This is a genomic window from Thermopirellula anaerolimosa, assembly GCF_054657335.1.
Window position 1 is genome coordinate 1381359 of sequence record NZ_BAAHYX010000004.1, and the last position, 57671, is coordinate 1439029.

The window sequence follows — 57671 nt, forward strand, 5'->3', positions numbered from 1 at the left end:
CAAAGGTGACCAAAAAGCGAGTGCCCAGCGGATAGCGAAAAATGGAGCCTCGGGCGTCAGCCCGAGGTGGATCAAAAAATGGAGCCTCGGGCGTTAGCCCGAGGTGGATGGAACGCAACCCAAAATCAAAACTCTCGCGCAGTGTTTTCACCACCAGCTAACGCTGGTGGCTCCAGTTATTTACCACTACCCAACGCTGGTGGCTCCAGGGTTGATATCACTAGCTCGCGTTGGTGTTCGCTTGCCTGGAGCCTCGGGCGTCAGCCCGAGGTGGACCAAGCACAACCCAAGATGAAAGCGTTCTCGCAGTGTTTTCACCACCAGCTTACGCTGGTGGCTCTAGGTTTTTTTCACCACCAGCCAACGCCGGCGGCTCCAGGGGCATCCCCGGGGAGAGTGCTGGCGGCAAACGAACGCACGCTGGTATGATGGCTCGTTGCGGTCCGCGGCGTGCCCTGCATGCATCCAGCCTAAATTGCATCCGGGCAGGCGGTGCACCGAGGGCGGCCGGCGAGGGGAGATCCATCGTGTCGAAATCCTACATCGCGAGGGCGATCCGTGTCGTCGGTCGGGTCTTGGAACGCGGCCTGGTCGTGTGGCTCGTGGCGTTGTGTGCCGTCGCCTTTTTCTGGCCGAGCCAACCGCTTGCGACCTGGGGGGATCCCTTCGTCGCCTCGCAGGGCCGACTCCGCTGGTGGATCGCCGCCACGATGCTGGCCATCGGATCCCTCTTGCCGCGCAGCGCGTGGATGGAGGTCGTGCGGCGCTGGCCCTGGGTCTTGTTCGGGACCGCCGTGCAGTACGGGACCATGCCGCTGTTGGCCTACCTGGTGGGTCGCGGCCTGGCCCTGGACGGACCGTTCTTGATCGGCGTCTTGATGGTCGGATGCGTGCCCGGCGCCATGGCCTCCAACGTGTGCACCTTGTTGGCGCGAGGACACGTGAGCTATTCCGTCAGCTTGACGACCAGCGCCACGCTGTTGTCGCCCTTGGTGGTCCCCGCGGCAATGTGGTTGACGGTGGGTCGGGTCGCGCCCTTTCCCGTGGTCGGAACCGGCGTAGAACTGTTAACGACGGTCGTCTTGCCCGTCGCCGCGGGATCGCTCCTCGCCCACGTGTCGACCCATTGGCGGAGGCTTGCGGAATTGCTGGGCGGCCTGGTCGCCAACACGACCATCCTCTGGATCATCGCCGTGGTGACGGCCATCAACCGCGACCGATTGGAGCAAGTGACGCTGCCTCTCGCCGCGGCCCTGCCCGTGATCAATCTGGGCGGCTATCTGTCGGGTTGGTGGGCGGGTCGCGCCGTCGGATTGCCGAACTCCATGCGCCGCGCGTTGACCCTGGAGGTCGGCATGCAGAACGCCGGCTTGGGTACCGTTTTGACGCTGCAATTGTTTCCCGACATGCCCCAAGCCGCCATCCCGTGCGCGTGTTACACGTTCTTGTGCATGTTTACGGGCACCATGTTGGCGCGGTACTGGAGCGGTCGCGAACCGTCCGACGCCTCTGCCGCTTGAGCCGATCCTTTTCCACCCGGCACGAAGGCGGTGCGTATAATATCGGCGATCGAACGAATCGATCGGTCGCCCGCTCTCTTGCCGCGGGGCAGGGAACGGGAAGCCTCGACCAGTCCAACACCGCAGCGCGAACTCAGGAGGTTCATGGAGCATGAAAGCGGCATATATCGAACAACCCGGCCCGCCGGAGTCGATTCGTTACGGAGACTTGCCCAAACCGTCGCCGGTTGGAAAGCAGGTCTTGATTCGGGTGGGGGCGGTGTCGGTGAATCCCATCGACACCTACCTGCGGGCCGGCACGGTGGCCATGCCCTTACCTCGCCCGTACATCTTGGGTTGCGACGTGGCGGGCACCGTGGAGGCGGTCGGACCGGAAGTCACCCGATTTCGCCCCGGCGAACGCGTGTGGGGATCGAATCAAGGACTCTTGGGACGGCAAGGGACGTTCGCGGAATACGCCTTGGCGGACGAGGAATGGCTCTATCCCACCCCCTATGAAGTCTCCGATCGCGAGGCGGCGGCGCTCGCCTTGGTCGGCATCACCGCCCACCTGGGGCTGTTTCGCGACGCGCGCTTGCAGGCGGGCGAGACGTTGTACGTCCACGGCGGAACGGGCGGCGTTGGGTCGTGCGTCGTGCAGATGGCCAAGATCGTCGGCGCCCGAGTCATCACCTCCGCCGGCAGTCCGGAGAAGGCCGAATTGTGCCGACAATTGGGGGCCGATGAGGTCGTGCCGTATCGCGAAGAAGATGAGGCCGAGGCCCTGCGGCGGTTGGCTCCCAAGGGGATCGACGTTTGGTACGAGACCCTGCGGGAACAGAATTTCGAATTGATCGTGCCCATGCTCGCCCCGCGCGGACGGATCGTCGTCATGGCGGGACGCGAATCCAAGCCGAGCTTTCCCGTCGGTCCCTTCTACGTGAAGGACTGCAAGATGTTCGGCTTCGCCATGTTCAACGCACCGCCCGCCGAACAGCAGCACTGCGCGACCGACATCAATCGCTGGTTATCGGAAGGCAAGTTGCGCGCCGTCATCGGTCGGTCCCTTAAGCTCGACCAGGCGGCGGAGGCCCATCGCATTCAGGAGGAAAACACGCTGGGCGGTCGGGGCGATTTGGTCGGGAAAATCGTTCTGGAACCCTAATCGCAAGTGATTGGGCGCACCTTGACCGTTGAGCGCAGGCCAATAGAATTTCCCGACGTGTCCCGCCCGGTCTGTCCGCGGCCTCGGCAATACGCGTAAGCCATGTCGTCGCGATGAGACCGGCCTCGCTCAGGCAATGTCGGGAAGTTCGGGGTATTCCGCCATGATCCAAGACCTGTCGTTACGTCACGAACCGGTCGGTGCGTTGTTTCCGCGTCCCGCCTCCCGCGAGGATTGGGATCGCTACAAGCTCTCCGCGGAGCAGGTCGAAGCCTTCCGTCGCGACGGGTTCGTGACCGGCATTCGCCTGTTGAACGACGAGCAAGTGGAGGCCTTGCGCAGGGAGTTGGAAGATTTGTCGGACCCCAAGCACCCCGGCCACTCCCTCTTCTACGAGTTCCACTCCAACGAGTCGACCGACCCGGACACGGTCCTGTTTCATGCCCTGGGCGGATGGCGGATCGCGTCCGGCCTGCACGACCTCCTTTGGAATCCGGCGTTCTTGGTGCCCGCCTCTCAGTTGCTGGGCGGCCCGGTGCGGTTCTGGCACGACCAAATCTTTTGGAAACCGCCGCGGCACGGCGGCGTGGTGGCATGGCACCAAGATTACTCGTATTGGACGCGGACCCAGCCCATGGCCCACTTGACGTGCTGGATCGGCCTGGATGACGCCACGGTGGACAACGGTTGCCTGCACTACGTACCGGGAAGCCACCGCTGGCCACTCTTGCCCATGACCGGTCTGGCGGGCGACATGGAGGCTATCCAAACCGTTTTGACGCCCGAGCAAAAGGCGGCTTTCCGGCCCGTCGCGGCCGAATTGAAGCAGGGCTACGCCGCCTTCCACGACGGTATGACGGTACACGGTTCCTACGAGAATCGCACCGATCGACCCCGCCGCGCGGTGGTCATCAACGTCTTCCGCGACGGCGTGCGGTCCGCGTCGGATCGACCGCACCTGGTGGGCGTACCGCCGATTCCGACCGGCGAACTGATGGGCGGCCAATTCTTCCCGCTCCTCTTCGATCCCGATCGCTTGACCTGATTCGCCCCGCGGCAATCCCCCCAAGGGGCACGAACAGGCTATGCCCGTCATTGGGTGAAGAAAACCACCCTCACAGTCGCGATACCCCGCCGATCAGTGACAATACGACAACGATAATGACGGCCAATAGGCTCACGAGACACCCTTGAGGGTTGGTTGCCGAACTGTTTGTGTCGTTTTCTTCAAGCGTTGGTTTGGCGTTGTCCTGGACCACGATGTCCTGTACCCCATTATTACGACACACATTCTTCCGCGCCGTTCCTTGCGCATTCTCCCAGTACAGGATACCGGATCGTTTGTTCGCCTCGCACCTGTTTCCTTCGAGTAAGGGGAACGCCGAATCCCGGACGCGGATTCCATGCCACTCATTTTGCCAACACACATTGTTCCGCGCTGTCCCGTGTGCATTGTCACAGTAAACGATGCCGGATTCTTTGTTGGCCTCGCACGTGTTTCCTTCGAGTAAGGGTGACGCGGAACCCCGGACTTGGATTCCAAGCCACTCGTTCTGCCGACACACATTATTCTGCGCCGTTCCCTGGCCGTTCTCCCAGTAGTAGATACCGCATCTTTTGTTGGCCTCGCACGTGTTTCCTTCCAATAAGGGTGACGCAGAATCCGCTACTCCGATTCCATGGTACTCATTCTGCCGACACACATTGTTCCGCGCCGTGCCCTGAGATTTATCTGAATACAGGATGCCGACCTTGTTGCTTTGGCACGTATTCCGTTCCAGCGTTGGCTCCGCAAGGTCGCCGACCGCGATCCCTGCATCATTCTCAACAAAATGGCACTCTCGAACCCATCCCGCCGTTTTGCCATTGATTCGGAGGCCGCAAAATATCAGCTTGTCTTGTTCTGTAGTCTTATCGTCGGAAGACTGTGGATTTTTTCCACCTTGAAAACGACAGTCCTCGAAATGGATCTGCCCGGACTCCACGACACAGACATTCGCAGGCGTCCCGCCAATGTGCTCGAAACTGATTCCCTCGGCATGAAAGGTTCCCTGGCCCGAGTACTTGATCACAAATCCTTCGCCGTCGCAGATCACCCGCGTGTTGGTCATGCCCGCCCCGATCAACGTCACCGCCTGCGTGATTTCCAGCGGTCGTTGCAGGCGATAGACACCCTGGTGGATCTCGATCGTTCCTCCAACCGAGCACTGGGCCAAGGCCTCTTCCAGCGTCGCTGCGTCGCCGGTTCCATCGGCAGCAAGCACAACCCGCTTTCGCCTCTCCTCGGCGGAAGAGCTTTCCGTTGCAGTCACTCCGGAATTGGCCTCCCGGTTCGTTCGGCCCTGCGATGGGCGGCCCGGGGACAAAAGCCTCTGGTACAAAATTCGAACCCAACTCTGCGCTTTTTCGGAAAAGCGTTTTTCCGGATCAGGGTGAAGAGCGGCCAGCAGGAGCTTTTTTTCCGCCTCTTGCAGACCGTCCAAGCTCGGTTCGCCGCGCTTTTGTCGCTGGAACAGTTCCCCCGGCTTGTCGCCGAACGGTTCGTTGCCGGTCCGAAGTTTGAGGTACGTCGCCGCCAACGAATACAGGTCCACGCTCGGCGCCAGGCGGTGATCCTCCCAGGCCTCCGGCGGCAAATAACCGAACGTCCCCGAACCCGTGTGCGACGCCGTGCTCGCACCCGCCAGTTTCGCCAGTCCCAAGTCCCCCAACTTCACGCGACCGTGGAACAGCAGGAGATTCTGCGGCTTGATATCCCGGTGATAGATCCCCTGCCCGTGCAGAAAGTCCAAACCGTCCGCCGCGTCCCACATGAGCTTGAGAAGTTGCCCGACCGGGATCCCGGCCTGCCCCTCCTCGCGGTGCCGTTCCCACAATCGCAACAGGTCGCCGCCTGTGGCCAATTCCCAGCGCGTCACCAGGTAATCGGTCACCACCCAATAGTCCAGCAGGCTCACAATGTGCGGGTGGCCGGAGATGGCTTTGACGAGCTTGAGGTTATCCAGTTCCTTTTTGAGGGCGGGATTCTTCTCGTTGATCGGTCGCAGGGAGACCTTCACCGCCGAGCGGACCCCGCTGGGGGACTCCACCTGCCAGGCTTCGGCAAATCCGCCCACCCCCAGGCGCTTGATCGGCCGAAGTTGCTGCTCGTTTTCTAAAAACGCCCGCACCACGTCGTCCATCGCAAAGCGCCCCTGACAATTCTACGGGCGGGTGTAGGTTGCCGCTCCGTGTGCAGAGTCCGTGCGGTCGGCGGTCAGCCCCGGCGAATGAAAACACTTGTTTGATAATAACGCGAGATTTTTGGAATATCCACGTCGAGCGGAGAAGCGCTCCAGCGAGGTGCTTCAAGCGCCGCCTTGACGGTACATGTCGCGTTCCGCACGGCAGATCGGACAAGCGGCGTCCTCCACGTGGTAGCGGACATCGGCCAGTGCAGGATCGCGAGGATTCGCCAAATACGCCGCCAATCGTTCAGGGGAGGGGCACATCGCTCCCAATTCGTCAATCACCCAGCGAACTACCTGCCCCAGGCTGTTGAGCTGAGGAGGATCGGGGGCGTGCTCTTTGCTCATCGTTCGTCCCTCGCCCCATAGAGCGTCAAGAAGACCGAACGGTCGATATCCTTTTGGGTGATTCGTTGGCGGACCCATTCGCGGGCCTGATGCAACCATTGGTAAACAGCGTTGGGGGAAACCCCCATTGCGGCGGCAATCTCGGCGGGGCTTTGCCCACGCAAAGATCTTTCATAGGCCTCTTTGAGCGCCGCACGTTGAGCTTCGCCCGACTTCGCAGACTTCTTTTCGCACCAGCGGCAAAACTCGGCCAGAACTTCGCTGAGCAGCAATCCTTGCCGTTGGCGACGCTCTTGTTCGGCGATTTCACGAGAGGGAGAAGGATGCGGCGACTCAGGCTCGGGCCTTGGCAGGTCGCCGGAAACGCCGTTTCCACGGACTTGCCACGAGAGAAACACTTGTCGCTCCAAGACCCGCAAACGATCGATCGCTCGACTGCGGACGATCGTTCGCAGCCAAGCCTCCCAGGTGGTTCGCGGTTGAAACCCGTCGTCCTCGATCCGACGGCGGGCCTCCAGCCAGACTTGATGGAGAATATCTTCCGCCTCGTCCGCCAGACGGGGAAACCCGCGGACAATATAGCTCAATAATCGCGGTCGGTTATCCTCCAAGGCGCGGGTCAGTTCCTGCAGGGCTTCGGGGTCGGTCACGGTGAGTTTCCGCTGAGTGATTCATGCGTTCCAGAGGTCGAATTTCAATGTCGTTCTTTCTCCGGCGTGGGCATTTACCAGCATTCGTCCCAGTCGTTCCGCTTCGTCCCACTGGGATTCAACCACCAACCGTCCGGGCAGGTAGACCGCTCGGTCGTCCGACGCTATGGTAACGCCGGGCGATTCCAACCAGCCTTGCCCCCCTTCAATCTCCCACTCCAAACCCTGCGGTTGCCAACGCAGGACGACGCCGGAACACGCGACATTCTTGATTAGCAGATGCGCCGGTGCAAGGGGTTGAATTCGCAGTTCATCGGCCAGGAAGATCGCGCGTTTCAGGGCGTGTCCCGACGGACGGAAGATTCCGGCTTCGGATTCCGCACTCGCCTCCCAAATCGCCGTCCACGAGTTCGGCACGGGCAGTCGAAATATCCACGGGCGATGTCGGTCCCCTAATTCAACCCGGTCACCGTTTTGCAAGCCGGCGTCGGTACTAATGTTTTTGCCGTTGACTCGCAGGGGACAGGGTCTTCCGTGCCGGTCGCGGCAGGGCAGAATCCGCCAACCCGAGCGGTCGCGGCATAACACCGCGTGCCGCCGGTGAACTCGCCCCAAAACGGGGAGTTGGACGTTTTCGGCGTGGGGAGCCCCTATGGCAATTTCATCACTCAGCAAAACGAGGGTATCGTCTTCGACAAGAAAGCGATCCCGGCGATCGGAAACCGGCCTTGCGCGACCCGCCGATCCGGCGTCCGGGGACGCGGCGCGGGCGATTTCCCCGGCCAAACGCTTGATCTCGGGGCACTGAGGGCACAACTGCTTAATCAGTTCCCAGTAATGCCTGGCTAGGCCGGCATCTCGGGCGACAACGGCCTCGCGGCACCTGTCCAGGGCGTCGCTAAAACGTTCTTCCGTAAGCCGAATCTCTTGAATCGTTTCGCGAGCGTCATCCGCCGGCAGCGACTCCAGCGTTCGCAAGGCGGCGGCAAACTCCCCGGAGGCCGCGAGTCGGCACGCCTCTTCGATCTTGAGCAAGACTTTGGCTCGCTCCACCTCGCGCGCCCTTTCCATCCGTTCTTTTTCGGCCAAGGCTTCTTCGATGCGTGCGTGAAGCGCCAGGCCTCGCTGATCCAAAGCGGCGCACTCGGCGGCCAGTCGTAGGGTGGATTGAGCCGCCGCCCAGGTCCCGGCTTCGAACTCTCCCTCGGCCTTGGCGACCAACGCAAACCCCACCTCACCCAAAAGCCGTCTTACTGCGCGATGTTCGCGATTCCTGCTCTCCAGCAAGACCTTCGCCGCTTCGATGGGCCGTCCCTGCCGAAGAAAGTCCCGGGCCGCCGTGCATTCCGTCGGATCCAACCAACTCATGATCGCGACTCTCCCAAGCCCATGAATTCAAAATGCCCAGAGAAGCCAGACCCAAACGGCGCCTGTTAGAAGCCCGAAGCCGAGACAGACGATCGATACCACCCAACCCCGATAGTACCCGCCGGTCCGCCGGTCCAAGACCAGGATGGTAAGCAGGGCCGCCACCGCGAGGAAAATCGTTCCGATGCCCCCGAACAATTGCGCTTGCCGGCGAAGCATCGCCGCTTGCTTGAGACGGTCCGTCCATTCCGTCAACACCTGCCGAGGGAGCGATAGGCGGATTTCCTGAGTGGCGACCGGGCCATATTCCTTGGCGTCGCAGGATTGCCTAATGTCCTGCTCGACCCCCGGTTGCCTTAACAGCCAATCCCACTCCAACCACGCTTGGCGATCGGATAGCCGCATCCCCGTTCGCTCGCGAGCCAATTCCTGCAAGGCTTCCGCCATCTTGCGATCAGCCCGCGCCGCCGCCTCTTCCCGGGCTTCGGTCTCCGTTCGACCGGGGCACGGACCGCTGCCGACCACGACGTTCCGGACGTCCGACTCCTCGCTCGCCGCAACGTCTCCCGATTCATGTCGCCGGCCAAGTTCCTCGGAATCGCTCCGCCCACGCATGGTCGAGGCGTCCACGGATGCGGCCACTGCCTCGGATAGCTTGGAAACCTCTTGACTGACGGCAACTCGCATCATCCCGAGGAGCAGCGGCAACAGAAACAATCCCATCCCGAATGGCTGCATGGTTTCCACTCGCTTCCTTGGCACTGGCATTAAGCGACGGGGATCGTCTTGGTCGATCCCCGTCGCACGCTGCAAGATCGAGTTTGCTCAGTGAAGCGGCTCGACCGCTATTCCGCCGCGGATCCGGCACGATCGCCAAACATCTCATCAAACCGTTCGGTAGCGGTTCGGGTGTCGGCGTCCACCGGAATGCCGCTGTCGACCTTTTGCTGAGAATCCAGGACCCGTTGCCCCACCTTGATCCGTCGTTCGATCTCCTGAGCCAACTCTTTGGCCCGACTCAGTCGGGAAGCGTCGATTCCCACCGTCCCTACCGCCTGAGCCGTCTCCAACGTCTTCAATTGGGCCGCCAGCGATTCGGCTTGCGTGCTCAGTTGATCGTATTGTCGGCGGTACTCGTTGACCTTCTTCACCGCCGCATCCAGGTTGCGACGCCGCTCCTTGAGAAGCTGTTCCCTGGCACTCACTTCGGCTTTACGGGCTTCGTAGCGGTCAAGTCGCTTGGTCAGGTCGGCCTCCACCTCGCTCCGCTTGTACGTTTGCCCGCCAAACACATATTCCGATTTATCTTCCCTCAAAGCCTCGCGAAGCTTCATCATCTCCGCTTCTTCCCGAGAAAGCTCCTGTTTTGCCTGAGCGACGTACTTCTCTAAGTTTTCCACATCCACTTCCAGTTCAGCCACCACTCCCTGATTGCGGCGGATTTCCGGTTCCAAATCCTTAAGCTCTCCGTTCAGTCTCTCGAGGTCGAAAGCGATCGGCGTGGCATCGCGAATCTCTTTCCCAACCCCTCTCCAGGTGGTCTTAATGTAACTCCACGTGGTTGTGACTCCGAGGCTGCCAACCACCAAAACCGCCGCTGCCACAATGATCCACCGCCACATGTCTGTCTGCTTGTTCCAGAACATCATGGATTCATCCCCTCTCTGAAAAAAGGACTCCGAAACCGGCGTATGCGTCTTTGCCTTCCCTGTCAGGCAAAGCCCTTTACCCATGAAGACGATCCGGCGATCCGCATCTTGGAAAGATTTTACCTCAAGCCTGGGAAATCTTCGCCTTAGCACTGCGGTTGTGATCGCACAATGTCACAAGTACCCTCTGCACAATCCTTTCATGCCGGCATGGCAGTCCGCCATTGCGGTTTGTAATTGAAAGGTAATTGAGAACGAGGCTTGCCCGGCGGGCGGGACCGAAGAATGGCGAGACGAGAGGAACACCGCAGCAGACGTTCGCGGACCGCCACGGCACGGCGGCGTAGTGGCGAGGCATCAGGATTAATCGTACCGGATGCGAACTGTGACCTCTCTCGGTGCGGGATGGACCATTCCTTACGCAGGTTCCAGATAGAGCCTCGGGCGTCAGCCCGAGGTGGATCCCGGGGTGGATGTACGCCGCGAAGCCCCGCAATCACAATGCATGCGCAGTGCCCCCACCGCCGACTTACGCCGGCGGCTCATTCTTGCCGTTCATACAATCAGCGCGAGTCGTGAGCTCACGTGCACCGCGCACACGCAAACCCAAGGCACGACGATCCGCCGACGGATTGTGGTGCAGCAGCGACCATCCCAAGCCTTGTAGCGTGTTTTTCGTCGGCTGATAGTTGGCGAGGCGATTCAAACTCGCGGCTAGGAAAGCACTTACCGCCCTGCTCGAGGCCTTCTCCACCGAGGCCGAATAGTGGGGACAGGTCGGCGGCGGTTCTGGCCGCTGCCTGTCCAGGGTTCTACAATATAGGGCTGTTTGCGCGGCCGAACTTCCCCGGCGGAAGAAGGCGCGTCTCAGCAGACGTTCAAAAAAGCCATTTCGGGGGCGGCCCGTTCTCACCGTTGTCGGTCCCGTCGGCTCGGTCTCGCGTGTTTTCCAAGATAGGACTTTCGCCATGCGTTCCGATCAAGTCAAACTGGGGGCGGCCCGCGCGCCGCATCGTAGCCTTCTACGCGCCACCGGCGTTCAGGACGACGATTTCCGCAAGCCGTTCATCGCCGTTTGCAACAGCTACGTCGATATCATTCCCGGGCATGTTCACCTGGATGAGGTGGGAAAGTTCGTCAAGGAATGCGTTCGCGCAGCGGGCGGCGTGCCCTTTGTCTTCAATACCATCGGCGTGGACGACGGCATCGCGATGGGGCACACGGGCATGAAGTATTCGCTTCCCAGTCGGGAATTGATTGCGGACTCCGTGGAGACCATGATCGAAGCCCATTGCTTCGACGGCATGATCTGCATCCCGAATTGCGACAAGATCGTGCCCGGCATGTTGATGGCCGCCATGCGCTGCAACATTCCCACGATCTTCGTCAGCGGCGGTCCCATGGAGGCGGGGCGCCTTCCCGACGGGCGCAAGGTCGATTTGATCGACGTGTTCGTTGCGGCGGCGGCACGGCAGGATGGAAAGATCAGCGAAGAGGAATTGCTGGAATTGGAAAAGGCCGGTTGCCCCACCTGCGGTTCGTGCTCGGGAATGTTTACCGCCAACAGCATGAATTGCCTATGCGAGGCCTTGGGGATGGCCCTGCCCGGCAACGGCACGCTGGTGGCCACCAGCGCCGAGCGTAAGCGGCTTTTCCGTCGCGCCGCCGAACGGATCGTGCAAATGGTGTTGGAGTTCGAGAAGCACGGTCCCGGTCGCGGGATCCTGCCGCGGGAAATCGTCACCACGCAGTCCGTGGACAATGCCATGGTATTGGACATGGCGATGGGCGGAAGCACGAACACGGTCTTGCACATGCTGGCTATTGCGCGGGAGGCGGGCATCGAATACGACATCCACCGTATCGACGATTTGAGCCGCCGCACTCCGAACATCTGCCGCGTGGCCCCCAGCAGTCACTACCACGTGGAGGACGTCCACAATTCCGGCGGGATCCACACGATTCTGGGAACCTTGGAGCGAGGGCGGCCCGGTCTGCTGAACCTCGACTGCCCCACGGTGACCGGAAAGACCTTGGGCGAGAATATCGCCGAGTACGACATCCGGAGCGAGACGGCGGCGGAAGAGGCTTTGGTGATGGCTGCCGTGACGACGCGCGGCGAGCGCAACGTCCGCGGCATGAGCGTGGAACGCAAGCACGCCGACGTGCGTGAACTGAAAGAGGAAGAGTTGGGATTCGACCCCTACGATTGCATCCGCGAAGTCGAAAACGCCTACAGTCCCGAGGGCGGCTTGGCCATTCTCTACGGCAACTTGGCTCCCAAGGGCGCCGTGGTGAAGACCGCCGGCGTGTTGCCGCAAATGCTGCGTCACAAGGGACCGGCAGTCATCTTCGAATCCGAAACCGACGCCTATCAGGGGATCGTCAACGGTAAGGTCAAAGCGGGCGATGTGGTGGTGATTCGGTACGAAGGCCCCAAGGGCGGGCCTGGCATGCAGGAAATGCTCGCCCCCACCACGGCCATCAAAGGCATGAAACTGGACGATAAGGTGGCGTTGATTACCGACGGGCGGTTCTCCGGCGGGACGGCTGGGGCCTGCATCGGCCACGTCAGCCCGGAGGCCGCCGCGGGCGGACCCATCGGCCTGCTCCAACCCGGCGACATCATCGAAATCGACATCCCCAATCGCGTGCTGAACGTGCTTCTGAGCGAAGAGGAACTGGCCGCACGCCGCAAGGAATGGAAGGCCCCGCCGCCTCGATTCACCAAGGGTTACCTCGCCAAATACACACGCATGGCGACCAGTGCCGACACCGGTGCCGTGCTGCGTTGGGACTGATCGCGACCCGCAGCGACCTCATCGTGGGGTTCGCGCCGCAATCGTCTTTGGGGATGTGAGGTTCCGTCCGTTCTAGGCGGAGGCTTCGCGCCCCCTTTCCGCATTCCTCGATCTTGGGGGAATACTTCCATGTCCGACTCCCACGGCGATTTCGAGGCCCGATCCCGCGCGCTGCTGAACGACGGCGACGCGGTGCCGGATGATTTGGTCCTGCAAGGCCCCGGTCCGCACGGCACGCTGCCCTTGAGCGACGAATTGCTGCGGCATGAACCGAGCGGTCACGTGTTCGGCATGAGTCAGGACGCGGGGATGGGCTGGGATCCCGCGCGGACCGACGCCCCGCAATACGTGATTCTGAGCACGATGGGCGGATTGCGGGATTCCTCGGGACGGCCCATCGCCTTGGGGTATCACACCGGTCATTTCGAACTGGATGCCGCGGTTCGAGAGGCCGCCGAAGAGTTTCGCCGCGCGGATGCGATTCCTTACGCCGGGTATTGCTCAGATCCATGCGACGGTAGGACGCAAGGCACGCCCGGCATGTTCGACAGCCTGCCTTACCGCAATGACGCCGCCGTGGTCTTTCGTCGCTTGGCGCGGTCCATTCCCCGTGCCAAGGGCGTGTTGGGCATCGCCTCGTGCGACAAGGGATTGCCGGCCATGATGATGGCCCTGGCGGGCCTGCCGAACCATGCGTGCGCCGTCATGCCGGGCGGTGTGATGCTCCCCACTACCGGTCCCGAGAACACGGCCTACGTCCAATCGCTGGGCGCCCGATACGCGAGAGAAGAGATCACCCTGGACGCCGCCCGTTTGGCCGCCTGCCATGCATGCGCCTCACCGGGGGGAGGCTGCCAGTTCTTGGGCACGGCGGCCACTTCGCAGGTGGTGGCCGAAGCCCTCGGCCTGACGTTGCCGCATGCCGCCCTGGCCCCCTCCGGTCAGAGTATTTGGCGGGAATTGGCACGGCGATCCGCTCGGGCCGTGATGCTGATGGCCGAGCGCGGCATCACCGTCCGGGATATCGTTACCGAGGACGCCTTGCATAACGCGATGGTCGTTCATGCAGCCTTCGGCGGTTCGACGAATCTGATTCTGCACCTGCCCGCCGTAGTATTCGCCGCGGGCGTCCGCCGTCCCAGCCTCGACGATTGGGAGCGGATCAATCGCCAAGTGCCACGCCTGGTGGACGTGCTCCCCAACGGTCCGGCCAACCATCCCACGCTGTTCGCGTACCTGGCGGGAGGCGTGCCCGAGGTGATGCTGCACCTTCGCGATCTGGGGCTATTGCGGACCGAAGCCTTGACCGTCACGGGTCGCACGTTAGGGGAAAACTTGGACTGGTGGGCCGCCTCGCCTCGTCGCGCTCGATTGCGGGAACTGCTGACCCGCGAGACGGGCATCACCCCGGATCAGGTGATTCTCTCGCCCGATGCGGCGAGGGCGGCGGGCATCGCCTCGACCACCTGTTTTCCGCGCGGCAATCTGGCGCCCGACGGTTCCGTGGTGAAAAGCACGGCCATCGATCCGCGGCTATTGGACGAACACGGCGTGTACCACAAGGTCGGCCCCGCGCGCGTTTTCACCAGTGAACCGGAGGCGGTGGCCGCCGTGAAAGGGCAAGGGGATCGCCCCATTCGACCGGGCGACATCGTCGTACTCATCGGTCGCGGACCGCTCGGTTCCGGCATGGAGGAGACCTACCAACTGACCTCCGCCTTGCGTTATCTGTCGTGGGGGCACGAGTGCGCCATTTTGACCGATGCGCGGTTCTCCGGCGTAAGCACGGGCGCGTGCATCGGGCTGATCGCCCCGGAGGCCTTGGCCGGCGGTCCGGTGGGAAAGCTTCGCGACGGCGACCGGATTCGCATCCGCATCGACACGCGTCGCTTGGAGGGAACGCTCGACGTGGTGGGCGAGGGGGACGAAGAATGGTCGCCGGAGATTGCTGCGGCGAAACTGGCCGCCCGGTCGCCGCATCCCGATTTGCGTCCGGACCCGCTTTTACCGGAGGATACCCGGCTTTGGGCCATCCTCCAGCAATTCAGCGGCGGACCATGGTCGGGGTGCGTCTTCGACCTAGAGAAGATTCGGGCCAAATTGTCGGAATAGGTCCCCGATGGAAGCCGACCGCAAGCCCCGTCCTCGCGGCGCAGGCGATCAATTCGCGGTGCTGGCGGGGGGAGTCTCCAAGCTACCGAATCGTTGACGAAAAGCGGTTGCGATGAGATCGGCGGCGCCTTCGTTGCCCCAGCGATCGACGTTCACGACCAAATCGTAGCTGTGCGGGTCGCCCACGTCGTGGTGGAAGAACCTCGCCACGAACTCCCGGCGTCCCGCCTCCCATTCCCGAATCAAGCGACGCGCCTCGCTTTCGCTCACCTGGTGATCGCGGCAGACCCGGGCGATGCGATATCGCTCGGAGGCGACCAAGCGGACGGACAGCCCTTTGTCCGGCGGCAGGATGAAATTGATCCCCCGTCCCACGAACACCGCATGTTCGCGTTTGGCCGCCGCCGTGACCACCCGTTGCAGACACACCAGGAACTTGTCGGGGGTGATGAGATGGGCATCCAGCCAGGTCCCCAGGATTTCGCGGACCCAGTTGCCCCGGGTTTCATCGACGGCCTCGAGAAGGGAGTGCTCCACGCAATAGCGCTCGGCGATGAGCTTGAGGACGTCCTTGTCGATCACGGGAAACCCCAGTCGCTGCCCGATCAGCAGGGCCACCTCCTCCGCGCCGCTGCCCGCCTCGCGCGAAAGGACGACGTACTCCTTGATGGCGCGTGAGGTGGAATGCGGGCTATCGACCCGGAGAAGATGCTCCGCCACTCGTTGGGCGACGTCCCAGCGTCGCATTTCGCGCTCGGCCTGCGCCGAGAGTTTCGGTTCGCGCAAATCCGTCATGGCACCCTCCCTTGCTAAAAAGAGAAGAAACACGGACCAACAGGCTATTTCGTCCGGGAAAAAATACCCGGTGCCTTGCGCCGTTCGGTGCCGATGAGGCCGGATTCTCGGGCGCCTCCATTATACCGCCGCAGTGCGGAAAGCCACAAAAAATGTCGCGGCGGGGAGATTTCCGCTCGTCGCCCCGGCGATGGGTGGCGCTGCGGGATTATCCCCCTGAAGGCTGTGACGAGAAATGCGCGCCGGGCGTTGTGCCGCCGTTTCTGCAACCCGCCGGCGTAAACCGGCGGTCGTTTGACGGGACCGTGTTATCCCAAACTGCCACCATCGGCAGCCTCCGAGTATAAGGTCGGAGAGTTAGGGGGTTGGCGATGTGTTTCGCGCGTTCAGCCACTCCACCACTTCCCGCAGCACGACGTCTTTCTCCGGTTCGCTGAGGACCTCGTGGTACAGACCGGGGTAAATGCGGAGCGTCTTGTCGGGAGAGGGGGAGCGTTCGTGGAAGTCCCGTGCCCCGGAGGCGGCGGAGAGCTTGTCGGCCCCGCCTTGCAGAAAGAGATAAGGCAGGTCGAACTTCGCCGCCGCTTCCATCAACTTGCCCGGCAGGTCGAGAATCTCCACCGCCGTGCGAACGGGAAATCGTCCGCGAAAGACCAGCGGGTCGTCACGCAGGGCTTGAATCACGTCCGGATTGCGAGACACGGCGTGGGCGCCCAGGCGTTCGGCGGTGCGCAGCCGCGCCAGGCGAAAGCGAGGCCACAGGAAGCTGAGCAGAACGGCCAGGTGGCGGAGCGGCGGCAGGACTCGGGCGGCGATGCGGATGGGGGGACCGCTCAAGACGGCGCCGCGTACCGTCGCTCGCCGCGTTGCCGCATGGAGGATCAGCACGCCCGCCCCCATGCTGTGACCGAAGAGGAAGTCCGGGTCGCGCCCTCGCCGTTCTCGCCATTGACGGAGTACGCCGTCGAAATCGTCCACCAGCGTCTCGATCCGGTCGATGTAGAGCCGAGGCCCCTCGGAGCGACCGTGCCCGCGGTGGTCGATCATTTGCAAGGCGTATCCGGCGGCATTCAGGTGTCGGGCGAAGTCCGCGTATCGCCCGCAGTGCTCCAAAAGCCCGTGTAGTCCGAAAATCTCGCCGCGGATCGGGCCTTCCGGTTCCCAGCGGCGCGAAAAAAGGGTGATGCCGTCTCGGGCGGTGAAAGTGCAGGTCGATTCGGGCATGGCGGGATAGGTTGCGGCTTGGACCTTGGTACGAGAATCGAAAAGGACGCGACCGCCGTCATTCGCCGATAATTTTGATCAGGACCCGCTTGGGACGCCGCCCGTCGAATTCGCCGTAGAAGATCTGCTCCCACGGGCCGAAATCGAGTCGTCCGTTCGTGACCGCCACGACCACCTCGCGACCCATGATTTGCCGCTTATGATGCGCGTCGCCGTTGTCTTCGCCCGTGCGGTTGTGCTGATAAGCTTGCGGCGAGGGATCGAAGGGGGCGAGTTTCTCCAGCCACCGCTTGTAGTCCTGGTGCAGGCCCGGTTCATCGTCGTTGATGAAGAGGCTGGCCGTGATATGCATGGCGTTGACGAGGCAGAGGCCCTCGCGGATTCCGCTCTTCTCCACGGCGGCTTGGACCTGCCGCGTGATGTTGATGAAGTCCATCCGCTGAGGGACGTTGAAGGTGAGGTATTCCGTGTGGGATTTCATGAGAGGATATCCTGAAATGGCTGCCCGAGTGGCCGGTGAAAACACCGCACCGCCGATCCGCGACGCTACTCGCAGGGTAAAGACAACGCGCCGGACACGCAAGTACGGGAGTGTGTGAATGTGTCATGCGTGAATGGAAATGAGCCCTTGCTTTGTGAATAGAAATGTCCCTATGAGCCCTGCTGTATGGAGACATTGCGAATGAGTGTGGAAGAGCGGGCGCGGTCGGAGGTTTTCGGCCGAGTGAAGGCGGAAGATATCACGCTCGTGAAAGCGAGGGAGATCTTGGGAATGAGCTACCGGCAGGCCAAGCGTTCGTGGGCGTAATATCCGTTTTGAGTGGCGGCACGGCAACTGTGGCGGGCGTTTTGGCCTCCGGCGAACCGTCCGGCGAGGTCCGTCGGCCCCGCAGGCGAAATGGTGGGCAAATCGGGCAACTCCGCCGAGAACTCGCTCCGCCGCCCGATTCGGCAGTTCCTTGAACCCGTAGCAAGGGACATTTCTATCCGTGAGGATCTGGGGACATTTCTGTTCGTGGGTAACGCGTAAACCGGCGGTGGCGCTGGTTTGGATCGTGAAAATTTAGAGCCACCAGCGTAAGCTGGTGGTGGTAGTCGTGGTGATGGTGAATCTCGCGTCGCGCCGAGGACACCTCGGGCTTACGCCCGAGGCGCCTCAAAGCGATGGAGGCGCCTAAAAGACACCGCCGGCTCACGCCGGCGGCTCCAAGCAAAGCAAACAAGACAACCCGAGAGCCACCAGCGTAAGCCGGCGGTGGCGCTGGTTTGGATCGTGAAAATTTAGAGCCACCAGCGTAAGCCGGCGGTGGTGGTCGTGGTGATGGTGAATCTCGCGTCGCGCCGAGGACACCTCGGGCTTACGCCCGAGGCGCCTCAAAGCGATGGAGGCGCCTAAAAGACACCGCCGGCTCACGCCGGCGGCTCCAAGCAAAGCAAACAAGACAACCCGAGAGCCACCAGCGTAAGCTGGTGGTGGCGGTACGCGCGGCGCCGGTGATGGTACGCGCGGCGCCGGCGGTGGTACCGCCGGGGCGGGGCGACCTCAGCCCGTGGACACGGTCTGGCGGACCTTGAACCGGCCGACCAGGTCGCGGAGGGCGGTCGATTGGGCGCCCAACTCCTCGCTGCTGGAGGCCAACTCCTCGCTGCCCGCCGCCGCCTGCTCCACCACTTGGCTGATGTTCTGGATCGCCTTGGAGACCTCCTCCGCCGTGCCCGCCTGCTGCACCGTGGCCGAGGCGATCTCGGAAATCTTGCCCGCCGTGGTCTGGATGCCCTCCACGATCTTCTGGAAGGCCTCGCCCGTCTGCTGGCTCAACTCCGCGCCTTCCTCCACGCGGGCGGTGGATTCGCGGATCAGCTTGGTGATCTCGCCCGCCGCCTGATTGGACCGCTCGGCCAACTTGCGGACCTCATCCGCGACGACGGCGAAGCCCATCCCATGCTCGCCCGCCCGGGCGGCCTCGATCGCCGCGTTCAGGGCCAACAGATTGGTCTGGCCGGCAATCTCGGAAATGACCTGGATGATCTCCGCGATCTGCTGCGAACTGCCGCGAATGAGCTGCATGGCCTCGATCGACTTGTTGACCGCCTGGCCGCCGCCGTCCGCCAACTGAGCGGCTTCCCGGGCCAAGCGGTTGGCCTCCTCCGCCGCCGCCTTGACCTGTTCCACCACCCTCGCCAATTCCTGCATCGAGGCCGACACCTGCTGCACGCTGGCGCTCTGCTCCTGGGCGCCCGAGGCCAGGCTCTGCGAGGCCTCCGACACCACACGCGAACCCTCCGTGAACTGCTCAGCGCTGGCTGAAACCTCACGGATGATCTCTTCCAATTTGTCGCAGAAGATGTTGAAGTATCGGGCCAGTTCGCCGATCTCGTCGTGCGAGGCCACCTCCAACCGCTTGGTCAAGTCGCCCTCGCCCTCCGAGACGTCCTTCAGCAGCGCCACGGTCTTCTGCACGGGCCGAATGATGCTCTGGGCGAGGAACATACCCAGGATCATGGACAGCACCACACCCACCACGCTGGCGCCGATCCCGAGGTTCTTGGCAAAAATCGCCATGGCGATGTTCTGTTCGCCCATCCGCTTCGATTCGGCGTTCCAAAGGTCCACGATCTTGGTCAGCCGCTCCGTCTGGACGTCCATCTTCACGCGGCATACGTCCATGGCCTGACGCAGCATGTCCTTCTGAAGAGACTGGATCCGATCCACCTGTTGATGGACGGCATCCTCCAGCTTGAGGTATTGGGCGTTGCAGGCCTGCCCCATCCCCGCCACGCGGGCATCGACCTTCTCCGCGAACTCGGGGTCGGAGGCGTCGATCTCGGCGAAGGCCTTCTCGTAGGCGTCGCCCATGGTCTCGACCTGTTTGACCAGCTCATCCAACGCTTCCGTGCCGACCCCGATGCGGGGCAGTAGCTCCCGGAGTTTCGCCGCATCGGCCTTGAAGGCGGTCCGCGCGGCGGTCAACTGTTCGCGGGCCTTTTTGAAGGCCTCGGGGTCGTTTCCGCGCAGCACGGCGTTCTTGGCCGCCACCCAAAGGTCGCGAAAGTCCACGCCCAATTGGGTTTTCAGGTAATGGCAGGCGTACATATTGCGGGCGAAGTTTTCGCGTTTGCCCGAGGCGTCCGGGGCGGTTTTGGCCAATATCTCGTCGAACTGCTTGGACATGTCGAAGACGGCGTTGTTGGCCTGGACCGTGGCGTCGTAGTCGGCGACGAATTCCTGCCAGATTTTGGCTTCCTCGTCCAGTTGTCGCAGCGGTTCGTATTCCTTGCGGGCGGCCGCGAAGATTTCCCGTGCCGCGTCCAATTGGGTGTATTGCCGTTGGCGACTCTCCAGGTCCAGGTCGAGATTGAGCAGCGTCCGCTGGATCCGCATGACTTCGGTGAATTCCCATTTCATGGCCTGCGTCGTTCGCACGCTGGGAATGGCTACGTTGGCCAATTGCTCCACGCCGTTTCCGGCGGACGTCAGGCCGTAGTAGCCGACGCCGCCGACCGCGGCGGTGATCAGGGCCACCAATCCGAACCCGCCCAACAACTTCGCCTTGATACTCAGATGCGACAACTTCATACGAACGCCTCCAAACCGCCGTCGTGTGGAAGGAACCGGAGGGGAGCCTTCGTGGCCCGCGGTTCACGGTATCTCCCGGACGCATCCTGAGTCCGCGACTGAGAAAACTTAGGTTGCGGAATGGGGCGTGGTGCGGCGGGGCGAAGAAAAAAATCGCTGCGCCTGGGTCCCGGGGACGGGAATCCAGCGCGGTTGTATTGATAATGTGTCTCATTCTGCCGCGTAAATCCACCGCTAGCTCACGCGAGGCACCTCCAGCTCACGCTGGAGGCTCCATTTGCGCTAGCGGCTCCTCGAAAGAATGGAGAGCGATGCACAACTCTAGAGCAACGCCCACTAGAGCCGCCGGCGAAAGCCGGCGGTGGCACTGGTTTCGATCGTGAAAAACTAGAGCCACCGGCGTGAGCCGGTGGTGGCGCCGCCGTCATTCCACGATCGTGATCATTCCGACGCGGTAACGCCGCGCACCGTCATCGCCGTCGATGGGCAAAGCTACGACCGGCGACCCGGTCTTGTCGCCGATCGATACATACACCTGATATTCGCCGGGCTGCAATTGGAAGGGCAGGCAGAACGCGGACTTCCATGTGACGGCGGGCGGGGGCGGCAGGTTTTCATCGACCGGCTCCTCGGCGGTCGGGCCTTTCAATTCCACTTCCCGAACCGGCAATTCGCGGACATCGGCCTGCTGATCCACGCAGACGGCGACGATCCCGCCTTGCGAGTCCTTGAGCGTGAGGGCGACATGCCCGCCGCCGTAGCAGGGGGCCACGCCGACGTTGCACCACGAGGATGTCAGCGTCAGGGGAGCCTGACGCGAGTGGCTGGCCGGATACGACACTTCCAGCGGCAAAATGCGGTAGCCCAGGCGGCGGTTCATGCGGTCGATGAGGGGGCGGCATTCCTCGAGGAATTCCCGCGGCCACCAGTGGATCGAGGCATACGAGGCGTGGTACTCGAACATGGCGCGGACGTACATCGACCCGTCGCCCCAGGCCGCGCGATTCTCCGACGGGCCGTAGTGCTCGCTCTCCAGGATGACGGGGAGGCGGGGCCAAAAGTCTTGCGCCATGGCGGCGTGAAAGTACGAATTCGGCCGCGGTTGCACCATGATGCTGTCGTCCCTCAGCGTGAGGCCCGCCTCCCGCGCGTACGCGATCGCCTTTTCGCCGTCCTCCGTCATCACGTAGTCGTCGTTGGCCGCCAGGAGCGTGCGGGGGAAATGTTTGCGGTGCAGGTCGATGTGTCGAATCACGGTGTCGGCCGAGTACCGGATGCGCGTGGAGGCGAAGGTGTGTCCCTCTCCCCACACGCCGAAGGAACCGACGTCGATCCAGGCCACGTCGGGATTGCCGTCGTAGCGGTCGGCCAAGGCGGCGAGGAAGTGCTCGAGCTTTTCCAGGAAGACGGGATCGTTGTAATCCGGTTCCCAATAGGGACCGTCGTCCGAAACGCCCGCGCCCGGGCGGAAATTGAAGCCTTTCGCCCCCGCCTTTTCCACCCACTCCGGCGTGGCGTAACGGGTCCACGACTCGCTGCACGAGATGCGGAGGGCGATCCGCTTTCCCTTGGCGATCCATCGTTGGGCGGGTGTGTCGAGCACGGACCAGCAGAAACGGCCTTCTTCCGGTTCCAGGTACGACCAGGGAATGCGCAGGTAAACCACCGTGAGGCCGGGAAAGTCGTCCACGGTATCGGACGGCAACAGTCGGGAACCGTAATTGGCGGGCACGTTGTCGTAGTAATGCAGGACCCAGCCCATGCCGGGATTGCACAGGGCCGCCCCGTTGTCCTGAAAACGCACCACGACCTGCGGCGCCGCGTCGGCTTCGTTGCGAGAGGCTTCTTCCGCCCTCAGTAGCCCGACCGACACCGCCGCCGACAGCGCCAACGCCATCGACACCCAAGCGTTACGACTGCGCATCGTCCGCTCCTCTCGCAAGAATTCACAAGGTAAGTTCGCAAGCGTGCCGAATCGGTCGCCCGCCGAAAACGCCCCTATCTTACGGCAGGTTGCGCCCGACCGCAAACCTTGCTGCCAACGGCGGGACGGGATGTTACAATGGCGTGCGCCATCGTCGCTGCGCGGTCGGGGCGGTGACGCCTCGACGAATTGTCGTGCCGTGCTTTCGGTGAGGTATGCACCTCGAATCGGCTTGAATATTTGACGAATCGAACCGCGGGGAGAATGCTCGCATGACTGCACGAACGGGAGAGATTGTCGGAAGTATGCTGATGGTGGGCGTCGTCGGCTTGACGCTGGGGTTCGCATCCACGACGGTCGCCGAAGAGGCAGCGTCGGACATCGCGCGCCTTTCGCCCGCCGATCCGTTGCCGCCTCCGCCGGTCGGCAAAAAGTGGGTCCTGGTGTGGCACGATGAATTCGACGGCGACAAGATCGACGAGTCCAAGTGGACGATCTACGGGGATTGGGCTCGACGCGACGGCTTTTGGGTCCGCGAAGATTCCTACCTCGACGGCAAGGGTCATTTGGTGATTCGCACCAAGAAAGACGGCGAGCGGTTCACGTCCGGGGCGATCGCCACCCGCGACAAATACGCCAAGAACTTCGGCTATTTCGTTTGTCGCTGCACGCACCCCCAACAACCGGGCCACTGGGCCGCCTTCTGGATGTTCGGATCCGGCGTGGGGCGAGTCGGCGACGAAGGTCGCGACGGCACCGAGATCGACATCATGGAAATGCCCTACCGCGACGGGCGACTGACCTCGAATCTGCACTGGGACGGTTACGGCAAGGACCACAGGCACGCCGGTACGGTCTTCTCCCGGCCTGAGATTCTGGAGGGATTCCACACCTACGGCCTGTGGTGGAAACCGGATGAGTATATCTTCGACGTGGATGGCAAGGAGACGTGGCGATCCTCGGCGGGCGGCGTTTGTCAAGTGCCGCTCTATCTGAAACTGACGGTCGAGATCGGCGAATGGGCGGGTGACACTCGCAAGGCGCAACTGCCCGAGGAATGGCTTATCGACTATGTCCGCGTGTACGACTTGGTCGATGAGTAGAAGTCCGGGCGAAGTACGGCGAACCATCGAAGTAGATGGACTCAACGTGCGGTCGCCGGTGTTTTCGCCGGTTGAGCGGGCCGCGTGATGTCATCCTTCCATTTGGACTTCCAACAAGGCGGTCACGCCCTTTTTGCCGAAGGTGCCCACCAGCGACTCGCCCGCGAAGTTGCAGCCCAAGAAAGCCCGATTTGCCGGGGCGGCCAGGGAGCGATAGAAGACCCATTGCCGCGATCCGAGTTGCACGCGATAGGCGACGGCGGCGTCCGCTGCGACGACCCGCCCACGCTCGGTGACCGTAAGACTCCGCCGGAACGGCGGCGACCGCCGCTCAACATCGTCGCGCGGGAGGATCAGCACGAAGGGGAGGAAGCAGGCCCGCCCTCGGCTCCGGCCGCGCCCGACGGTCATGCCGCTGTGTATCGACGGCGTGCCGTCGCCGGCGGAGGCGTTCTCCGGAGGTATGAGGGGCAGGAACCACGCTGCTGCGGCACCTTCCGCCGCTGGGGCGACGGAAGGCATGCCGTCGGTTCGCACGACCGCCGGGCCGATCTCGCAAGCGGTTTCCACCAACCATTCGGCTCGGCGCGCACTCAAGACGGCATCGGCCGCAAAGAGGACGCCGTCTCGAGTGAGGTACGTGACTTGCCTCTGAAGCCGCACTCCGTGGGATAGCTTCAGTTCGTACTCCCAATGTTCAATTCGGGCGTCGCGATAACGGCACACCTGTTCCCAATCGCTGCGAGGCGCAAGGGTCGCCTCGTTGCGAATGACGGTGGTGAGCCACGGTCCCCGCAACCACGGTTCGGGCGATCCCCAGCGGACCTGCATTTCCCGCTCCCGGCACTCCACGATCGGCTTGGGGCCGAGGGCGCCGCGGGCATTGCGGGGCGGTTGCCTGTCGGATGCCGCCGGATCGCTGGTTCGCAGCATGATCGTCGATCCTCATTGCGTTTCGCAGGAACGGTTCCCGACGCGGTGTTTCGGCCCTTCGCCGCGCGTCCTATAATGAGGCTTGTTCGCCATTCTTTACGACGTGGGTCATCCGAATCAGGAGGTCGTCGGGTGCATTTCGCCGCCAATCCGTCCTCTCGTCCCTCTGGTCGCCGTCGCGGTTGGATGCCTGGAAAGGGTCGGGGCATCTCTCACCGCGGCATGCCGCCGCATCGCCTTGCCGCGGGTGCGTGGCTGGCACTGGGCTTTGTGCTGTGGGGATGCCGTCCGTCGCCGCCGCCCGAACCGGCCTCGCCCGTGCCGGCGGAGCCTTCGGTCGCCGCGGAGACGCCCGCCGACGGTCGCGACGCGACGAAGGCGGCCTCCCACGAATCGAACACGGCACACCTCCAAGAGGTCCTTTCCCTCAGCATACTGGGCGAGAGCGAGTGGAAACAGGGCGATACCGTGACCTTTCGCACGGTGGTCGAAAACAAGGATGAGGTCGCGATTTCCGATCTGGAGTTGCGATGCGAGATTCAATTCGGCCTGACGGACACCATCGGCGAAGGACGATCCCGCGTTCCGTTGGGGGCATTGCCGCCGAGCGGTTTGCGCTCGTACGAAAGCGAGTATTGGGCCACCAAGCCGGGCATCTGGTATGTCAAGGCCGCCCTCTATCGGGAAGACACGCTGATCGAGGCGGCCTCGCGGACGCTGTACATCCGAGAGGCGGCGCAACCCAGCGAACCAAGCCCGACCGAGACGCCCGTCGAGCAGGGACCGCCGCTGGTTGAGAACGCGACCGCATTGACCCGCCTGCATCCGGAGCGGCCGATTTGGGTGGATGCCGAGAAACGGGCCGTGATCCTGATCGGCCGAGTGTGCCAGCGGCAATGTTCCCTGGAACTGTTCGCCTGCGTTCGCAACACCAAGGAACACGAGTCGATCCTCTCCATCGCGGTGCCGCCCAGTTTGGTGCATGCCGGTTTGTTGGCGGCGGGCGCGGAACCGGGCCGACCCGTGCAGTTCTACCCCGAGTATGTCCCCGCAGAAGGCCCCGAGGTGGATATCCGCCTGATTTGGAAGGATGAAAAAGGCGACCTGCAAGAGTCTCGCGCCCAGGAGTGGGTTCGCAACGTTCAGACCGGTCGCGCTCTGGAATACCCCTGGATTTTTACCGGCAGCCAAATGTTGAAGGAGGAAGAGGGTTCGGACAAGGAGTACTACTACGCGGACGCCACGGGAGAGTTGATTTGCGTTTCGAACTTCCCCAGCGCGGTCCTCGATTTGCCCATTCGTAGCAGCGACAGCAACGACGCACTCATGTTCGAGGCCTTCACGGAGCATATTCCGCCGCTAGGGACGGAGGTGACGCTGATCCTTACGCCGAAGCCCGCCGGTTCGACGATGCCCGCGGAATTCGGCGACAATCAGCCTGGCGAGCCCTCGATCGAGGCGCCGACGTCGGCCGAGTCACCCAAGTGACGCGGCGGCGGTGGCCTGGATTGGCGGGCCTTTCACGGGGCACTTCCGGCGGCACCGAAACGGACTTAGAATAGGCGGTTGTGAGGATACCGGCGATTCGCGGCGGACCGGGCGGGGCGGAACCTGTCTCGACGCCCGTCTCGGCATGTTCCGAGCGGGCCGCGCGGCTGGGTTCTTGGCCGGGTTCGTACCGTCGAATCGGCAAGCGGGCAGGGGCAGTTGCGCCCGTAGCTCAATTGGATAGAGCATCGGTCTTCGGAACCGAGGGTTGGGGGTTCGAGTCCCTCCGGGCGCGTTGGATCGCCGCTTGCCGCAACTTCAATCGCCGCAAGCCCTAACCGCTTGTGGCGACTTGCCTTCTGGCCGCAACTCTTGCCCCCGTCGCCACTTCCGCCGGTCGCGGAAACCGATGCTTGCCGACGTCTGGCCTGCCCTTTCCGTGCAAATCGGTGCCAACCGATGCAAAAGGCGGCAAGCAGTATAGCACCCTGGCGCGCACCTCGGGCCCAAAAGTGAGCACCGCGGGAAGCACCGTAAGGTAACCCTACCAGCGGGTCGCCCCGAAGAAATCGCCCTCGGACTGTCGAACCCTCCGTTTGACAACCCCCTTTGGGTGAAAAAACGAGGTTGGGTTCGGGGTTCGAAACGAACCCTGCCGTGTGGCGGCGCAGGTCTCGCACCTGTCGGTCTACGGCCTGGTTGAGGCGGCCGTTCCATCCGACCGCCTGTCGGAGCAACGCGGAGCTTCAGATGTGCAGGCGGGCGCGTAGGCTCGGTGACGAAGCGGCGATAGCGGATGTCCAAGTACCGGCCCCGCTGGAGGAGGCTCGGTCGCTGTTGCATAATGACGCAAGAGCAATTCCCGTTACGGCCTCTTTTTCCGGAGGCTTACAGACCCATGGCGCCAGAAACGCGAAACGATGGCCCCCCCGCTGGGCACCGCCCCGCCGGTTTGCCGCTTGGTTACATCTGTTCATGGCACAGCAGCAAGAAGACCGCGGTTGGGGGAGCGGCCTACCTATCTGTGGACGAGGATGGAAGGCCGATCGAGTTCCTCACAACGGCCCCAGTCGACCCGGACTCTCTGACTCGGGCCCTCTATGGCAGCAGCCTGGTGCGGGTCGTGTTGGAGAAGGCAGTGGGCTCGCTGCTGAAGGAAGTTCGGCAGCGGCCGGTTTGCGTCTTCGTGGACGAGCCGGACCTGTTTCGCCTAAACCCCTCGGCTGAATCCGGTGTCCAACTCGTGCTACTTCAGGCTGCTGAGCCGGCAAGTTCTGAGAAGGGTGGTGGCCAGGAAATCGAGGCTGGAGGCCGCCGATACCGTGTCACTGCTGCGGAACAGCAAGCTTACGAAGTGGCCAAGGGTCTTTTGGAAAAGTTGGCGTGGGACCCCTTAGAGCCTTTTGAGCGATTGCGAAAGGCCAAGGCGGAGCTGGCCTCCTAGTTCTACAGCGTCACTTCTTTGGAGCCACGTTTGGATGTCTTGCGAGCCACGTTTTCCGGTGCGACTCGGTCGCCTGGTCGTTGCGGGCCCGGTAGTAGTCGACCAGATCGCCGGCTTCGTCCAAGCTCAACTGCGGACGCGGCAAAGCGGCCCGAAGCAGACGCATCGCCATGTCGATCGTCAGGTCAGGGACCTTACGCCCGAGATCACGCCGCGTCTGCACGACGTAGAGATGGGCCAGCGCCACCAGGCTCATGTGATGGTGCCAGCTCGTCCACGAACGGGCCTCATAGTCCGCCATCCCCAATTGCCCTTTGGCATCTTCCAGGAACTCCTCGACGCGCCACCGGGAGCCGGTGACCAGGGCCATCGTCTCCAGGGGAACGTCCGCTTCGGCATTGGAGAGGTAGTACTTCACCTCGGGCTTCGCGTCCAACGAGCGACGGATCAAGAGCCAGAGATGGGGACCGGCGTGGCGATGCCGCACCGACCAGACCCGCAGCCGGGCGAACTCGAACACCAGCGGCCCCTTGGCCCCGTCGCGGAGCTCAATCACACGCCACGCCTTCTGCGCAAACGTCTGGGCCAGTTGGCTCACGGGCCAGACCAGTTCGTCCGGCGTCTTGCGCATCGGTTCCTCCGCCCAGACGGTCGTGTTCGCGGGCACTTCGACCAGATAACGCTGGGGGCGGCCTGGCCCAGCGTTTTCGAGGGCGTCGAGGAACGCGCCATCCCGCCCAAACTCCTCGTCGGCCGTGATCCAGTCGAAATGCACGGAACTCCGGGCCACCATCGCCGCGGCGATCTGCGGCTTCGTCTGGAAGGTGATCTCCAGAGGAACGCGCGCCTTCTTCCGCCGGTCGGCGTCCGCGGCCCACGTCGGGGGCAGGTAGAGCTGGTGATCCAACAGCGCCGTCCCCGCCGGAGTCACGCCCAAGAGAAACACGCCGACCTGACAGTTCTCTTGCTTCCCCAATCGTCCGCACCATTGACGGGCGACGCCGACGCTCTCAGTCCCGCGCTTGACGAAGCCCGAGCCGTCCATCACGCCCACCGTGCCGATCGGCCACTGCCGCGCCGTGGGCACGAACTCCTCGTTAAACACCGACTGGATTTCTTGCTGCACCGCCTGGGCCTCCCAAGGAGAGACCGTCAGGAACCGCTGCCAAGCCAACGCGACGCTTGGCGCGATCCGGGCTTGCTCCTCCGACGGCCCGCCAAAGCACAGGGCCATCGGCTCCACGCTCTTGCGGCCATCCGCCAAAAGCAGGCCGCGGAGATATCCCAAGGAATGCTCTCGGGCCTCGCGTCGTCCAAACCAAGGGGCGAAACGCCCGTGCAACTTCACCAACCGTGCCGCCGCAGCGCGCAGTTCGACCGTATCCATGACCAAGTCCTCCTGAAGACTTCCATGAACCGTCGAACTGGCCAGCCCGATCAACCACTCCTCCTATATGCCTCAACAACCCCGAAATCTCCAATAGCAAAGTGATGCTGTAGAACTAGGAAACTGTGAACGATGTGTTGTGTAAGCCGCCTTCGGACAAGAGTGGCCCGGTTCCTTCGCCCAGTGCGTGCTCCAGAAGCGCGCCGGCACTCGATCGGCGGGGTACCAGCGCCGCTCGTCATGCCGGCGCAGCTTCCTCGTCCGCAACATCCCACAGTGAAGGCCGACAGACTACCGACTCTGTCTATTGTGGCAAACCGCCATTATGTTCCAGAAATCGCTAGGCCCATCGTTCGGAAGCTTGATGTCGCCAACGGCCAATTGGCGGGAGCCGTGATCAGAAGGCAGCCCCCTGAGCCGTCCGCAGCGGTGGCGGACGAACCCGAGCAGAATAGCGGTTACCGGGAGCAGGAAACGGTCCTCCCCACTGCCGATCGGCCCTCTCGGGAAAAGGAGAAAACCGGTAAGAATAGGAGACCTCGCACGTACCAGGGGCTCGGCCGAAGTGCGCCGGAGCCCCAAGACAGCAAGCGCCGGGCACCGTGCTCGGGCAGCGGGAAGCCTGCCCCGCGCGATCGCTCTCTTCCCCTCGAAGTCCGCCTCCGGTTTGATCGTGGTGGGTTCTGCACGATTTCCCTCATCGCAAAGCGATGCCAGGGCCTTCCCGAGGAGATTACCGTCGCCGCTCAATCCGGCGAACTGGAGCTTTCGGCGATGCAGGATGAGTGGTATCAGGACATCGTCCCAGACGACGTTTCAGGCATTCTGCGGGACGGTACGGTATGGACGCAGAAAGGGACGGTTGAGCGGTGCAGTTGGTCACTCAGCGGCCGCAAGCTGTACGTGCTGGCAGCTCGATCGGACATCAGCGGATTCGTCTCGCAGGCTTGTTTGGAGTTGGGCCGTGAGCACGCCGTGCTATGCAGCGCAGAGATCAGGAGCCGCGTCGAGCAAGCGATCGAGGACACGGGTGCGGCACCCGCCAGTATATTCGATGATTCGCTAGGAGCCCCACCGGGGTGGGTTGTCTTTCGGGGCGTGGTTCCGAGAAAGCCGGTTACGCCGGTGGGTGAGGCGGATATATTCAATGCGCTCAGGCCTCTTCCTCGGATCGAAATCAGCTTAGAGGGCGGAATCCGTGTCGAATACGCGAACTGGCTTGAAGGCTATCCGCCATGCATCCGCGTGTACGGTGATCCGGAACATCCTGCGGAGGTTCGCATCGATGGACAGGTGGCCGTGTGCGGAGACGACGGGAGCTACCGAGCCCCGGGGTGGGATTCCACCGGCTCGCACACCGTGTGGTGTTCGGGCATTAGCAGAACCTATTCGGTTGTTCCCTTCGCCGGCGCCTGGGATTGGTGGGATGCATATGCTTTCCCCGTGAGCAGCGGCTCAAAGGGACGTATCGGCATATGCGGGCCAATGGTACGGTGGGTGTCAGACGGGCCTGAAAGTTGTTCCTCCCTTTGTGTTCCAGAATCAAACTCCGTAATTCTGGGCCGGGCCCCGGGGCAGATTGTGGTGGCAGAAGCCGTATCGGGCGTGCGCGGGGCCCTATCCATTGCGTCTCCGCCGTTCTGCCCTGTGTGGGCATTGCCGCGCGATCCCTTGCGTTCGGACAAGCAGCTCGCGCGCGTTCTTCTGGTTGGAGAGCCGCGCCCCCCTGAAACAACAAGGCATCAAAACCCAAGAGCAACCGCTGCGCATCACGATGTTTCCGTCGAGGACTGGTGCCGCCTAATCCTGGACGCCAGCCGGAAAGGAATGAGGACGCAACCTGACAGCGAATCTGTGAGGGCTTTGTGGCTTGAATACAAGCGCCTTGCCCGCCGAATCTGGAGAAGCCGCAAGTGAGCCTTGACGATCTCCTGATCTGGATGTCCGCGCGCGGCCGGGGGTCATGGCCGCAGTTTCGCGCCGCTGTGGAGCAGTTCCATGTCGAGCCGGAAAACGGTGGCGCGGACGCAGAGAACGCAGGAGACATCACAGCCAACGATCTCCCTCTCTACCAGTGTGTTCGCCTGAACCTTCAAAGGCTGGCGCACGTCGAGTTCGCCTCTTCTACTGCAAGCCCAGAATGGCGAGTCGTACCGCCTTCGCTTGCCATCAGCGATCATGGTGGGCGCCCCCGGGGGGTCTTGTGTGGTGCCCGTTTTCCTGCTTTGATCGACAGGATTAGCCGGCTGAAGGGCGTGGACTGGGACACTCAGGAGATCGCAGGTATGCCCCACTGCATACGGCTATGCGGACCAGATGTTGAAGCGGTGCGGGACGCAGCGAAGATGCTCGGCGTGAGCGCCGTGATTCAAGCTCCCGTTGGGCTGCTTTCAGCAATTCCACCGGTCGATGACCCAAGAAGCCGGTTCCCGGCTGACCCGCCCGGCGGACCGGGCTGGGTCGTCGAGAGGTTCGTTTCTTCCGGGTTGCGATGGACGACTCGCCACGCGAAAGAGAATCGCGATCTGGAGCCCAGGGATATAGCCCAGTGCCAAGCGGGCCTATATCGATTTCGGATGAAGTACCAGCGGTTTCATTTTCTCCGCTGGCGCGGAAGGACATTCGGCGTGCCTGTTCAGGTGGGAAAGTATGCCATTCTCCGGCACGAGCGGGTTCGGAAGGTCGTGTGGTACAACCGCGAGAGGGCTGTGCTTTCGCTTCCGGCCATTTGCAGGCCACCGGTTCTAATTGAAAGGGCGCTCGTGCTAAGTTCCGGGCTTCTTCCGCGCTTCGACGAAGGCTCTCGCCGCCTTGAGTACACGGAAGTGCCGCTCGGCATCGCCCAGCTTGCCGCAGGCCTTCTTCGCCAGGAGATTCAGTTCCGATGAATCCGCTTCGGCTGTTCGAAAACTTGAGGGACATGTACCTCCGCTATCTGGACAGTCCCTTCGATCTCAGATACCCGGATCTCACTGCCGAGCGGCGCCAGCTCCTTGACCAGGATGGGAGGATCTATCGCTATCCGCTCATTGAACCTGTCCCAGCGTACCAGAGTTCCGGGCAGTCGTTCAGCCAGGCGGCCCAGTCGCTCCTTGCAGGGATCTGGCAACCTAAGGAAGTGGCGGACGCGGCGAGCTTCATTTCGCAGGGCCTATTCCCCCCCGATTGGGTTCTTTATCAGCATCAGCGCGACGTTTTTGAGCAGGTGGTGGTCAACGGCCGCGACGCCGTGGTGACGACTGGGACTGGCTCCGGAAAGACAGAGTGTTTCCTGCTGCCAGCCGTCGCGTCGATAGTGCGAGAGTCAGCTACTTGGCCTGCCCCCGGCCAGAGACCGGTACAGTGGGACTGGTGGAACCACTTCACGATGCAAGGCACAAGCCGCCGGTGGGCCCCGAGGATCGCGCAGCGCGGGCATGAAACGCGGCCCGCCGCGATCCGGGCGCTAATCCTCTATCCCCTGAACGCGCTTGTGGAGGACCAACTCGCGAGGCTCCGCGAGGCTCTCGATAGCCCCGGAGCGCGCGCTTGGCTTCAGGCAAACCGCCAAGGAAATCTGATTTACTTCGGCAGGTACACCGGCAGGACCCCGGTATCCGGGGATCGCACATCTTCAAATACGGCCCGCCTCCGGAACGAACTGCGGAGTATCCACCAGGACGCCCAGGCCGTCGCCGACAGCGCAGCTGAACGCTACTTCCAGAAGATGGATGGCGCGGAAATGTGGTCCCGGTGGGACATGCAAGACTCGCCGCCAGATATCCTCATTACCAATTACTCGATGCTTAACATCATGCTGATGCGAGCCATCGAGACCCCCATCTTCGAGCAGACAAGGCGGTGGCTGGCAGGATCGCCCGATCGCATCTTCTACCTGATCGTGGACGAACTCCATACTTACCGGGGTACACCGGGCACGGAGGTGGCGTACCTGCTCCGCGTACTCCTAGATCGCATCGGGCTCGCGCCAGACTCCGCCCAGCTTCGCATCATATCATCTAGCGCCTCTCTTGAAAGCGGCCCGCAGGGCCTCCAATACCTGGAGCAGTTTTTCGCAAGGAGCCGCACCAGGTTCCAGGTGATTGGCGGGCCTGCCTACGTTGTCCCGCCAAGTCCGGGAGCCCAAGCCGTGCTGGCTTCCCATGCTGGTGCTTTCGCGCAGTTTGCGCAGGCCGTGAATAGCGGCGGTGCGGCTTGCGTGCCGCAGGCGGCTACTTCGCTGAGTGCGGCCGTGGGCGCACCAGTGGGGGCCAGCATCGCGCCAGCGGAGGAGATTCTCAATTCGGCGCTTCTCCATGTCCAAGCGCCGGATGCATTACGGCTAGCTTGCACAGCCGGCCAGCAGATCATTCCTCGCACCCCGGCCGAGCTATCTCAGGCGTTATTCCCCGGTGTCTCGGCCCAGCAGGCTCAGCTCGCGGCGGACGGATTCCTTACAGCCCTCTGCCACGCCTGGAACAGTGCGGGGGTCGCTCCCCTGCCCCTGCGCGTACATCTTATGTTTCGGAACCTGCAGGGCCTCTGGATCTGCACAGATCCGAATTGCAGCCAGGCGGCCCCCCGTTCATCTCCCTGCCCTGCAGGGGCAATTCATTATTTGCCGACGCTAACCTGCCCGTGCGGCGCCAGGGTTCTCGAACTCCTTTACTGCGAGGCCTGCGGCGAAATCTTCTTGGGTGGCTACCGCCGGGAGACTGGTAATCCGAATGAGTGGTATCTAAGTCCTGATCATCCTAACCTGGAGGCTGCCCCAGATCTGGCATCATTTGATCGTGATTACGACCGATACGCTGTGTTCTGGCCTGCTACTGGCGGCTTGGCACCGGCATCGGCTGCTTGGACCCAAGACGGGATTCAGCGAACTTGGCGTGCCGCGAATCTCGATCCGCTCGATGGCCGCGTGGGGCTGGGAGGGGCTCAAGGGGGTGTAGCCGGCTTCCTGTACTACGTACCCTCCATTCATGGGACAAATCCGCCGCCTGCCGGAGCCGGGCGCGAGCCTTATCCCGCGCGGTGCCCGCGGTGCGACGCGGATTGGTCGGGCCGGACCATGGTGCGTTCCCCAATTCGCACCCAGCGCACTGGCTTCCAAAAGATCGCCCAGGTACTTTCGGATGGGCTTCTCCGCGACCTTTCCCAGCCGCCTCTTTCCACCGAGCGAAAGCTAGTCGTATTCTCAGACAGTCGGCAGGACGCGGCAAAACTCTCCGCAGGGATGAGATTCTCCCATTACCGGGATGCGTTGCGGCAAGCGCTTATGTCCGCGATGCAGCAGCAGGCCACCGGACCTCAAGCATTTGACGCGCAGTACCGCGGGCAGGCGCTGGCACCCGATCAGCAACGGGCGGCGGCGGCGTTTCAGGTGGAGCACCCGCAGGACGCAACCACCATCGCGTTGGCCGCCAATCCGGCGACCGCAGGACTGCCTTCAGGAGCTAATCCGGCGGTGACGAATCAACAGGCGGCCCAGCAGATATTGCAGCGTGCGGCGAGCGGACCGTTCCGCGTCACCCGAATGGCCGCGGATGCCGCGGCGCGGTTGCTGGCGGAAGGCATGAATCCCGCGGGTTACGGAAAAGACTGCCTGTGGACTGACCCGCAAAACCTCGCAGGTAGTTGGCGCGACCTCTACAACTGGCCCCCAAACGGCCAGCCGGCAGCTAAGGCACAAGGGCAGCTTACCCAACCTCAGCGCGATCATTTGCAACGAATCCAGGACCGCTCGGCCGCCGAGCTGATGGACATCCTCTTCGCATCGGGTAGGCGGAGCATCGAATCGCTGCTTCTTGCCCTCCCGACTACGGATAGAATCTCGATTCCTGCCGCTTCGAACCTTGTCCAAGAAGGAGTTGACGGGACGATCCGCTTGCTTGGGTCCCGGAAGCGGTTGTCCACCCATCCGTGCTCATCGCAGAACTCGGTCCCGGGTTATGTGGCTGGATATCTCACGGCAATTGCCCAGCAAAACGGCATGCCACCGAATGCCTTTATTCAACACGTCATCAACCACATGTCGGCTACCGGCTGCCTGAACACAGCGCATTACTATCTGGAGGTAGCCTCGCTGTGCCTTCAGCCCGCGGGCCCCTTTTTCTACGAGTGCCCGCAATGCCGCAGGATTCACCTGCACCGCTCCGGGGGCGTGTGTACTGACTGCTGGTCTCCACTGGGCCCGCCCCAGCCGACCGCTAGCGCTCAGCTCTCGCCGGACTACTACAGCTACCTGGCAACCCAAGCGGGCGACCTATTTCGGCTCAATTGCGAAGAGCTGACCGGGCAGACCAACAAGGAGGATGCCAGAAGGAGGCAGCGCTTGTTCCAGGGGATCTGCCTGCCCGCCCCGAGGGAAAACCCTCTCGCCGACCCGGTTGACCTCCTGAGTGTAACGACCACGATGGAAGCCGGCGTTGATATCGGGTCTCTGCTTGCCGTCATGATGGCGAACATGCCCCCGATGCGCTTCAACTACCAGCAGCGGGTCGGCCGGGCAGGGCGCCGCGGATCTGGCATGTCGGTCGCCCTGACAATGTGCCGCGGGCGAAGCCATGATGACTATTACTTCCAGCGGCCACAGAGGATCACTTCCGACCCGCCTCCCCAGCCCTACGTGGACATGCGGCGGGAGAACATCATCAATAGAGTTCTTGCAAAGGAGGTTTTGCGGCAAGCCTTTGCTGCGCTAAACTTATTCGGCGCCGGCGGAAGTGAAAGCGTTCATGGTGAGTTCGGCAGCGCATCTGGCTGGACTCAGGCGCCGGCGCAGCTTCCCCCCGGTGTTCCTCCGGGTGCCACCGTAGCTGAACTGGTCCAAGACTGGATTCAGCGCAACGCCATGGAGGTCGCTAGGATTTCTGACGTGTTGCTCGCCTACGCAGATCCCGTCCTCCGGGCACAGCGGCCATCCTTGATCCAGTACTGCATCAATGACCTCGTGCCCGCTGTTACGGCTGTGTCGGCCGATCCCCGTTACACGCAATCGGCTCTAAGCGAGCGGCTCGCCAATGCGGGAACCCTGCCGATGTTCGGGTTTCCCACCCGCATCAGGTTCCTGTTTCACGAGCGGCCGCGCCGCGCCTATCCCTGGCCGCCAGATGATGTTGTTGATCGCGAGCTAGACATTGCGATTAGCCAGTTCGCGCCGGGCTCTGAAACTGTCAAGGACGGGCTCATACACACCGCCATTGGCGTGGTGAACTACTGCCCTCAGGGGAACAACGTGGTGGAGGAACCGGGGCCACTCGGCCCCGCCATTGAAGTAGGCCTTTGCGCGAGTTGCCAAGCAGTAGATGACTCCCAGCCGCCCCCGCCTTCATGTGTAGTGTGCGGCGCAACTCAATCGCAGAGCCCTGGTTATCGAGTGGTCCGCCTGGCGCAGCCCGCAGGCTTCCGGACTTGGTACGGGAGCAGCCGGGACTTCGATGGTGTTTTCGAATGGACCCCGCGCGCCTCGCGCCCGAAGATGGGGATTACGCTCTCGCGTGCCCAATCCAGGGCGAACTTCGAAGTGCGGGCCGACCAGGAGACGGTCTACGTTCTGAACGACAACGATGGCCGGCTGTTTAGATTTGAGAAGCTTTCACAGGGGGAGACCTGGGTTACCCGTGCTGCTCTCGACGCCAGCGGCATCAATAATCCTCCTATCGATATGGCAGCCGGCGCCGACGACCGCGCTCTCGCCTCGGTAAAAGTGACCGATGTAATGGTTTTGGGTATAGCAAATTGGCCGGTCGGCTTGCGAACATCGCCCGCCGGCCCGGGAGGGCTTGAAGTGCGAGCAGCGTTGTTCTCAGCCGGTTTCCTCCTTCGGCGGGCGGCTGCGGACTACCTCGATGTGCATGAATGGGAAATCAAGGTTGGCCTCCGGGTGGTTCGCAATGCGGCTGGAAGCATCATTGGCCAGATCTTCATCTCGGACAGCCTCGAGAACGGCGCAGGTTATGCGTCCCTTCTGGGGCAGCCGCAGGAGACAGAGCGCCTCCTCCGATATGTATTGGGACAGCCGCCCCTACCGCCCACCTTCTACGGGTTTCTCGTAAGTGCTCAACACGCTGGGCCGGGCGCGAATGCATGCAGGACGTCGTGCCCCGACTGCCTGCGCGACTTCAGCAACCTGCCCTACCACCCGATCCTTGACTGGCGCCTGGGTCTGGATATCGTTCGGCTTGCCCTCGATCCCGCAGCCCCAATTGACTTCTCGGTCCCTTACTGGCAGGGGCTCGACGCAGCGGTCGCCGGTCCCTACTACGCAGCCATGCCCGGCTGGCAGCAGATCACGATAGGCGGCCTTCAGGCGGGCCGCCGCGGAAATGTCGTCGAGATCATTACTCATCCCTTGTGGGAGCGAGATCCCATCTACCTGGGGCCGCAACTTGCTGCGGCCTATGCGCAGGCTATAGCGGGAGGAAACCAAGTACGGTTCAAGTCGCTGTTCGAGGTTTTGAGAAGGCCATTCTGATTCCAGGTTCAAGAGCGGTGGCCATGGCTCCAGAAGCGCTTCGACTGAGACCAATCGAGGCTGTCAGCCCGACGCTTGTGGAGGCGCTTCGTCTGTGCAAATTGCGCGCGGGGTTGTCCCGTGCGGAGAACGCCGACCAGTATGTCTTAGGAAATCCAAAAGCCTGGCTTGGAACGGCCTACCACGCCGTCTTGGAAGCAGCCGGTTCAGATGCCTCTGGCAACCTCGAGGTCCGGGCTCCGGCGCTGTGGGACCTGGCTATCCAGCGTGAGTATAGCAGGGCCCGTGTCCACCGTTTGGACAGACGCTTCGGCCCGCCGGAATCGTGGCCTGGGTATCACGTGGTGGCTGCGATGGCTTTCGTTCGGGCCAAGGAACTTGCGGAGAGGGAAGCGAGCCAGAGAGCGGAAAAGGCCCGCTGTGCACTGCCGGGCGACATCCTTCGTGAGAAGACGTTTTCAGGGGCGGATGGGCGAATCGTGGGGCGCCCCGATATGGTGCGCCCTGGCGAAATCGTCGACTTCAAGTCCGGGGAGATCTTCGCAGAAGGGGACCAAGAACAGGTCAAAGGCTCTTACGTGCGGCAGCTTCGCATATACGGGTTTCTAGTTCGAGAAACGCTCGGGTGGTGGCCGCGAAGAGGTGTGCTTCTCCCGATGATCGGCTCTCTGGTGGAGGTTGATCTTGAGCCGGGCGCTTGTGAAAAGGAAGCGGCAGATGCGCTCCGATTGCTGGGGGAATACAACGCCGCCATCGCTCGCGGCCACGACCCGGCCGATCTTGCCTCGCCTTCAGCGGCAACCTGCCGCTGGTGCCCGTTCCAACTCTACTGCCCGGCGTTCTGGAATCATGTACGGCCGGAATGGGCCGGCGACCTTCTTGCAGGCGCACTTGCCGGTGTAGCGGAAGAGCAGGCATCGTGGATTCACAATGGCTTGGCCTTATCGCTCTCGGTGCTCGTCGACCAGGGAACTGTCCCCGCTAACCAGAGAATATCGTTGTTTCCACTCGATGGCCTGATGCATCCGGACGTGCTGGAGGTGAAGGCGGCAGACCGAGTGCGCGCCACAGGATTGTTTCAGCGATCCGACCGCAGCCTTGTGGCTACGAAACGAACCATGATAGGCCTTGAAAGAAACCTTCCTGAGATCAAGGCCGGAGCTTAGGCAGGGAACCTTGGTCTGTGCGACCACAGCCAAGCTAGCCCCACGAGCGGCTCTTGCCGGACTCCTTGGTTAGCCTCTCAGAGACTATCGCGCACTCCGATTCGCCGGCAGTATTGCCGGATAGGGCACGCAGAGCACTTTGGGGAACCGGTAGTGCAGAGCTCCCTGCCGAGCGAGACCATGTTGACGTGAAGGTTGAAACGCAGATGCGGCGGGACCTTCCCTTGTAGCCTGTCCATGTCCTTCGGCGAGCACGAACCATCAGGCCGCGTCGGGCGCACCCAGCCGAGCCGTCGGCAGACTCGCCAGCAATGCACGTCCACTGGGAACACCTGCCTATCTAGGGAATACATCATGACGCACCGAGCTGTCTTCTTCCCCACACCCTTTAGCGAGGTGAGAAAACGCTCGCACTCCCCGTCTCCAAATCTCCTCAAGGGCGCAAGCGTCGGCTTTCCAAACCGAGTAATGATTTGCTCAAGCAACTGCTTGATCTTGTGAGCCTTCTGCCTCGATAGCCCGCCGTCTGCAATTACCTGTGCCACCGCGTCTTCAGGTGCTCCGGCTAGCGCTCGGAACGTGGGGAACGCGCGCCGCAATGCTGCGAATGTGCCGCGGTACAGGTTCTCGTTCGTTTGGATGCTACAGAGAATGAACAGCAACTCCTCAAGCGGGTTCCGCCGGTTGTAGTGCGGCCAATTCCCGTAGCGAGCCGACAGCAGGCGGGCTATCCTTGCGACATTCGGGGCAAATGCGCGGCTTTTGTTCATCGGCTCCCGGCGGGTGCTCCGGCCTCCAGAAAATGCCTTAGTTGGGCGCCAACGAGTTCGGCCATCCTGCAGGGAACCCCATTGCAGACCAGCTTGAACTTGGCGGAGAGGGGGAAACTTTCGGGCAGCACGTACTCGTCGGGCACAGATTGAATCCGCAGCACCTCGCGCACCGAGAGGCGGCGAGGTTTCCAAGGGTGCAGGTGGACCTCCTGGTTTCCGTACCAGACCGTTGGGCTGTAGCGGTACCTGTGCAGCCGCTTGAACGACTTGCTGGAGACGTCTCCTTCCCGGCGCTGCCAAAACTTCTCGGAGTAGGCATGAAAGTACTCGCGCCCATTGGGGAGCGCCTCCGGATCACCATCGCCTAGCAGCGGCTGGTACGCAGTCAATTCGATGGGGATCTCGGCCGGCTTGGCCGGCGTTCCCCCAAACGGATCGGTAGTCGGCCAAGGCAGCGATCGGGCTGCCGCGTAGCGCTCGATTCGCGGCCAAGGGAACCAGCCTGTCTCCTTGGCGCATAGCTTGCGGCCCAGCGCCCGGTCCGCTATGCCTTTCCGGACACCGACGACAAACAGGCGCTCTCGGCTTTGAGGGATTCCCAGCTCAAGGGCATCCAGCACCTTCAGGTCAATCGCATAGTTGGCGCCGTTCCGCAGCATGGAAATCTGCGAGCTGAGAAAACGGTGGTGCTTGCTGAATTTCCACAGCCCCGAGACGTTCTCCATGAGGAAGAAATGCGGGCGCATCCGCAGTATCATCTCCGCGAACGTCCGGGTCAGCCTGCCATTCTCGCCCCCGCCCCCGGCATGCTTGCCCCCGTTACTGAAATCTGGGCACGGCGGCCCGCCAACGACCCCAAACAAGCCCGCCCCGCAGTTTTTCAGCCCCTCGCGGAGCACGGCGCGGGCGTTCAGGTCAACGATGCTGGCACGGCTGCTGATCTTAGCGGACGCAGCAGTCCGCTTCTGGCTTTTCCGCCATGCGGTCATCGCCGACTCGTACATGTCCGCGAAAGCCGGGTTATTTTCGTTGGTCCAGACAACCGAAAAGCCAGCCTGCTCGAGGCCCAAGTCAAGGAAACCGCCGCCTGTGAAGAATGAGAAAACGGGAATCGCTGGCATCCTGCACACCCCTGGGGCGTCATCCACCAACCGTTAGCAAACAACAAGGCTACAAGAAAGTCGGCCTGCCGACCATCGAGCTAAGGGCAGGCCCAGGGCATCCCTCCGAACACGGACTTGCTGGGGGCGGCAAGTCTCGGCGGCTCGGCTTCGCTTCGCAAACCGGGCAGCCCACTTCAATCAGCCCGGCCGGGAGGCCAGCCTTTTCAGGCCCGTCCACATCCTCCTCTGACTGTTCCAATCCACTACCGCCGCAACCGGCCGCAGGTCCCGCTCCGTGATCGGATTGCGGCCCGCCTCCACGCGAGGCTGAAACAACACCTCCTCTTGAATGTCTGGCGCAAGGTTAAGCAGATTCATCACTTGTGTCAAGCGGGCGCGGCTCACGTGGAGCCCTTTGCGTTGTTCCCATCTCGCGTGATTAATTGAAGTTAGGAAGGGCCTGGAAAGGGCCTTCCCCGCAGGATATGCGGAAAAGGGGCGGTTTTTCCCGCGTTGGAGCGATTTTTCCCGATTTTTCGACCAAGCCAGCGAACAAGCGGGGAGTTCATGCGTAGTAAGGGTATGCGTTCACAAGGATCGGCTTGATCCAAAGCCCCTGGGGTGGTGCGAAGCAAGAACTTTCCCTGCAAAGCACGCAAAGCGTTGGCGGAATCCCTTGTTCTCCGGCTCAGGAAGACCTCCATGCAAATCCCCAACCTCCGACCTCTCTTCGCCTGGGATACCCTGGAAGATAGTCCCACCATTCGCACCCTGCGGGAATTTCTAACGTCCATTCCCGACGAGGAGTTTCTAGCATCTCTGGAGAGATCCCGGGGCAAGGGGCGGAACGACTACCCGGTCCGTGTGCTTTGGGGGACGTGGCTTTTGAAGATCGCCTTGCGGCATCCGACCGTGGAGTCGTGCCTGGCCGAACTGAGGCGGAACGCAGAGCTGCGGAAGCTGATTGGGATCGAATCGGAGGACCGGGTCCCCAACGCCTGGAACATGTCGCGGTTCATCGAGCTGCTGGGCCGGGAACCGTTTCGCAGCCTCCTGCAGGAGATGTTCAACACGATGGTGCGGCGATTAGGCGAGGTGGTGCCGGACTTGGGAGAGAACCTGGCCGGAGACGCCACGGGGCTGAAGGCGCGGCGGAAGGAAGGAGAGGCGGCGGAGGAGGAGAAGGCGGAAGGTCTTCCGCAACCCAAGGGCGGTCGCAAGGAGTACACGGACAAGGACGGGAACGTGACGCGGGTGGTGGAGTGGTTCGGGTTCAAGCTGCACCTGGCGGTGGATGTGAAGCACGAAGTGGTGTTGGGGTACAAGGTCACGGAGAGTACGGCCGGGGATGCCGAGACGTTGCCGGCGGTTTTGGAGCAGGTGAAACGGAATCTGCCGCCAGGTCGGATCAAGAGTCTGGCCTATGACAAGGCGGCCGACACGAATCCGGTGCATGAGCTGTTGTCGCGGGATCGGATCAAGGCGGTGATCGAGAATCGGAGTTTGTGGAAGGAGGAGGCGGAGCGGATGTTGCCCGGCCACGATGGGAACTCGAACATCGTCTACGACGAGGCGGGGACGGTGTACTGTTACGATCGGGTCAGCCAACCGATGGTGCGGTATCGGATGGCCTACATCGGGTATGAGCCGTCGCGGGAGACGATCAAGTATCGGTGTCCGGCCAAGCACGAGGGGTGGGAGTGTCTGATGAGCAAGATTTGCAATGCGGGGAAGTCCTATGGGAAGACGGTGCGTGTGCCGCGGGAGATCGACTTGCGGCGGTTTCCGGCGATTCCGCGGGCGACGCGGAAGTTTGAGCGGTTGTACCGCGGTCGGACGGCGGTGGAACGGGTGAATGCCCGGCTGAAGGTGTTTTGGGGGGTGGATGACGGGAACATTGTCGGGGCCCGGCGGTTTACGGCGGAGGTGGGGGCGGTGATGGTGGTGCACGCCGCGTTTGCGACGCTGTTGGCGATGGCCCCGCGGCGGGAGGGGACGTTGGGAAAGATGCGGCTCAGTCCGCTCGCCAAGGCCTTGCGGGAAAGAGTCTACGGCAAGCGTGCCGCCCCGGGACATCCCGAGTCTGGCTCCTCCGCTGAGCAAGAACCTTCAGGAAAACCCGCCGTAGCGGTCACCTAGGTTTTTTACCCCAGAGCGGCGGACTAATCGGGAATCTTGTCGGTGCTGAGCCCGTCTGGCAGGAAGAGGGTCTGCGCGGAGTGCGCGCGGAAGGCCGATCAAAGACCGCTTTGAGGCGTTTTCTTCCCTCGAACGCCGCCTTCTCTTCCTTCAAGTGCCACCTTCCCGGCTCCTGAGTTGCCCCTTATCAAGATTCCCCGCCCCACGTATTCACTTGATCGCTCTTCCGCGACTCCTCCTGGCCTATCCAGTTTCGCCCTCTTAACTCGCTCTCCCGCCGAAAAGTTTACAACGCAAACGGCTCGCTCACGTGGCCCAAGCGGGTTAGTTTGGCTGGGTTGGCCACCGCGCCGTCGCGGAGGAGCTGCTCTCCTTCAAGCAACCGACTTCTTGTCGGAACGATCAGTGGGCTTATGATTGTCGGCCGGCGGCGCCGGCAGCGATTCGATTGCCGCCGTTCGGTCAGCCAACTCGACGTGCGTATAGACGCCCAGAGTCAGCCGGATGTCGCTATGCCGGGCCAGGGTCTGGGCCATCTTGGGCGAGACGCCAGCCCGGGCCAGGCCCGTGATGAACCAGTGGCGCAGGCTGTGGAAGTCGGCATAGAGCCCGTCGTGGTTCGAGTGGCAGAGGAAGTCCGACTCCAGCCGCCGCTGCCGTTCCTCGTCCGTCTCGGCCTCGTCCAGCCACTTGTCTCGGGCGGCCGCGAGGTCCCGCTTGATCATCTTGCTGGTCTTGCGCTCCAGCCCGCCGGGCACGCGCCCCGAGACCGGCCATAGCGGCTTCTCCGGATCAAGATCCTTCTTGCCTGCCAGCCAGTCCTTGAGTTGCCGGACCACCTCGGGGTGCAACACCTGCGTGTCTTGGCGACGCCGCTTGCTGTAGCAGGCGGCCACCGTGGCCGTGGGCGGATCATCGTCCAGGCGCAGCGACCGCAGCGTCAGGCTGCCAATCTCGCCCTTACGGAAGCCGGTCCACGCGGCCAGCACGTAGAGCATGGCCCGATCTGGGCCCGTCATGCCTTCGATCCGCTTGCCATTGCGGGCGGCCTCGACCAGGCGGGAGAACTCTTCCTGGGACAGGGCGCGGCGGTCGTGTCGCCGATCCGCCTGTGTGTTGATGCGTGAAAGGTGCGCAAGCGCGTCGATCGGAGTGCGCCGGTCCCGCACCAGCCAGCGCGTAAACTGTTTGAACGCCGTCAGGTAGTTGTTGTACGTCTGGGCGCTGAGGCCGTCGTGGCGGAGTTGGCCGAGGAACTCCAGGGCGCCGCTGGCTGTGATGTCGCCGATGAGCCGCCACTTCCTGGCAGCGACCAGTTTGCGCAGCTTGCTGAGGTTCTGGCCCACCTGGTTGGCGCTGACGCCCCTGTTGCGCAGATAGCTCTCGAACTCGCGGAGGTGCTCGGCCAGGGGGCGCTTGCGCTGCTGTTCGGTCGGGTCCACCAGCCCCGCCTTCTCGCGTTCTACCCGCTGGACGATCTGGGCCAGCATCGCCTGGGCCGCGGTCTTGTCGACGGCCAGCGGGACGCGCTTCAGCCGCCCGAGCGCGTCTTTGTATTGCCCCCACCACTTCTTCGACTTGCCCTTGATCTTCTGCCCCGTGGCCGGGTCGGTGAGGACCACGGGTTTCTTGTACAGACTCGCCATGCTGAACCTCCTTCATCTTTGGTCCATTGGGACTTCCAACCGAAGCAGGGCGAGTGTTGCTCGACACCCCCGAATTGCAAGCCACCAGTCCGATGCTTTGTCCAGAAAAACGGGACAATGGCTCGCGGGCAACGAGCTATTGGAGCGATTGCCAAGTCTCTCGATCCGGGCAGCCGGCGGCGACCCATGCCCGCAGTTCGTCCAGACGCCAGAACACCGCCCGTCCGACGCGCACTGGCTGGGGGACCTTGCCCGTGGCATCCCAAGCCCGCCAGGTCCGCAAGGAGACGTTGCAGAGCCGAGCAGCATCACCAGCGCGGAGGAGAAAAGGTAACGCAGCCTTGCGGTCGGCACTGTGCCCAGCCGGCTGCGAAAGACACTCTGGCCTGTCCATAGCGTTCGATCCCGGGAAACCTTGGTCGCCACGGCCCTCTGGAGGTTTATATATGCCGTCTGGAAGCCGGTTGTCCGATTTCCGTGGAAAGTGGCTGCGGCCGTGTTTCCGAACCCGACGAAACCACTCGACAGGAAATCCCCCGAATGGGAACATCCGTACAGTTCCCAAGTTCTTTGCCCGCAACGACTTCGGACAAGACTGCCCGTGGCCTAATTCGGCTCTTGACAGCACCGGACGACGTGTTAAGATCGGTCGGGATATGTGTACAGACGTACTCTATCACGTGCGGACCCCTTCCGGTGCCGGGAATGTCGGGTTCCGGGGACCACACGGCTTGACCCGCTTCAAGGCCGCTTGATCAAGGAGAAGTGTCATGGCCCAGCATTTTGACTTGAAGAGGCAGCTTCGGCTGCACGACAAGGGCCTGCTGCGGCGGTTGTTCGCCGAGCATGGGCTCTTGGGGGATTTTCCGTGGGACGGGCTTTCGGGCCGGCGGATCGACCCGCTGGTTGCACGGTGGGACGGGATCGAGGAACCCGCGCGGCGCGCGATCCAGGTCGTCTTGCAGGACGCCAACGAACTGGCCGAAGAGCGGGGCCAGCGGGTGCTGGCCGAAGAGCTGGCCTGGCGGTTTCCCGAGAAGCTGCCGGTTTTCGCCGGGTGGAGCAGCCTGGCTGACAAGGCCTTATGGGCCTACCTGGAGGCACGCGAGGCGTTCGACGAGGCGGCCCTGTTTGCCCGGGCCGAGGCGCTGCGCAATGGGCAATTCGCCGCCCGCTGGAACAGCCTGCCGCCAGGCGAGATCGCCGTCACCGAGCCGATTGTCGCTTTGCTCGAACAATCCATTCGGGACTACTACTGGCAGAAGGAACTGCGGGGGCAGGTCTGCCGGGTCCACCATTACCAGCGCCCCGGCGGGGCGGAGTACTTCTTCGCCTACTTGCCCGACTGGCCGGACAAGCGGCTGGTCTTCGACACTGACGGCAACCTGACGGCCCGGGAGGAGGCCTACACATTCAGCAACGTGTTCATCTATGAGCCGGCCGCCGGGGCGGACGAGTTGGTGGCCAAGGGCGGCAAGCCGGTGCATCTGGCCCTGCGCAGGGCATTCTGTGAGACGGTGCTGGGGATCGAAGTGGACGACGAGGAGCCGGTCCGGCCGACCTATCGGCTCGACCACTTGCTCGATCCGGGCTTTTCGTTTCAGACCGAGCCGGAGGACCGGATCGCGGCCGTGCGGCTGCGGCGGATTAGCCTGGTGCCCACGGTGCCGGTTCCGGCGATGGAATCGCTGGAACTGAGACTGTTGGAGACCGCCACGCACGCCGAAGCATTGGACCTGATCGAGCGACTGCTTGCCGGGGTCGGACTGGATCGCACCCAGGTTCGCGTTGTGCATGTGGGCATTCAGCTTCAGCTGCTCAGCGACGGGCACCACCGTGGCAAGACGATGACGTTCCACGTCTCTTGCCCGAACACCTGCGATCTGAAGAGCAAGCCGGACGACGTGCGGGTGGTCGGCGAGCGGTGCATCCGTCGCTGGGGGATGCTGCTGTGACGGGCGCCTTGGACTACTTGTGGCCTTTGTTGGAGGCCAAGTACCCGATTGTTGCGGCTCATGTGGCAGCCGGCTGGCCCGCTGGTGTCCACGAGTGGTTGGTCGACCTTGGATTGCTGGTGCGCGCCGAAGATGCCCAGCGCGTGTTGTGCCCCGAATGCCATGAGCATTTCGAAGAGATTATCGCCTCTCGCGGGCCGGATGAATCGGCGCGGCTGTTCGTCCCATGCCCCAAGGTCCTGCGGGCCCGCGTGCCTCCGGAAGCGCGGTGGCTGTGGCAAGTGAACCTCGATGGCCTAGTGGCAGCATTGGCCCTCACCTTAGGGCTTGCCGGTCGTCCTGCGGAGCTTCTGCCACGGCGTCTGTGGCGACTGGGACGCACGCATTGGCAAGGCGTGCGGCGCGACGTGCTTTTCACTCGGGGCTTGAGGTGGGAGGACGCCGCGGGCGTGCGCAGTGGGATCGTCCGGGCGCACAGGCCCGTCGTCTTCGTGCCCCAGAACAAGCCTGACGACGATTTCTGGACAAGGCGAGTCCCGCCAGTCCTGGCCCTCGCGCAAGTGGCGACGCTGGGCGAGCAGGGCCTGGACGTGGACCGGCTGGAACTCGTCGCCGCCATCCAGGAGGCCGAGGTGCGGCAGGCTGGCCAGATCGCTGTCGTAACCGAAGAGCAACTGAAGCTCACGATCCGTCAGCAAGTCAAGGCCGAGGGCAAGACCAGTCTGACCGACGACATCTTCCTCCAGGCGTACCGGCAATGCGGCTCGGTACGGGAGGCGGCGATGTTCCTTTCCCGGCAGACTGGCCGGGAGGTCTCCAAGGATCAGGTGTCTCGTGCCTTGAAACGGGCCGGCGGTGCGGTGGCCGTGCTCAACGCCGAGGACAGCGATTCGCTGCAGCGTGGTGTCGCGTCGCAGCGTCGCGACAGGTTCGGAAAAAGACTTCCTCAATCCAAACCCCTTGACCAGCCATGATTTACGCCGGTGACGAAGCACCCTCGGTCCGTGCGCAACGATGAATGATCGCGACAGGCCAGCCGCCGGGTGAAGGCCGTGAGGCTTGTAGCCCGGTGGGCGCCAAGGTCGCGGGTGTACCAATCGCGGCAGGGTGCCGCGACGCCGCGTGTTGCTTGGGAGAACCCTTGTGGCGAGCAGCCTCCGGTCTCGGAGGTTGCCATGTCCCAAGGCAAAGACTTTGTCGTCACCGAGTACGCCAAGGCACTCATCCAGGCCAAGGCCCGGCAGCTTTGCCGCCGAAGGGACTTCAGTCCCAGCGAGCAGGAAGACATCGAGCAGGAACTCTGGCTGGCAGTGCTCCAGCAGGCCGAACGGTTCGACCCGGCCCGGGCGTCACTGGAGACCTTCCTGGACCGCGTGGTCTCGCGGGCGGCAGCCATGCTGCTGCGCAGCCGCAAGCGGCGCAAGCGCGGCAATGGCATCCAGCCGCTGTCTCTGGAGAGCGACTTCACCTCCACCGGCGAGGGGCTCAAGCCGCTTTCCGACACCGTCTCATCGGAAGACGCCGCCCGACGGCTGGGCACGCAGTCCGCAGACCCGATTGCTCGGCTGGAACAGACCGAGGCGATCGAGTCCGCCATGGCCCGGATGCCCGAGCGGCTGCGGGACATCTGCCAGCGGCTGATGACCGGGACGGTCGCCTCGGTGGCCCGCCAGTTGGGCATTTCTCGCCACCAGGTGCGCAAGGCCGCCCGGGACGCCCAGCCCTACTTTGAGGAGGCCGGGCTGGAAACGGGCTGAAAAAGCGGACAGATCGGCCGCAAACGGCATACATAAGGGATAGAGCCAGCGGCCGAGTTGGTTGCGTCTTCGCCGGACCGACTTTCACTCGGTTCGGCGAAGACGCCTTCTGTCTCAGCGCGCTCGCCCGCTGAAACATTCCTGGACAGCCATGTGGAGATACCTGATGACGGTCGCCCCGTCGTTTCTGATCCGCGAATCGGCCGAGGTGTACCAGGCCAAGGCCTCGGAGTACCTGACGAGCCACCAGCTTGCCGACTTCCGGCGTTGCCCGCTTCTGTACCGCAAGAAGAAGCTGGGCCTGATCGAGGACGAGGATCGGCCGGCGTTTCTGGTCGGCCGGGCGCTGCACACGCTGGTGCTGGAAGGCCAGGAGCGCTTCGAGCAAGAGTACGCCGTCGGCGGGCCCGTCAATCCCAAGACCGGCGAACTCTACGGCTCCAATACCAAGGCTTTCGCCGAGTGGGCCGCCCAGCAGGGCAAACCTGTGCTTACCATGCAGCAGCACGACCTGGTCCAGCGCATGGCCGAAGGGGTGCGCGGGCACGGATTGGCCAGGGGCCTGCTCAACGAAGGCATTCCCGAGGGCGTGGTGCGGGCCGAGTATTGCCAGATGCTGTGCCAGATTCGCATGGACTGGTTCGACCCGCACCGGGGGATTGTGGATCTCAAGACCTGCGATGACCTGGACTGGTTCGAGGCCGACGCCCGGCGCTACGGGTACGTCCACCAGGTGGCTTTCTATCAGGCCGTGCTCTCGCAGGTGATCGCCTTGCCCATGCCGGTCCACTTCATCGCTGTGGAGAAGAAGGAGCCGTACCGCTCGGGCGTCTGGAAGGTCCACGAGGATGCCCTGGCACAGTCCCGGCGCGAGAACGAGGCCGCCATCGAACGCCTGCGCCGGTGCATGGCAACCGACACCTGGCCCAGCGGCTACGAAGAGTGCCGCGCGTTCGATTACGTCTAGAACCGGTCGCCTGTCGGGTCTCTTCAAGCCGGGTAGGCATGTCATGGATGAGGATCGCTGCCCCGCCCGAAGGCGACCGGCCTTTTGAACTCTCCGCTTCCGACTGCTTGGGAGGACTGCGTAATGCCCCTACCTGATACCATACTGACCCAATCGCATCTCCGCGCCCCGAAGGGGTGCGGCTGATAGATCGTGGCAAGTTTAGGCGGCTTGTTGGAGATGGGCAGACCACAGGGCGTCGAAGCGGCCGTCGTAAAGGGCGGCGCGGAGGCGGAGGATGGCCTCCGCCCGACGACGACGCCAGTTGCGCATCCCGGCCTGTTTGCAGCGTGCCCCCACCAGGCACTTGCAGGCCGACTCGACCGGGCCGCTGCCGATCGGCAATCCTGCCGCACGGTAGCGGGGATAATCCATCCGCTCCGCATTGTTCTTCAGATACACTCCCAGCTTCCGCAACGCCTCCCGCTTGGTCGGCGCACGCAACTGTTTCTGCAAGGCGGCGATCGCCACGCGCGCCTGCCGGTGCCCGCCCTCCCACAATTCTGAGAGCCGCTCCTTCGCCCAAACCTTCGCTTCCTCCGTGCCCACACCGAATACGTCATGGGCCGCTTGGTGGACGTTCTCACTCAAATGATACCAATCCAAGACGGGCACAGCCTCGGGAAAGTGGAAGGCCGCCAATTCCCACAGCCAGTGCGCGCCGTCGCCCAAGAACACACGTTGCGACGCTTGGCCGTAGCCGGTGCGATAGGCCTCCAGAAACAACTGCCGGCCGAACTCCTCCAACGACAAAAACCGGGCGAACGTCTTCTGCGCCAGGGTGTTCTTTTCCCCGTCCAGGGCCCGCACCCGACCGACACGAATCTCTCGCCACTCGCCTTCCGCGTGAATCATGGCCCCATCCGCATACACCGCCACCACGGGAGCATGGCACGTGGACTGCGGCATCCTCTGGGCTTGCTCCGCGGGCGACAACCCAAAGAACGCCTGGCGTTGAGCGTCCTCCTGGGCCAAGAGCATCTCACCCGCCGTGTGCGCGATCTGCTGGATCGTTTGCTTGCTCAGTTCCACGCGGTGGTCCGCACGCAAGACCGTCTGCACTTGTTCCGCCGGTACCCATGCCATGAGCCGGGCCACCACTTTCGCCAACGGCCAACTGACGCCGTGGCCGGCAAACCGCAACCGCGCATCGTGCGGATACCATTCCTCTTCACAACGATCACAACGCCGCCGGGGACGCCGGCATTTCACGTCGCCGAAAGTCGTCGCCACCGTGCAAGGCGGGCAGCCGCGATGCCGCATGGACTCACCACAACACGGACACTTCGGCAACGCATCCGACGTGTTCGCCGAATCCGCCCACGCCTGCAAGGCTTGATTGCCCAGGCCGTGGAAGCCCTCGCTCAAGACCTGCTCCGCTTTCTCGAAGTCGTCCACCTTGACCGGCATCGCATCCAACACGCTGTCAAACCTCTCGTGCAGTTGACGACGCTGCTCTGCGCTGAGTACACTCCTCATCACGATTCCTTTCCGGGTGTTAGGGGAACTTCCAACAACGCAAACCTCTAACACCCTGTTTTACTTATTCCCCCCAATCGCGAAACAGCATTTCAGCCGCACCCCCCCCGAAAGGGATCATTTACGGACCACCGGGATCAGGCAAGACGACGATGGGGGCCTCGGCCGACCGGCCGCTCATCGTCGATTGCGAAAACGGCGCGGCCCATGTCCAGTGCCACCGCACGCCGTATCTGGCCAGTTGGCCGGAGATCGAGCCCTGGCTCGACGGCCTGGCCTCAGGCGGCCACGACTACCAGACGGTCGTGATCGACTCGATCGACTGGCTCTTGCGCAGGATCGAGGAGCACGTGGCCGGCGTGGACGGCACGCCCACCGGCATGAAACAGACCCTCAACCGCTCGCACGGCGGCTACGGCAACGGCCGACAGGTGCTCAAGAACTACGTCTACCAGTACCTCTTGCCGGTCTTGGATCGGCTGGTCAACGCGGGCGTAGCCGTGCTGCTATTGGCCCATGCCGCCCGCCGCTCGATCACCACGATCGACGGGATCGAACTGGAGAAGTCCGCCCCGGAGATTCACCCCGACTTGGCCAACACGATGATCGAGTGGTCCGACTTCGTCGGAGCGATTCGTCTTGTCGGCCAGGAACGGGAACTCGTCCTCTGCGAGACGCCGCAACTGGTGGCCAAGAACCGCTATGGGCTGTCGGAGAGCCTGCCTTTGTCCTGGCCGGCCTTCGTCGCGGCCGTGAGCAACCGCAACCTCAAGCCCCAAGGAGCCTGAACATCATGGCGAACCTCGGCAATTTCGATGCGTCTCAGGTGGAGCCTACCACCGCATTCGATCCCATCCCCGCTGGGAAATACCTGGCGATGATCACCGCCTCGGAGATGAAGCCGAACAAGGCCGGCACGGGCAGCTACCTCGAGCTGGTCTTCACGATCCTCGAGGGCGAGTACAAGGGCCGGCAGCTTTGGGGGCGGCTCAACCTGGATAACCCCAACGAGCTGGCGGTGAAGATCGCGCGGGCCGAGCTGTCGGCCATCTGCCGGGCCGTCGGGGTGCTCACCCCGCGCGACAGCGTGGAGCTGCACAACCTGCCGCTGGTGGTCAAGGTCGCCTGCAAGAAGCGCAAGGATACCGACGAGATTGCCAACGTCATCCGAGGCTACGAGAAGCGGGACGCCGCGACCGGTCGACCGCAGCAGGCCCAATCGAGCACGCCGCCGTGGCGGAGGCCTTGATGGGCGCCAAGTCTCGGCGCAAAGGCTGCCGCGGCGAGCGTGAGGCCGCGGCCGAGATCGCGCGGCTATTCCGGGTCGAGGCACGCAGGGGCAGGCAATACTGCGGCGACCCGGAGGCCCCCGACATCCGCACGGCGATCGCGGGAACCCACTTCGAGGTCAAACGGGCCGAATCGCTTCGTCTCTATCCGGCCCTGGAACAGGCGATGCGGGATGCGGGCGAGAACATCCCCGTGGTCCTGCATCGCAGCAACCATCGCCCTTGGGTGGCCATCGTCAGGCTTGAAGACCTGCCGCGGTTGGCGGTGCAGCTTTATCTCACGCTTGCAAATCCTGGATGACGCAAGCACGGAGGTGCGGGCATGACGCCGCTGCGTCCCTATCAGCAGGCCGCTGTCGCCGCCGTCTATGAGCACCTGCGCACGCGCGACGACAACCCGGCGGTGGTGCTTCCCACGGGCTGTCATGCCGAAGGCCACCCGATCCTTATGCATGACGGGACGGTCAAGCCGGTCGAGGCGATCCGCGTCGGCGACGAAGTCATGGGGCCGGATAGTCAGCGGCGGCGGGTGTTGGCCCTTTGCCGGGGCGAAGATGAGTTGTTCCGAATCACGCCGCTGCGCGGCGAATCCTTCGTCGTCAATGCCCAGCACATCCTGTCCTTGGTTTGTACGCGGGAAGGGAAACCGTTTCCAATCTCCCGTCAAGGAGGCGAGGTCGAGCACGTCACGGTGGAGGAATACCTTCGCAAACCGAGATCATGGAAACACCTTCGCAAGCTCTATCGAGTGGCGATCGACTTCCCCGGGGCTCGCGACTTGCCCATTCCCCCCTATGTGCTTGGGGTCCTGTTGGGCGACGGCTGCCTGCGCAACGGTTGTTCGCTCACCACGGCCGACGACCCGCTGGCCGACAGTTGGGAGCGCTATGCGGATCAGATCGGCTGCGACGTGACCGTCTTCGCGGAAGGGAGAAGCTGCCCTACGTACAGCTTGAGGCGGCGGCAGGGCAAGTACAACGTGCTGACGCAAGCCCTGGAGCAGTTGGATCTGGCGGGGCAAGACTCGGCGGGCAAGTTCATCCCTCATGCCTATCTGACAGCGACTCGTCAGGATCGGTTGACTCTCCTGGCCGGCCTGATGGATACGGATGGCTCGCTGAACCGATGTGGCTTCGAGATCACCACCAAGTCGCAAGAATTGGCGGCGGATATCGTGTTTCTGGCGCGGAGCTTGGGGTTCGGCGCCTACTGCCGCCATAAGTATTCCTACTGCCAGACGGGCGCCGGGGGATGGTTCTTTCGCATCCACATCCACGGAGACCTCGAACAGGTTCCCTGCCGGCTGGCACGGAAGCAAGCTCCTCCACGCCGCCAGAAGAAGTCCGTGTTGCGCACGGGGTTTTCCGTGGAGCCTTGCGGACGGGGGCCCTTCTATGGCTTTGTGCTCGACGGGGACCACCGCTATGTCGACGGGCACTTTATGGTTCATCACAACAGCGGCAAGTCATGGGTGATTGCCCAGATTGTCACCGACGCTGTGAATCGATGGAACGGCCGGGTGCTGGTGCTGGCCCACGTCAAGGAACTCTTGGAGCAGAACGCGGACAAGATTCGCCGGCTGTGCCCGGAGGTCGCAATCGGCATCTACTCGGCGGGGCTGAATCGCCGCGAAGGCGACAAACCTGTCGTGGTCGCTGGCATCCAATCGGTCTACAAGCGGGCCTGCGAGCTGGATGCCTTCGACCTGGTGATCGTCGACGAGGTCCACATGGTGCCCCCCGACGGCGAAGGGATGTATCGCACCTTTCTGGCCGAGGCGAAGGTCGTCAATCCGCACACGCGAGTCATCGGCCTGACGGCTACGCCGTTTCGCCTGTCCAGCGGACCGATCTGCACACCGGACGGCATCCTCAACCACATCTGCTACGAGGTGGGCGTGCGGGAACTCATGCGCGACGGCTACCTCTGCCCCCTGGTCACGAAGGCTGGCATCCACAAGGCCGAGTTTGAGCGACTGCACATCCGCGGCGGCGAATTCGTGGCGGACGAGGTCGAGGCCATGATGGACACCGATCGCTTGGTGATCGCGGCGTGCAGCGAGATCGTCACGCACACGCACGATCGCCGGAGTGTGTTGGTGTTTGCCGCCGGTGTGCGGCACGGGCGCCACGTGGCCCGCGTGCTGGCCGAGATGTCGGGGCAAGAGGTGGGCTTTCTGGACGGCCAGACGCCGGCCGCCGAGCGCGCCGAACTGATCGCCCGCTTCCGCCGCGAACCGCTTTCGGGCGACTTGTTCGGCAAGAGCGTGCCCCTGAAATACCTGGTCAACGTCAACGTCCTGACCACGGGCTTCGACGCCCCGAACATCGACTGCGTGGCCATCCTGCGTCCCACGATGTCGCCGGGACTCTGGTATCAGGCGGTCGGGAGGGGCTTCCGGATACATCCCGGCAAGCAGAACTGCCTTGTCCTGGACTTCGGCGGTAACGCCCTGCGCCACGGGCCGGTGGATCAACTGAAGACGCCCGAAGCGCCCGGGCGCGGCAGCGGCGAGGCGCCGGCCAAGGAATGTCCCGAATGCCATGCGGTGATCGCTGCCGGCTACGCCCGCTGCCCCGAGTGCGGCCACCAGTTCCCGCCGCCGGAAAGGCAGCGCCATGACGCCCGAGCCGCCACCACAGGCGTGCTCTCAGGCCAGGTCACCGACACCGAGTACGAGGTCCTGGACATCCGCTACAGCGTCCACACCAAGCGAGACGCCCCGCCGGATGCCCCGCGGTCCATGCGTGTGGAATACCGCATCGGCCAGTTCACCTGGGTCTCCGAGTGGGTCTGCTTCGAGCATGGCGGCTACGCCCGCTGGAAGGCCGAACAGTGGTGGCGGCGCCGTTCGCCCGACCCGGTGCCGGAGACGGCCGAGCGGGCCGTCGAGGTCGCCGAGGCGGGCGGGGTGGCGTGGACCGAAAAGATCGTGGTGCGCACGGTGGCCGGCGAGAAATACGACCGCATCGTGGGCTACACCCTGGGGCCGAAGCCGGACCCCGTGCCAGTTGGCCCCTCGGAATACGACCTGGACGACGTTCCGTTCTGAACGGAGGCAACGCTGTGAATGCCGTCTTGGAATGCTTGCCCCTGGACTTGGTGGACGACCACCCGGATAACCCGCGGCTGGCGTTCCGCGAGGACGTGATCGACGCCATCGCCGCGAACCTCGATGGCCAGTACCCGCAGAAGCACGCCATCCACGTGCGGCCGGTGGACGGGCGGTTTCAGTTGATGGCCGGCCACCACCGCGTCCGGGCCGCACGCAAGGCCGGTTTGCAGAGGATTTGGGCCTGGGTGGAACCGCTCGATGACCAGGCGGCGATGATGGAACTCGTGCTCTCGAACCAGCAGGGGGAACTGTCGCCCCTGGAAATCGGCTTGCATTGTCTGAAGGCGGTGCCATTAGGCAAAGGCGGTCGTGGCGTTGCCGGCGGACTGCGTGAATACGCTCGCCGAATTGGCAAGACGCATCCATACATTTTCCAAATGCGCAACGCTGCCGAGGTGTTGTCTGAATGCCGGAAAATGGTAAGTCAACTTACCGTTTTCTCGGACAAAGCCCAACACCTGGCGGCCGTCCACAAGCTGCCCCAAGACAGGTGGCCCGAGTTCGTCGAGTGGATCGCCCAAGCCAACCCCACGGTGGCCGAGGTGGAAGAGCGGGTGGCCCGGGCCCTCGGCCCCACAACACACCCCCAGCCCCTCGGAGATCACGATCCGGAGGAGCCAGGCGAGCCGCGAAGCACCATTTGGGACCCCGCATTCGGCCCACCAGACGAAGCCGAGTCGGACGAAGGGGATGAACCCCAGCGCGGGCTGCCCCACGTCGCCTTCAACACGGGCGACAGCGAGTGGTACACGCCGCAGGAGTTCATCGAGCGGGCGGTGGCCGTCATGGGCGGCATCGACCTGGACCCGGCTTCTACAGCCGTGGCCAACCAGGTCGTCCAGGCCGCGGAATACTTCACCGCCCAAGAGAACGGACTGGCGCGGCCTTGGCGGGGGCGGGTGTTTCTCAACCCGCCCTACGCCCAGCCCCTGGTGCAGCAGTTCGCCGACAAGCTCGTCCAACACGTCCAAGAGGGCGACGTGACGGAAGCGGTGGTGCTGGTCAACAACGCCACCGAGACCCGCTGGTTCCAGACGCTCTTGACGGCCGCCCGGGCAGTCTGCTTCCCGGCGGGGCGGGTGCAGTTCTGGCGGCCCGATAGGGGCTCGGCCAGCCCGCTGCAAGGGCAGGCGGTGATCTACTGCGGCCCCCAGGTGGATCGGTTCCAAGAAACCTTCGCGGACTTGGGGAGGGTGTGCCATGTCGCCCAATGATCCACCCCATGTGATGCACTGGGATTGCCGGAAGCATGGATGCTTCAACCAGAAAAAGCGGCTCAAGTTCCGGTTTCTTTCCGACTGTCTGCCCGACCGCATCGCCTTCACAGACATCGACGCCATCACGGAGATCAACGGCAATCTGCTCGTGTTGGAATGGAAGGCTCACACGGGGCTCACCCGAGGCCAACGGATTTTGTTCGAGCGACTGACGCTGACGTGTCCGGCCACGGTGCTGGTGGTCGAGGGCGATGCCGAGCAGATGTCCGTTATCAGCGTCCGCATGGTGTGGTGCGGCAAGATCGGCCCCCCGGAACCCGCGGACCTGGAACGCCTGCGGCAAGAGATCCGAGCCTGGGCCCAGTGGGCTGCGGCCAATCGGGCTTTCCAAAGGAAGTACAAGCATGAGCGAGACCGTTGACGCGATTGACGAACCGGTCATGCTGCCCCAGAAGGGGCTGGCACGCTTCGCCACCGGCGCGGTGCGCGGCACGGACGCCGACGGCGAGCGTTGGGATTTGATCACGCCCATCGGGCTGCGGCGCCTGGCCGAGACCTGCGCCGAAGGCGCGGCGAAGTACGGCGAGCACAACTGGCAGAAGGGCATCCCGGCCAGCGTAATGCTCAATCACGCCATCCGGCACATCTACCTCTACCTGGCAGGCGACAGGGGCGAAGACCACCTGGCCCACGCCGCCTGGAACATCCTGGGCGTGTGCCACTTCGAAGAGGCGCTGCCCGAGATGATCGACATTCCCACCAGGGCAGACGGCAGGAAGTCGTAGATGCTACAGTTGCTCGAAAACCTGTTCGGCGAAGCGCTCTCGCCCGCGCGACGGGTCGTGGTGTTCACCACGCCGTCGCGGCAGACGCGGCTGTTCGCCGACTACCAGCAGTTGGCCGGCTATGCCAACAAGCAGAGCCGCTCGCAAAACGTCTACTTCGGGCTGGGACTGGTGGCGGGAACGCCGCGTGGCCGTGGCAAACAGGCCGACATCGCCGCCATCGGCGGACTGTGGGCCGACATCGATGTTTCCAGCCAGGCCCATCCCAAGCCGAACTTGCCACAGAGCATCGATGAGGCTCACGACCTGCTGGCCCACATGCCGCTTGCACCCTCGGCCGTGGTCTACAGCGGCCACGGCCTGCACGCCTACTGGTTTTTCCATGAGCCGTGGCTCTTCGCCGACGACGCGGACCGCCAGAAGGCAGCCGCGCTAGCCAAAGGATGGCACGCCCTGCTGTGCCGCAAAGCCGCTGCGCGGGGCTGGGCGCTGGAAAACCTCGGCGACCTGACCCGCGTGCTGCGCCTGCCGGACACGCTCAACCACAACAGCCAAGGTCCGCCCGTTGAAGTCCGCCTGTTGCAATTGGATGAACTCCGCCGCTATGCATCTGACGACTTCGAGCCGTACCTGCCCGCCGAGTCCGAACCACAGGTTGTGTGTGGCACGCTGGTCTTGCGTCCCGACGCCCAGCCCCCGGCTCAAAAACTCTTGGACTTGGCCGGCAAAAGCCCCTTGTTCTGGCAAACGTGGAACCGGCAGCGGACCGACCTGGCCGACCCGTCCGCCAGCGGCTACGACCTGAGCCTTGCCACCATCGCCGCACTCAACGAGTGGACCGACCAAGAGATCGCCGACCTCATGATCGCCTTCCGGCGGCACCACAACGACAACCCAGAAAAGGCCCTGCGGCAGGACTACCTGCAGCGAACCATCGCCAAAGCCCGGCAGGCGAAACCGAACGGCGAGGTGGTGGACATCTCATCCCTCATCGGCCCGAGTGAGCCGCAACCACCGGCCGAGCCGACCCCACCCGACCCCGGGCCCATGCCGGACGACCTTCTGGACGTGCCCGGCTTCATCCGGCAGGTG

The 57671-nt window shown here is 63.1% G+C and carries 43 protein-coding genes and 1 tRNA gene (1 of these 44 only partly in view); 26 read left to right on the top strand and 18 right to left on the bottom strand.

Features of this window, described 5'->3' with window-relative positions; translation table 11 throughout:
* The first annotated feature begins 527 nt into the window (after positions 1–527).
* From ACYQ6J_RS05735 to ACYQ6J_RS05745, 3 genes are all read left to right on the top strand, one after another.
* Positions 528–1520, top strand: coding sequence for a bile acid:sodium symporter family protein (locus tag ACYQ6J_RS05735; protein ID WP_460183239.1), 993 nt, complete (start codon positions 528–530; stop codon positions 1518–1520).
* A 151-nt stretch (positions 1521–1671) separates the two neighbouring features.
* Complete coding sequence (locus tag ACYQ6J_RS05740) at positions 1672–2664, top strand: NADPH:quinone reductase (RefSeq protein ID WP_460183240.1); 993 nt, start codon at positions 1672–1674, stop codon at positions 2662–2664.
* 163 nt (positions 2665–2827) lie between these two features.
* Positions 2828–3709: a phytanoyl-CoA dioxygenase family protein gene (locus tag ACYQ6J_RS05745; RefSeq protein ID WP_460183241.1), complete on the top strand. Its 882-nt coding sequence runs from the start codon at positions 2828–2830 to the stop codon at positions 3707–3709.
* Between the two features lie 70 nt (positions 3710–3779).
* Here the strand turns inward: ACYQ6J_RS05745 and ACYQ6J_RS05750 are convergent, their stop codons facing one another.
* The 6 genes from ACYQ6J_RS05750 to ACYQ6J_RS05775 form a co-directional block, all read right to left on the bottom strand.
* Positions 3780–5846: a protein kinase domain-containing protein gene (locus ACYQ6J_RS05750; RefSeq protein WP_460183242.1), complete on the bottom strand. Its 2067-nt coding sequence runs from the start codon at positions 5844–5846 to the stop codon at positions 3780–3782.
* Positions 5847–6011: 165 nt separating this feature from the next.
* Positions 6012–6239, bottom strand: coding sequence for a hypothetical protein (locus tag ACYQ6J_RS05755; protein WP_460183243.1), 228 nt, complete (start codon positions 6237–6239; stop codon positions 6012–6014).
* A complete protein-coding gene (locus tag ACYQ6J_RS05760; RefSeq protein WP_460183244.1) occupies positions 6236–6889 on the bottom strand; it encodes an RNA polymerase sigma factor in 654 nt (217 codons plus the stop codon). Before ACYQ6J_RS05760 ends, ACYQ6J_RS05755 begins: the two co-directional genes overlap by 4 nt.
* Before the next feature lie 21 nt (positions 6890–6910).
* A complete protein-coding gene (locus tag ACYQ6J_RS05765) occupies positions 6911–8257 on the bottom strand; it encodes an FHA domain-containing protein (protein ID WP_460183245.1) in 1347 nt (448 codons plus the stop codon).
* A gap of 27 nt (positions 8258–8284) precedes the next feature.
* Positions 8285–8995: a hypothetical protein gene (locus ACYQ6J_RS05770; protein ID WP_460183246.1), complete on the bottom strand. Its 711-nt coding sequence runs from the start codon at positions 8993–8995 to the stop codon at positions 8285–8287.
* A gap of 107 nt (positions 8996–9102) precedes the next feature.
* Positions 9103–9906, bottom strand: coding sequence for a hypothetical protein (locus ACYQ6J_RS05775; RefSeq protein ID WP_460183247.1), 804 nt, complete (start codon positions 9904–9906; stop codon positions 9103–9105).
* A gap of 968 nt (positions 9907–10874) precedes the next feature.
* Between ACYQ6J_RS05775 and ilvD the strand changes: the two genes are divergently transcribed.
* Together ilvD and ACYQ6J_RS05785 are read left to right on the top strand one after the other, a co-directional pair.
* Entirely contained in the window at positions 10875–12707 is a 1833-nt protein-coding gene (gene ilvD, locus ACYQ6J_RS05780; RefSeq protein ID WP_460183248.1) for a dihydroxy-acid dehydratase, read from the top strand.
* Positions 12708–12836: 129 nt separating this feature from the next.
* Positions 12837–14819: a YjhG/YagF family D-xylonate dehydratase gene (locus tag ACYQ6J_RS05785; protein WP_460183249.1), complete on the top strand. Its 1983-nt coding sequence runs from the start codon at positions 12837–12839 to the stop codon at positions 14817–14819.
* 48 nt (positions 14820–14867) lie between these two features.
* On the opposite strand, the gene ACYQ6J_RS05790 is transcribed toward ACYQ6J_RS05785, so the two are convergent.
* From ACYQ6J_RS05790 to ACYQ6J_RS05800, 3 genes are all read right to left on the bottom strand, one after another.
* Complete coding sequence (locus ACYQ6J_RS05790; RefSeq protein ID WP_460183250.1) at positions 14868–15614, bottom strand: cytidylate kinase-like family protein; 747 nt, start codon at positions 15612–15614, stop codon at positions 14868–14870.
* 357 nt (positions 15615–15971) lie between these two features.
* On the bottom strand, positions 15972–16838 hold the full coding sequence (locus ACYQ6J_RS05795) for an alpha/beta hydrolase (RefSeq protein ID WP_460183251.1): 867 nt from the start codon (positions 16836–16838) through the stop codon (positions 15972–15974).
* 58 nt (positions 16839–16896) lie between these two features.
* A complete protein-coding gene (locus ACYQ6J_RS05800; RefSeq protein ID WP_460183252.1) occupies positions 16897–17319 on the bottom strand; it encodes a secondary thiamine-phosphate synthase enzyme YjbQ in 423 nt (140 codons plus the stop codon).
* Positions 17320–17520: 201 nt separating this feature from the next.
* Here ACYQ6J_RS05800 and ACYQ6J_RS05805 point away from each other — a divergent pair, with 201 nt between their 5' ends.
* Positions 17521–17646 (top strand): hypothetical protein, encoded by a 126-nt coding sequence (locus tag ACYQ6J_RS05805; protein ID WP_460183253.1) that lies wholly within the window; start codon positions 17521–17523, stop codon positions 17644–17646.
* A gap of 735 nt (positions 17647–18381) precedes the next feature.
* Here the strand turns inward: ACYQ6J_RS05805 and ACYQ6J_RS05810 are convergent.
* The gene (locus tag ACYQ6J_RS05810; protein WP_460183254.1) at positions 18382–20415 is read right to left on the bottom strand and encodes a HAMP domain-containing methyl-accepting chemotaxis protein; all 2034 of its coding nucleotides are present in this window, start codon (positions 20413–20415) and stop codon (positions 18382–18384) included.
* A 424-nt stretch (positions 20416–20839) separates the two neighbouring features.
* Positions 20840–22339, bottom strand: coding sequence for a DUF4832 domain-containing protein (locus ACYQ6J_RS05815; RefSeq protein WP_460183255.1), 1500 nt, complete (start codon positions 22337–22339; stop codon positions 20840–20842).
* Between the two features lie 272 nt (positions 22340–22611).
* Here ACYQ6J_RS05815 and ACYQ6J_RS05820 point away from each other — a divergent pair, with 272 nt between their 5' ends.
* On the top strand, positions 22612–23442 hold the full coding sequence (locus ACYQ6J_RS05820) for a glycoside hydrolase family 16 protein (RefSeq protein WP_460183256.1): 831 nt from the start codon (positions 22612–22614) through the stop codon (positions 23440–23442).
* A gap of 90 nt (positions 23443–23532) precedes the next feature.
* Here ACYQ6J_RS05820 and ACYQ6J_RS05825 read toward each other — a convergent pair whose 3' ends face one another.
* Entirely contained in the window at positions 23533–24375 is an 843-nt protein-coding gene (locus ACYQ6J_RS05825) for a hypothetical protein (protein WP_460183257.1), read from the bottom strand.
* 132 nt (positions 24376–24507) lie between these two features.
* On the opposite strand from ACYQ6J_RS05825, the gene ACYQ6J_RS05830 reads away from it, so the two are divergent.
* The 3 genes from ACYQ6J_RS05830 (at position 24508) to ACYQ6J_RS05840 (ending at position 27307) form a co-directional block, all read left to right on the top strand.
* Complete coding sequence (locus ACYQ6J_RS05830; RefSeq protein WP_460183258.1) at positions 24508–25863, top strand: YdjY domain-containing protein; 1356 nt, start codon at positions 24508–24510, stop codon at positions 25861–25863.
* 221 nt (positions 25864–26084) lie between these two features.
* Positions 26085–26158: transfer RNA gene (locus tag ACYQ6J_RS05835), tRNA-Arg, on the top strand.
* Positions 26159–26761: 603 nt separating this feature from the next.
* Entirely contained in the window at positions 26762–27307 is a 546-nt protein-coding gene (locus ACYQ6J_RS05840) for a hypothetical protein (protein ID WP_460183259.1), read from the top strand.
* A 10-nt stretch (positions 27308–27317) separates the two neighbouring features.
* Here ACYQ6J_RS05840 and ACYQ6J_RS05845 read toward each other — a convergent pair whose 3' ends face one another.
* Positions 27318–28694, bottom strand: coding sequence for an IS701 family transposase (locus ACYQ6J_RS05845; RefSeq protein ID WP_460183260.1), 1377 nt, complete (start codon positions 28692–28694; stop codon positions 27318–27320).
* 1913 nt (positions 28695–30607) lie between these two features.
* On the opposite strand from ACYQ6J_RS05845, the gene ACYQ6J_RS05850 reads away from it, so the two are divergent.
* Genes ACYQ6J_RS05850 through ACYQ6J_RS05860 form a run of 3 tightly spaced genes read left to right on the top strand, consistent with a single transcriptional unit; the run spans position 30608 to position 38315 of the window.
* The gene (locus ACYQ6J_RS05850; RefSeq protein WP_460183261.1) at positions 30608–31582 is read left to right on the top strand and encodes a hypothetical protein; all 975 of its coding nucleotides are present in this window, start codon (positions 30608–30610) and stop codon (positions 31580–31582) included.
* Positions 31579–37149 (top strand): DEAD/DEAH box helicase, encoded by a 5571-nt coding sequence (locus tag ACYQ6J_RS05855; RefSeq protein ID WP_460183262.1) that lies wholly within the window; start codon positions 31579–31581, stop codon positions 37147–37149. The genes ACYQ6J_RS05850 and ACYQ6J_RS05855 overlap by 4 nt, the downstream gene beginning before the upstream one ends.
* A gap of 23 nt (positions 37150–37172) precedes the next feature.
* Positions 37173–38315, top strand: coding sequence for a PD-(D/E)XK nuclease family protein (locus ACYQ6J_RS05860; protein ID WP_460183263.1), 1143 nt, complete (start codon positions 37173–37175; stop codon positions 38313–38315).
* A gap of 77 nt (positions 38316–38392) precedes the next feature.
* On the opposite strand, the gene ACYQ6J_RS05865 is transcribed toward ACYQ6J_RS05860, so the two are convergent.
* The 3 genes from ACYQ6J_RS05865 to ACYQ6J_RS05875 all read right to left on the bottom strand — a co-directional run bounded on the left by ACYQ6J_RS05865 (position 38393) and on the right by ACYQ6J_RS05875 (position 40569).
* Positions 38393–39085: an endonuclease III domain-containing protein gene (locus ACYQ6J_RS05865; protein WP_460183264.1), complete on the bottom strand. Its 693-nt coding sequence runs from the start codon at positions 39083–39085 to the stop codon at positions 38393–38395.
* A complete protein-coding gene (locus ACYQ6J_RS05870; protein ID WP_460183265.1) occupies positions 39082–40209 on the bottom strand; it encodes a DNA cytosine methyltransferase in 1128 nt (375 codons plus the stop codon). Before ACYQ6J_RS05870 ends, ACYQ6J_RS05865 begins: the two co-directional genes overlap by 4 nt.
* A gap of 180 nt (positions 40210–40389) precedes the next feature.
* Complete coding sequence (locus ACYQ6J_RS05875) at positions 40390–40569, bottom strand: hypothetical protein (protein ID WP_460183266.1); 180 nt, start codon at positions 40567–40569, stop codon at positions 40390–40392.
* 324 nt (positions 40570–40893) lie between these two features.
* On the opposite strand from ACYQ6J_RS05875, the gene ACYQ6J_RS05880 reads away from it, so the two are divergent.
* The gene (locus ACYQ6J_RS05880) at positions 40894–42330 is read left to right on the top strand and encodes a transposase (RefSeq protein ID WP_460183267.1); all 1437 of its coding nucleotides are present in this window, start codon (positions 40894–40896) and stop codon (positions 42328–42330) included.
* A gap of 374 nt (positions 42331–42704) precedes the next feature.
* Here the strand turns inward: ACYQ6J_RS05880 and ACYQ6J_RS05885 are convergent, their stop codons facing one another.
* Entirely contained in the window at positions 42705–43976 is a 1272-nt protein-coding gene (locus tag ACYQ6J_RS05885) for a tyrosine-type recombinase/integrase (protein WP_460183268.1), read from the bottom strand.
* 770 nt (positions 43977–44746) lie between these two features.
* On the opposite strand from ACYQ6J_RS05885, the gene ACYQ6J_RS05890 reads away from it, so the two are divergent.
* The 4 genes from ACYQ6J_RS05890 (at position 44747) to ACYQ6J_RS05905 (ending at position 48655) form a co-directional block, all read left to right on the top strand.
* Positions 44747–45931: a hypothetical protein gene (locus tag ACYQ6J_RS05890; protein WP_460183269.1), complete on the top strand. Its 1185-nt coding sequence runs from the start codon at positions 44747–44749 to the stop codon at positions 45929–45931.
* Complete coding sequence (locus tag ACYQ6J_RS05895) at positions 45928–46905, top strand: hypothetical protein (RefSeq protein WP_460183270.1); 978 nt, start codon at positions 45928–45930, stop codon at positions 46903–46905. Before ACYQ6J_RS05890 ends, ACYQ6J_RS05895 begins: the two co-directional genes overlap by 4 nt.
* A gap of 201 nt (positions 46906–47106) precedes the next feature.
* Positions 47107–47688, top strand: coding sequence for a sigma-70 family RNA polymerase sigma factor (locus ACYQ6J_RS05900; RefSeq protein ID WP_460183271.1), 582 nt, complete (start codon positions 47107–47109; stop codon positions 47686–47688).
* A gap of 151 nt (positions 47689–47839) precedes the next feature.
* Positions 47840–48655 carry a PD-(D/E)XK nuclease-like domain-containing protein gene (locus tag ACYQ6J_RS05905; protein ID WP_460183272.1) on the top strand — a complete coding sequence of 272 codons (816 nt, stop codon included), beginning with the start codon at positions 47840–47842 and terminating at the stop codon, positions 48653–48655.
* Positions 48656–48856: 201 nt separating this feature from the next.
* Here the strand turns inward: ACYQ6J_RS05905 and ACYQ6J_RS05910 are convergent, their stop codons facing one another.
* The gene (locus tag ACYQ6J_RS05910) at positions 48857–50173 is read right to left on the bottom strand and encodes an ISKra4 family transposase (protein ID WP_460183273.1); all 1317 of its coding nucleotides are present in this window, start codon (positions 50171–50173) and stop codon (positions 48857–48859) included.
* A gap of 119 nt (positions 50174–50292) precedes the next feature.
* On the opposite strand from ACYQ6J_RS05910, the gene ACYQ6J_RS05915 reads away from it, so the two are divergent.
* The 8 genes in view from ACYQ6J_RS05915 to ACYQ6J_RS05950 are tightly spaced (at most 21 nt apart) and all read left to right on the top strand, a layout consistent with a single transcriptional unit that may run on beyond the window.
* The gene (locus tag ACYQ6J_RS05915; protein WP_460183311.1) at positions 50293–50961 is read left to right on the top strand and encodes an ATP-binding protein; all 669 of its coding nucleotides are present in this window, start codon (positions 50293–50295) and stop codon (positions 50959–50961) included.
* Between the two features lie 5 nt (positions 50962–50966).
* Complete coding sequence (locus tag ACYQ6J_RS05920) at positions 50967–51422, top strand: DUF669 domain-containing protein (RefSeq protein WP_460183274.1); 456 nt, start codon at positions 50967–50969, stop codon at positions 51420–51422.
* Complete coding sequence (locus ACYQ6J_RS05925) at positions 51422–51763, top strand: hypothetical protein (RefSeq protein WP_460183275.1); 342 nt, start codon at positions 51422–51424, stop codon at positions 51761–51763. Before ACYQ6J_RS05920 ends, ACYQ6J_RS05925 begins: the two co-directional genes overlap by 1 nt.
* 21 nt (positions 51764–51784) lie before the next feature.
* Positions 51785–54514 (top strand): DEAD/DEAH box helicase family protein, encoded by a 2730-nt coding sequence (locus tag ACYQ6J_RS05930; protein WP_460183276.1) that lies wholly within the window; start codon positions 51785–51787, stop codon positions 54512–54514.
* Positions 54515–54528: 14 nt separating this feature from the next.
* Complete coding sequence (locus tag ACYQ6J_RS05935; RefSeq protein ID WP_460182183.1) at positions 54529–55791, top strand: DNA N-6-adenine-methyltransferase; 1263 nt, start codon at positions 54529–54531, stop codon at positions 55789–55791.
* Positions 55778–56215 (top strand): hypothetical protein, encoded by a 438-nt coding sequence (locus tag ACYQ6J_RS05940; protein WP_460182182.1) that lies wholly within the window; start codon positions 55778–55780, stop codon positions 56213–56215. The genes ACYQ6J_RS05935 and ACYQ6J_RS05940 overlap by 14 nt, the downstream gene beginning before the upstream one ends.
* Complete coding sequence (locus ACYQ6J_RS05945) at positions 56199–56579, top strand: dATP/dGTP diphosphohydrolase domain-containing protein (RefSeq protein WP_460182181.1); 381 nt, start codon at positions 56199–56201, stop codon at positions 56577–56579. The genes ACYQ6J_RS05940 and ACYQ6J_RS05945 overlap by 17 nt, the downstream gene beginning before the upstream one ends.
* Positions 56580–57671, top strand: the start of a protein-coding gene (locus ACYQ6J_RS05950; RefSeq protein WP_460182180.1) for a DUF3987 domain-containing protein. It continues 1194 nt past the right edge of the window; 1092 of the gene's 2286 nt are visible here — the first part of the coding sequence; it begins with the start codon at positions 56580–56582; the stop codon falls past the right edge of the window.

Bases quoted from the DNA above. Each gene is read 5' to 3' on its own strand.
- ACYQ6J_RS05740 (WP_460183240.1), top strand. From the start codon at position 1,672: ATGAAAGCGGCATATATCGAACAACCCGGCCCGCCGGAGTCGATTCGT.
- ACYQ6J_RS05745 (WP_460183241.1), top strand. From the start codon at position 2,828: ATGATCCAAGACCTGTCGTTACGTCACGAACCGGTCGGTGCGTTGTTT.
- ACYQ6J_RS05750 (WP_460183242.1), bottom strand. From the start codon at position 5,846: ATGGACGACGTGGTGCGGGCGTTTTTAGAAAACGAGCAGCAACTTCGG.
- ACYQ6J_RS05755 (WP_460183243.1), bottom strand. From the start codon at position 6,239: ATGAGCAAAGAGCACGCCCCCGATCCTCCTCAGCTCAACAGCCTGGGG.
- ACYQ6J_RS05765 (WP_460183245.1), bottom strand. From the start codon at position 8,257: ATGAGTTGGTTGGATCCGACGGAATGCACGGCGGCCCGGGACTTTCTT.
- ACYQ6J_RS05770 (WP_460183246.1), bottom strand. From the start codon at position 8,995: ATGCAGCCATTCGGGATGGGATTGTTTCTGTTGCCGCTGCTCCTCGGG.
- ACYQ6J_RS05775 (WP_460183247.1), bottom strand. From the start codon at position 9,906: ATGATGTTCTGGAACAAGCAGACAGACATGTGGCGGTGGATCATTGTG.
- ilvD (WP_460183248.1), top strand. From the start codon at position 10,875: ATGCGTTCCGATCAAGTCAAACTGGGGGCGGCCCGCGCGCCGCATCGT.
- ACYQ6J_RS05785 (WP_460183249.1), top strand. From the start codon at position 12,837: ATGTCCGACTCCCACGGCGATTTCGAGGCCCGATCCCGCGCGCTGCTG.
- ACYQ6J_RS05790 (WP_460183250.1), bottom strand. From the start codon at position 15,614: ATGACGGATTTGCGCGAACCGAAACTCTCGGCGCAGGCCGAGCGCGAA.
- ACYQ6J_RS05795 (WP_460183251.1), bottom strand. From the start codon at position 16,838: ATGCCCGAATCGACCTGCACTTTCACCGCCCGAGACGGCATCACCCTT.
- ACYQ6J_RS05800 (WP_460183252.1), bottom strand. From the start codon at position 17,319: ATGAAATCCCACACGGAATACCTCACCTTCAACGTCCCTCAGCGGATG.
- ACYQ6J_RS05805 (WP_460183253.1), top strand. From the start codon at position 17,521: ATGAGTGTGGAAGAGCGGGCGCGGTCGGAGGTTTTCGGCCGAGTGAAG.
- ACYQ6J_RS05810 (WP_460183254.1), bottom strand. From the start codon at position 20,415: ATGAAGTTGTCGCATCTGAGTATCAAGGCGAAGTTGTTGGGCGGGTTC.
- ACYQ6J_RS05815 (WP_460183255.1), bottom strand. From the start codon at position 22,339: ATGCGCAGTCGTAACGCTTGGGTGTCGATGGCGTTGGCGCTGTCGGCG.
- ACYQ6J_RS05820 (WP_460183256.1), top strand. From the start codon at position 22,612: ATGACTGCACGAACGGGAGAGATTGTCGGAAGTATGCTGATGGTGGGC.
- ACYQ6J_RS05825 (WP_460183257.1), bottom strand. From the start codon at position 24,375: ATGCTGCGAACCAGCGATCCGGCGGCATCCGACAGGCAACCGCCCCGC.
- ACYQ6J_RS05840 (WP_460183259.1), top strand. From the start codon at position 26,762: ATGGCGCCAGAAACGCGAAACGATGGCCCCCCCGCTGGGCACCGCCCC.
- ACYQ6J_RS05845 (WP_460183260.1), bottom strand. From the start codon at position 28,694: ATGGATACGGTCGAACTGCGCGCTGCGGCGGCACGGTTGGTGAAGTTG.
- ACYQ6J_RS05855 (WP_460183262.1), top strand. From the start codon at position 31,579: ATGAATCCGCTTCGGCTGTTCGAAAACTTGAGGGACATGTACCTCCGC.
- ACYQ6J_RS05860 (WP_460183263.1), top strand. From the start codon at position 37,173: ATGGCTCCAGAAGCGCTTCGACTGAGACCAATCGAGGCTGTCAGCCCG.
- ACYQ6J_RS05865 (WP_460183264.1), bottom strand. From the start codon at position 39,085: ATGAACAAAAGCCGCGCATTTGCCCCGAATGTCGCAAGGATAGCCCGC.
- ACYQ6J_RS05870 (WP_460183265.1), bottom strand. From the start codon at position 40,209: ATGCCAGCGATTCCCGTTTTCTCATTCTTCACAGGCGGCGGTTTCCTT.
- ACYQ6J_RS05875 (WP_460183266.1), bottom strand. From the start codon at position 40,569: ATGAATCTGCTTAACCTTGCGCCAGACATTCAAGAGGAGGTGTTGTTT.
- ACYQ6J_RS05880 (WP_460183267.1), top strand. From the start codon at position 40,894: ATGCAAATCCCCAACCTCCGACCTCTCTTCGCCTGGGATACCCTGGAA.
- ACYQ6J_RS05885 (WP_460183268.1), bottom strand. From the start codon at position 43,976: ATGGCGAGTCTGTACAAGAAACCCGTGGTCCTCACCGACCCGGCCACG.
- ACYQ6J_RS05890 (WP_460183269.1), top strand. From the start codon at position 44,747: ATGGCCCAGCATTTTGACTTGAAGAGGCAGCTTCGGCTGCACGACAAG.
- ACYQ6J_RS05900 (WP_460183271.1), top strand. From the start codon at position 47,107: ATGTCCCAAGGCAAAGACTTTGTCGTCACCGAGTACGCCAAGGCACTC.
- ACYQ6J_RS05905 (WP_460183272.1), top strand. From the start codon at position 47,840: ATGTGGAGATACCTGATGACGGTCGCCCCGTCGTTTCTGATCCGCGAA.
- ACYQ6J_RS05910 (WP_460183273.1), bottom strand. From the start codon at position 50,173: ATGAGGAGTGTACTCAGCGCAGAGCAGCGTCGTCAACTGCACGAGAGG.
- ACYQ6J_RS05920 (WP_460183274.1), top strand. From the start codon at position 50,967: ATGGCGAACCTCGGCAATTTCGATGCGTCTCAGGTGGAGCCTACCACC.
- ACYQ6J_RS05925 (WP_460183275.1), top strand. From the start codon at position 51,422: ATGGGCGCCAAGTCTCGGCGCAAAGGCTGCCGCGGCGAGCGTGAGGCC.
- ACYQ6J_RS05930 (WP_460183276.1), top strand. From the start codon at position 51,785: ATGACGCCGCTGCGTCCCTATCAGCAGGCCGCTGTCGCCGCCGTCTAT.
- ACYQ6J_RS05940 (WP_460182182.1), top strand. From the start codon at position 55,778: ATGTCGCCCAATGATCCACCCCATGTGATGCACTGGGATTGCCGGAAG.
- ACYQ6J_RS05945 (WP_460182181.1), top strand. From the start codon at position 56,199: ATGAGCGAGACCGTTGACGCGATTGACGAACCGGTCATGCTGCCCCAG.